At 54.1% G+C, this 57,444-nt stretch carries 55 protein-coding genes (2 of these 55 only partly in view); 20 read left to right on the top strand and 35 right to left on the bottom strand.

The window, feature by feature from the left end; all coding sequences use genetic code 11:
* From treB to nrdG, 4 genes are all read left to right on the top strand, one after another.
* Positions 1-761, top strand: partial view of a PTS trehalose transporter subunit IIBC gene (treB, locus tag AC07RN_RS11390; protein WP_208111363.1) — the 3' portion only. The gene continues 658 nt to the left of window position 1, outside the view; the window shows 761 of its 1,419 coding nt (coding positions 659-1,419); its start codon lies beyond the left edge, outside the window; its stop codon occupies positions 759-761.
* Positions 762-812: 51 nt separating this feature from the next.
* On the top strand, positions 813-2,468 hold the full coding sequence (gene treC / locus AC07RN_RS11385; protein ID WP_478336387.1) for an alpha,alpha-phosphotrehalase: 1,656 nt from the start codon (positions 813-815) through the stop codon (positions 2,466-2,468).
* A 376-nt stretch (positions 2,469-2,844) separates the two neighbouring features.
* Positions 2,845-4,983, top strand: coding sequence for an anaerobic ribonucleoside-triphosphate reductase (gene nrdD, locus AC07RN_RS11380; RefSeq protein WP_235134634.1), 2,139 nt, complete (start codon positions 2,845-2,847; stop codon positions 4,981-4,983).
* Between the two features lie 159 nt (positions 4,984-5,142).
* Entirely contained in the window at positions 5,143-5,607 is a 465-nt protein-coding gene (gene nrdG / locus AC07RN_RS11375) for an anaerobic ribonucleoside-triphosphate reductase-activating protein (protein ID WP_478336386.1), read from the top strand.
* Position 5,608: 1 nt separating this feature from the next.
* On the opposite strand, the gene AC07RN_RS11370 is transcribed toward nrdG, so the two are convergent.
* The 14 genes from AC07RN_RS11370 to pmbA all read right to left on the bottom strand — a co-directional run bounded on the left by AC07RN_RS11370 (position 5,609) and on the right by pmbA (position 17,080).
* Positions 5,609-5,893, bottom strand: a complete 285-nt coding sequence (locus tag AC07RN_RS11370) for a type II toxin-antitoxin system RelE family toxin (protein WP_478336385.1) — start codon at positions 5,891-5,893, stop codon at positions 5,609-5,611.
* Positions 5,883-6,125: a type II toxin-antitoxin system RelB/DinJ family antitoxin gene (locus AC07RN_RS11365; RefSeq protein WP_012015847.1), complete on the bottom strand. Its 243-nt coding sequence runs from the start codon at positions 6,123-6,125 to the stop codon at positions 5,883-5,885. The genes AC07RN_RS11370 and AC07RN_RS11365 overlap by 11 nt, the downstream gene beginning before the upstream one ends.
* A gap of 77 nt (positions 6,126-6,202) precedes the next feature.
* Positions 6,203-8,113 carry a BglG family transcription antiterminator gene (locus AC07RN_RS11360; RefSeq protein WP_478336384.1) on the bottom strand — a complete coding sequence of 637 codons (1,911 nt, stop codon included), beginning with the start codon at positions 8,111-8,113 and terminating at the stop codon, positions 6,203-6,205.
* Between the two features lie 19 nt (positions 8,114-8,132).
* Complete coding sequence (locus AC07RN_RS11355; protein ID WP_478336383.1) at positions 8,133-9,278, bottom strand: lactonase family protein; 1,146 nt, start codon at positions 9,276-9,278, stop codon at positions 8,133-8,135.
* A gap of 162 nt (positions 9,279-9,440) precedes the next feature.
* Complete coding sequence (dagF, locus tag AC07RN_RS11350) at positions 9,441-10,181, bottom strand: 2-dehydro-3-deoxy-phosphogluconate aldolase (RefSeq protein WP_478336382.1); 741 nt, start codon at positions 10,179-10,181, stop codon at positions 9,441-9,443.
* The gene (locus AC07RN_RS11345) at positions 10,178-11,296 is read right to left on the bottom strand and encodes a DgaE family pyridoxal phosphate-dependent ammonia lyase (protein ID WP_478336381.1); all 1,119 of its coding nucleotides are present in this window, start codon (positions 11,294-11,296) and stop codon (positions 10,178-10,180) included. Before AC07RN_RS11345 ends, dagF begins: the two co-directional genes overlap by 4 nt.
* Positions 11,280-12,413, bottom strand: coding sequence for an amidohydrolase/deacetylase family metallohydrolase (locus AC07RN_RS11340; protein ID WP_133631857.1), 1,134 nt, complete (start codon positions 12,411-12,413; stop codon positions 11,280-11,282). Before AC07RN_RS11340 ends, AC07RN_RS11345 begins: the two co-directional genes overlap by 17 nt.
* A gap of 43 nt (positions 12,414-12,456) precedes the next feature.
* Complete coding sequence (locus tag AC07RN_RS11335; protein ID WP_012015841.1) at positions 12,457-13,098, bottom strand: DUF4310 family protein; 642 nt, start codon at positions 13,096-13,098, stop codon at positions 12,457-12,459.
* Between the two features lie 13 nt (positions 13,099-13,111).
* Positions 13,112-13,888: a DUF4311 domain-containing protein gene (locus AC07RN_RS11330; protein WP_012015840.1), complete on the bottom strand. Its 777-nt coding sequence runs from the start codon at positions 13,886-13,888 to the stop codon at positions 13,112-13,114.
* A 22-nt stretch (positions 13,889-13,910) separates the two neighbouring features.
* A complete protein-coding gene (locus AC07RN_RS11325; protein WP_012015839.1) occupies positions 13,911-14,210 on the bottom strand; it encodes a DUF4312 family protein in 300 nt (99 codons plus the stop codon).
* A gap of 1 nt (position 14,211) precedes the next feature.
* The gene (locus AC07RN_RS11320; RefSeq protein WP_012015838.1) at positions 14,212-14,574 is read right to left on the bottom strand and encodes an SFCGS family glycine-rich protein; all 363 of its coding nucleotides are present in this window, start codon (positions 14,572-14,574) and stop codon (positions 14,212-14,214) included.
* 11 nt (positions 14,575-14,585) lie between these two features.
* On the bottom strand, positions 14,586-14,924 hold the full coding sequence (locus AC07RN_RS11315) for a glycine dehydrogenase (RefSeq protein ID WP_478336380.1): 339 nt from the start codon (positions 14,922-14,924) through the stop codon (positions 14,586-14,588).
* A gap of 323 nt (positions 14,925-15,247) precedes the next feature.
* The gene (gene cybC / locus AC07RN_RS11310) at positions 15,248-15,634 is read right to left on the bottom strand and encodes a cytochrome b562 (protein ID WP_478336379.1); all 387 of its coding nucleotides are present in this window, start codon (positions 15,632-15,634) and stop codon (positions 15,248-15,250) included.
* Positions 15,635-15,727: 93 nt separating this feature from the next.
* Complete coding sequence (gene pmbA / locus AC07RN_RS11305) at positions 15,728-17,080, bottom strand: metalloprotease PmbA (protein ID WP_012015835.1); 1,353 nt, start codon at positions 17,078-17,080, stop codon at positions 15,728-15,730.
* A 94-nt stretch (positions 17,081-17,174) separates the two neighbouring features.
* On the opposite strand from pmbA, the gene yjgA reads away from it, so the two are divergent.
* Together yjgA and AC07RN_RS11295 are read left to right on the top strand one after the other, a co-directional pair.
* Positions 17,175-17,726 (top strand): ribosome biogenesis factor YjgA, encoded by a 552-nt coding sequence (gene yjgA, locus AC07RN_RS11300; RefSeq protein WP_012015834.1) that lies wholly within the window; start codon positions 17,175-17,177, stop codon positions 17,724-17,726.
* A gap of 304 nt (positions 17,727-18,030) precedes the next feature.
* Positions 18,031-19,239: an aldose 1-epimerase family protein gene (locus AC07RN_RS11295; protein WP_478336550.1), complete on the top strand. Its 1,209-nt coding sequence runs from the start codon at positions 18,031-18,033 to the stop codon at positions 19,237-19,239.
* A 57-nt stretch (positions 19,240-19,296) separates the two neighbouring features.
* On the opposite strand, the gene mpl is transcribed toward AC07RN_RS11295, so the two are convergent.
* Positions 19,297-20,670, bottom strand: a complete 1,374-nt coding sequence (gene mpl, locus AC07RN_RS11290) for a UDP-N-acetylmuramate:L-alanyl-gamma-D-glutamyl-meso-diaminopimelate ligase (RefSeq protein WP_012015832.1) — start codon at positions 20,668-20,670, stop codon at positions 19,297-19,299.
* Positions 20,671-20,869: 199 nt separating this feature from the next.
* On the opposite strand from mpl, the gene fbp reads away from it, so the two are divergent.
* Both fbp and AC07RN_RS11280 read left to right on the top strand, forming a co-directional pair.
* On the top strand, positions 20,870-21,868 hold the full coding sequence (gene fbp / locus AC07RN_RS11285) for a class 1 fructose-bisphosphatase (RefSeq protein ID WP_012015831.1): 999 nt from the start codon (positions 20,870-20,872) through the stop codon (positions 21,866-21,868).
* A 146-nt stretch (positions 21,869-22,014) separates the two neighbouring features.
* Complete coding sequence (locus AC07RN_RS11280) at positions 22,015-22,314, top strand: helix-turn-helix domain-containing protein (protein ID WP_012015830.1); 300 nt, start codon at positions 22,015-22,017, stop codon at positions 22,312-22,314.
* A gap of 34 nt (positions 22,315-22,348) precedes the next feature.
* Here AC07RN_RS11280 and AC07RN_RS11275 read toward each other — a convergent pair whose 3' ends face one another.
* The 5 genes from AC07RN_RS11275 to ytfQ form a co-directional block, all read right to left on the bottom strand.
* Positions 22,349-23,917 (bottom strand): methyl-accepting chemotaxis protein, encoded by a 1,569-nt coding sequence (locus tag AC07RN_RS11275; protein WP_012015829.1) that lies wholly within the window; start codon positions 23,915-23,917, stop codon positions 22,349-22,351.
* 93 nt (positions 23,918-24,010) lie between these two features.
* On the bottom strand, positions 24,011-25,012 hold the full coding sequence (gene yjfF, locus AC07RN_RS11270) for a galactofuranose ABC transporter, permease protein YjfF (RefSeq protein ID WP_235134625.1): 1,002 nt from the start codon (positions 25,010-25,012) through the stop codon (positions 24,011-24,013).
* Positions 24,999-26,024 carry a galactofuranose ABC transporter, ATP-binding protein YtfT gene (gene ytfT / locus AC07RN_RS11265; protein WP_133631867.1) on the bottom strand — a complete coding sequence of 342 codons (1,026 nt, stop codon included), beginning with the start codon at positions 26,022-26,024 and terminating at the stop codon, positions 24,999-25,001. The genes yjfF and ytfT overlap by 14 nt, the downstream gene beginning before the upstream one ends.
* A gap of 10 nt (positions 26,025-26,034) precedes the next feature.
* Positions 26,035-27,537, bottom strand: coding sequence for a galactofuranose ABC transporter, ATP-binding protein YtfR (gene ytfR / locus AC07RN_RS11260; RefSeq protein WP_478336378.1), 1,503 nt, complete (start codon positions 27,535-27,537; stop codon positions 26,035-26,037).
* A 65-nt stretch (positions 27,538-27,602) separates the two neighbouring features.
* Entirely contained in the window at positions 27,603-28,559 is a 957-nt protein-coding gene (gene ytfQ / locus AC07RN_RS11255; RefSeq protein ID WP_012015825.1) for a galactofuranose ABC transporter substrate-binding protein YtfQ, read from the bottom strand.
* 309 nt (positions 28,560-28,868) lie between these two features.
* Between ytfQ and ppa the strand changes: the two genes are divergently transcribed.
* Positions 28,869-29,399 carry an inorganic diphosphatase gene (gene ppa, locus AC07RN_RS11250; protein ID WP_012015824.1) on the top strand — a complete coding sequence of 177 codons (531 nt, stop codon included), beginning with the start codon at positions 28,869-28,871 and terminating at the stop codon, positions 29,397-29,399.
* A gap of 90 nt (positions 29,400-29,489) precedes the next feature.
* On the opposite strand, the gene AC07RN_RS11245 is transcribed toward ppa, so the two are convergent.
* The 6 genes from AC07RN_RS11245 to tamA form a co-directional block, all read right to left on the bottom strand.
* The gene (locus AC07RN_RS11245; RefSeq protein WP_478336377.1) at positions 29,490-31,148 is read right to left on the bottom strand and encodes an O-antigen ligase family protein; all 1,659 of its coding nucleotides are present in this window, start codon (positions 31,146-31,148) and stop codon (positions 29,490-29,492) included.
* Between the two features lie 57 nt (positions 31,149-31,205).
* On the bottom strand, positions 31,206-32,105 hold the full coding sequence (locus AC07RN_RS11240) for a fimbrial protein (protein ID WP_478336376.1): 900 nt from the start codon (positions 32,103-32,105) through the stop codon (positions 31,206-31,208).
* A gap of 55 nt (positions 32,106-32,160) precedes the next feature.
* A complete protein-coding gene (locus tag AC07RN_RS11235) occupies positions 32,161-32,622 on the bottom strand; it encodes a fimbrial protein (RefSeq protein WP_478336375.1) in 462 nt (153 codons plus the stop codon).
* Between the two features lie 393 nt (positions 32,623-33,015).
* Positions 33,016-33,360 carry a gamma-glutamylcyclotransferase family protein gene (locus AC07RN_RS11230; RefSeq protein ID WP_478336374.1) on the bottom strand — a complete coding sequence of 115 codons (345 nt, stop codon included), beginning with the start codon at positions 33,358-33,360 and terminating at the stop codon, positions 33,016-33,018.
* A gap of 2 nt (positions 33,361-33,362) precedes the next feature.
* A complete protein-coding gene (gene tamB, locus AC07RN_RS11225) occupies positions 33,363-37,139 on the bottom strand; it encodes an autotransporter assembly complex protein TamB (protein ID WP_478336373.1) in 3,777 nt (1,258 codons plus the stop codon).
* Positions 37,136-38,869 carry an autotransporter assembly complex protein TamA gene (gene tamA, locus AC07RN_RS11220; protein ID WP_478336372.1) on the bottom strand — a complete coding sequence of 578 codons (1,734 nt, stop codon included), beginning with the start codon at positions 38,867-38,869 and terminating at the stop codon, positions 37,136-37,138. The genes tamB and tamA overlap by 4 nt, the downstream gene beginning before the upstream one ends.
* Positions 38,870-39,091: 222 nt before the next feature.
* Between tamA and msrA the strand changes: the two genes are divergently transcribed.
* The gene (gene msrA, locus AC07RN_RS11215) at positions 39,092-39,733 is read left to right on the top strand and encodes a peptide-methionine (S)-S-oxide reductase MsrA (protein ID WP_478336371.1); all 642 of its coding nucleotides are present in this window, start codon (positions 39,092-39,094) and stop codon (positions 39,731-39,733) included.
* 221 nt (positions 39,734-39,954) lie between these two features.
* Entirely contained in the window at positions 39,955-41,292 is a 1,338-nt protein-coding gene (gene paeA, locus AC07RN_RS11210; protein ID WP_012015809.1) for a polyamine export protein PaeA, read from the top strand.
* 74 nt (positions 41,293-41,366) lie between these two features.
* Here paeA and AC07RN_RS11205 read toward each other — a convergent pair whose 3' ends face one another.
* Entirely contained in the window at positions 41,367-41,573 is a 207-nt protein-coding gene (locus tag AC07RN_RS11205; RefSeq protein ID WP_012015808.1) for a DUF1107 domain-containing protein, read from the bottom strand.
* Positions 41,574-41,896: 323 nt separating this feature from the next.
* Here AC07RN_RS11205 and AC07RN_RS11200 point away from each other — a divergent pair, with 323 nt between their 5' ends.
* A complete protein-coding gene (locus tag AC07RN_RS11200) occupies positions 41,897-42,454 on the top strand; it encodes a YtfJ family protein (protein ID WP_478336370.1) in 558 nt (185 codons plus the stop codon).
* Here the strand turns inward: AC07RN_RS11200 and cysQ are convergent.
* Positions 42,448-43,188: a 3'(2'),5'-bisphosphate nucleotidase CysQ gene (gene cysQ / locus AC07RN_RS11195; RefSeq protein WP_478336369.1), complete on the bottom strand. Its 741-nt coding sequence runs from the start codon at positions 43,186-43,188 to the stop codon at positions 42,448-42,450. The two genes, AC07RN_RS11200 and cysQ, sit on opposite strands and share 7 nt — an antisense overlap.
* Positions 43,189-43,367: 179 nt before the next feature.
* On the opposite strand from cysQ, the gene AC07RN_RS11190 reads away from it, so the two are divergent.
* The gene (locus tag AC07RN_RS11190) at positions 43,368-45,314 is read left to right on the top strand and encodes a bifunctional 2',3'-cyclic-nucleotide 2'-phosphodiesterase/3'-nucleotidase (RefSeq protein WP_478336368.1); all 1,947 of its coding nucleotides are present in this window, start codon (positions 43,368-43,370) and stop codon (positions 45,312-45,314) included.
* Between the two features lie 49 nt (positions 45,315-45,363).
* A complete protein-coding gene (locus AC07RN_RS11185) occupies positions 45,364-45,990 on the top strand; it encodes a Vat family streptogramin A O-acetyltransferase (RefSeq protein WP_235134606.1) in 627 nt (208 codons plus the stop codon).
* Between the two features lie 79 nt (positions 45,991-46,069).
* On the opposite strand, the gene AC07RN_RS11180 is transcribed toward AC07RN_RS11185, so the two are convergent.
* Positions 46,070-46,474: a YybH family protein gene (locus tag AC07RN_RS11180; RefSeq protein ID WP_478336367.1), complete on the bottom strand. Its 405-nt coding sequence runs from the start codon at positions 46,472-46,474 to the stop codon at positions 46,070-46,072.
* A 459-nt stretch (positions 46,475-46,933) separates the two neighbouring features.
* Here AC07RN_RS11180 and AC07RN_RS11175 point away from each other — a divergent pair, with 459 nt between their 5' ends.
* Positions 46,934-47,569 (top strand): hypothetical protein, encoded by a 636-nt coding sequence (locus AC07RN_RS11175; protein WP_478336366.1) that lies wholly within the window; start codon positions 46,934-46,936, stop codon positions 47,567-47,569.
* A 61-nt stretch (positions 47,570-47,630) separates the two neighbouring features.
* Here the strand turns inward: AC07RN_RS11175 and AC07RN_RS11170 are convergent, their stop codons facing one another.
* The 3 genes from AC07RN_RS11170 to AC07RN_RS11160 are packed head-to-tail and all read right to left on the bottom strand — an operon-like array spanning position 47,631 to position 49,375.
* The gene (locus AC07RN_RS11170; protein ID WP_478336365.1) at positions 47,631-47,939 is read right to left on the bottom strand and encodes a YciI family protein; all 309 of its coding nucleotides are present in this window, start codon (positions 47,937-47,939) and stop codon (positions 47,631-47,633) included.
* Positions 47,940-47,942: 3 nt separating this feature from the next.
* A complete protein-coding gene (locus tag AC07RN_RS11165; protein ID WP_478336549.1) occupies positions 47,943-48,578 on the bottom strand; it encodes an FMN-dependent NADH-azoreductase in 636 nt (211 codons plus the stop codon).
* Positions 48,579-48,601: 23 nt separating this feature from the next.
* Entirely contained in the window at positions 48,602-49,375 is a 774-nt protein-coding gene (locus AC07RN_RS11160) for an alpha/beta hydrolase (RefSeq protein ID WP_478336364.1), read from the bottom strand.
* Between the two features lie 165 nt (positions 49,376-49,540).
* On the opposite strand from AC07RN_RS11160, the gene AC07RN_RS11155 reads away from it, so the two are divergent.
* On the top strand, positions 49,541-50,512 hold the full coding sequence (locus tag AC07RN_RS11155; RefSeq protein ID WP_478336548.1) for a GlxA family transcriptional regulator: 972 nt from the start codon (positions 49,541-49,543) through the stop codon (positions 50,510-50,512).
* 96 nt (positions 50,513-50,608) lie between these two features.
* On the opposite strand, the gene AC07RN_RS11150 is transcribed toward AC07RN_RS11155, so the two are convergent.
* Positions 50,609-50,995, bottom strand: a complete 387-nt coding sequence (locus AC07RN_RS11150) for a winged helix-turn-helix transcriptional regulator (RefSeq protein ID WP_478336363.1) — start codon at positions 50,993-50,995, stop codon at positions 50,609-50,611.
* An 83-nt stretch (positions 50,996-51,078) separates the two neighbouring features.
* Here AC07RN_RS11150 and AC07RN_RS11145 point away from each other — a divergent pair, with 83 nt between their 5' ends.
* The 3 genes from AC07RN_RS11145 to AC07RN_RS11135 all read left to right on the top strand — a co-directional run bounded on the left by AC07RN_RS11145 (position 51,079) and on the right by AC07RN_RS11135 (position 53,874).
* Positions 51,079-51,927, top strand: a complete 849-nt coding sequence (locus tag AC07RN_RS11145) for an SDR family oxidoreductase (RefSeq protein ID WP_478336362.1) — start codon at positions 51,079-51,081, stop codon at positions 51,925-51,927.
* 81 nt (positions 51,928-52,008) lie between these two features.
* A complete protein-coding gene (locus tag AC07RN_RS11140) occupies positions 52,009-52,833 on the top strand; it encodes an AraC family transcriptional regulator (RefSeq protein ID WP_407438407.1) in 825 nt (274 codons plus the stop codon).
* Positions 52,834-52,908: 75 nt separating this feature from the next.
* Positions 52,909-53,874 carry a DMT family transporter gene (locus AC07RN_RS11135; RefSeq protein WP_478336361.1) on the top strand — a complete coding sequence of 322 codons (966 nt, stop codon included), beginning with the start codon at positions 52,909-52,911 and terminating at the stop codon, positions 53,872-53,874.
* A 37-nt stretch (positions 53,875-53,911) separates the two neighbouring features.
* Here the strand turns inward: AC07RN_RS11135 and AC07RN_RS11130 are convergent, their stop codons facing one another.
* Positions 53,912-55,561: a methyl-accepting chemotaxis protein gene (locus AC07RN_RS11130; protein ID WP_478336360.1), complete on the bottom strand. Its 1,650-nt coding sequence runs from the start codon at positions 55,559-55,561 to the stop codon at positions 53,912-53,914.
* A gap of 250 nt (positions 55,562-55,811) precedes the next feature.
* Between AC07RN_RS11130 and ytfE the strand changes: the two genes are divergently transcribed.
* Complete coding sequence (ytfE, locus tag AC07RN_RS11125; RefSeq protein ID WP_478336359.1) at positions 55,812-56,474, top strand: iron-sulfur cluster repair protein YtfE; 663 nt, start codon at positions 55,812-55,814, stop codon at positions 56,472-56,474.
* 67 nt (positions 56,475-56,541) lie between these two features.
* Here ytfE and cycA read toward each other — a convergent pair whose 3' ends face one another.
* Positions 56,542-57,444, bottom strand: the 3' portion of a protein-coding gene (gene cycA / locus AC07RN_RS11120; protein ID WP_478336358.1) for a D-serine/D-alanine/glycine transporter. Its footprint extends 507 nt past the window's final position; only the last 903 of its 1,410 coding nucleotides appear in the window; the start codon falls outside the window, past its right edge; it ends in the stop codon at positions 56,542-56,544.

Here is a 57,444-nt window from a genome sequence, read left to right as displayed (position 1 = left end):
TTACCATCGCCAAAGTGGGCTACCAGGCGCAGGTGATTCCGGCGCTGCTGGCGGGCCTGGCGCTGGGCTTTATTGAGACGCGCCTGAAACGCATCGTGCCGGATTATCTCTATCTGGTCGTCGTTCCGGTCTGTTCTCTGATTCTGGCGGTATTCCTCGCCCACGCGTTTATCGGTCCGTTTGGCCGCATGATTGGCGACGGCGTGGCCTTCGCGGTACGTCACCTGATGACCGGCAGCTTTGCGCCAGTTGGTGCGGCGCTGTTTGGCTTCTTGTATGCGCCACTGGTGATCACCGGCGTGCATCAGACCACGCTGGCGATTGATATGCAGATGATCCAGAGCCTCGGTGGCACGCCGGTCTGGCCGCTGATCGCCCTGTCGAACATCGCTCAAGCGTCTGCGGTAACGGGGATTATCATCGTCAGCCGCAAGCATAACGAACGCGAAATCTCGGTTCCGGCTGCGATCTCCGCCTATCTCGGCGTGACCGAGCCGGCGATGTATGGCATCAACCTGAAATACCGCTTCCCGATGCTGTGCGCGATGATTGGCTCCGGCCTGGCCGCGCTGCTGTGCGGTCTGAACGGGGTGATGGCAAACGGGATTGGCGTCGGCGGCCTGCCGGGCATTCTCTCCATCCAACCGGCTTACTGGCAGGTGTTTGCGCTGGCAACGGCGATTGCGGTTATCGTGCCGATGGCGCTGACCACCGTGGTTTATCAGCGTAAGTTCCGTCAGGGCACGCTGCAGATTGTTTAACCTCTTCATTCGGGGCGCACTTGCGCCCCTTCGCATTTGCAGGAACGAACTATGAATACCCTTCCTCACTGGTGGCAAAACGGCGTCATCTATCAGATTTACCCAAAGAGTTTCCAGGACACCACCGCAAGCGGCACCGGCGATTTGCGCGGCGTGACGCAGCATCTGGACTACCTCAAAGCTCTCGGCATCGACGCGATTTGGCTGACCCCGTTCTATATTTCCCCGCAGGTGGATAACGGCTACGACGTGGCGAATTATACCGCCATCGATCCGGCTTACGGCACGCTGGATGATTTTGACGAACTGGTGGCGCAGGCGCATACGCGTGGGATTCGCATCGTGCTCGACATGGTTCTTAACCACACCTCCACGCAGCACGCGTGGTTCCGCGAGTCGCTGAATAAAGCGAGTCCGTATCGCCAGTTCTATATCTGGCGCGACGGCACGCCGGATGCCTTGCCGAACAACTGGCGCTCCAAGTTTTGCGGCAACGCCTGGCGCTGGCACGCCGAGAGCGAGCAGTATTACTTGCACTTATTTGCGCCCGAACAGGCGGATCTCAACTGGGAAAATCCAGCGGTGCGTGCGGAGCTGAAAAAAGTCTGCGCGTTCTGGGCCGATCGCGGCGTGGACGGTTTGCGTCTCGACGTGATTAACCTGATCTCCAAACAGCAGGATTTCCCCGACGATACCCTCGGCGACGGGCGTCGCTTCTACACCGACGGACCGCGCGTTCACGAATTTTTGCAGGAGATGAGCCGCGACGTATTTACCCCGCGCGCGCTGATGACCGTGGGCGAGATGTCATCCACCTCGCTGGAGAATTGCCAGCAGTACGCGGCGCTGGACGGGCACGAACTGTCGATGACGTTCAACTTCCATCATTTAAAAGTGGATTACCCGAACGGCGAAAAATGGACGCAGGCGTTGCCCGATTTCGTGGCGCTAAAAGCCCTGTTCAGCCACTGGCAGCAAGGCATGCACAACAAGGCGTGGAATGCGCTGTTCTGGTGTAATCACGATCAGCCGCGCATTGTGTCGCGCTTTGGCGATGAGGGCGAATACCGTGTGCCAGCCGCCAAAATGCTCGGCATGGTTCTGCACGGAATGCAGGGCACGCCGTACATTTATCAGGGCGAAGAGATCGGCATGACCAATCCGCACTTCACCCGTATCACCGATTATCGTGATGTTGAAAGCCACAATATGTTCGCTGAAAATCGCGAAAAAGGCCGCGAAGCGGACGAACTTCTGGCGATTCTGGCGAGTAAATCCCGCGACAATGGCCGCACACCCATGCAGTGGGACGCCAGCCAGAACGGCGGATTTACAAAGGGTGAACCGTGGATCGATCTCTGCAATAACGTCGGCACGATTAACGTTGCCGCAGCGCTTAACGATCCCGACTCCGTTTTCTATGCCTATCAGTCGTTGATTCAGCTGCGCAAAACGCTGCCGGTACTGACGTGGGGCGATTATCAGGATCTCCTGCCTGAACATCCGTTCCTGTGGTGCTATCGCCGTCAATGGCAAGGGCAGACACTGATTGTGGCCGCCAACCTGAGCGGCGAGTGTCAGCAGTGGCATCCGGATGCGCACGAGGGCGACTGGCGCGTGGTACTCAGCAACTATGCAGAAGTGTCCAGCCAGCCGATAGCCATGACTCTGCGCCCCTTCGAAGCCATCTGGTGGCTGCAAGACTGACGAAAAACGCCGGGAAACCATCATGTTGCCCGGCGTTACAAGCATGTTTTAGTTGAATAATTAATCAGAATTTCCCCACCTGAATTTACAAAGCCTGTAGTGCCCGCCGTTTGTACTCTCGTCCTTTTACTTTGTTCTGAATCAAAAAAATCGCAAACATCTTTGATGCAAATCACTACATATAGAACTTAAAATGCATGCCGACCCAACATCTTGTATTTATCGTCTACTATTCCAACACTACAACGGCGCCAACGTCGGCCGGAATTGTGGATAACACGGGTCGAAAACGAGGGAAGTGACTGGGGCATCTATAAATGTGCTCAATGAATACTTCCCCACCTCTGTGGATAACCTGTTTTTTAATGGAGTGATCATGACACCGCATGTGATGAAACGAGATGGCTGTAAAGTGCCGTTTAAGTCAGAGCGCATCAAAGAAGCCATTTTGCGTGCAGCTAAAGCAGCGGGAGTCGATGACGCAGATTACTGCGCCACCGTCGCAGAAATCGTCAGCCAACAGATGAATGAACGCAGCCAGGTGGATATCAATGAGATCCAGACGGCGGTCGAAAACCAGCTGATGTCTGGCCCACATAAACAGCTCGCGCGCGCCTACATTGAGTACCGCCACGATCGTGATATTCAGCGCGAAAAGCGTGGCCGTTTGAACCAGGAAATTCGCGGTCTGGTTGAGCAGACCAACTCCGCACTGCTCAACGAGAACGCCAACAAAGACAGCAAAGTGATCCCGACGCAGCGCGATCTGCTGGCCGGAATTGTCGCCAAACACTATGCCCGTCAGCACCTGCTGCCGCGCGACGTGGTGCAGGCGCACGAGCGCGGTGAGATCCACTATCACGATCTCGATTACTCCCCGTTCTTCCCAATGTTCAACTGCATGCTGATCGATCTCAAAGGCATGCTGACCCACGGCTTTAAAATGGGTAACGCCGAGATCGAGCCGCCAAAATCGATCTCCACGGCCACGGCGGTGACGGCGCAAATTATTGCTCAGGTCGCCAGCCATATTTACGGCGGAACCACCATCAACCGCATCGACGAAGTGCTCGCGCCGTTCGTGGCTGAAAGCTTCAAAAAACACCGTAAAGTGGCTGAAGAGTGGCAGATCCCGGACGCGGACGGTTACGCCCATTCCCGCACCGAAAAAGAGTGCTACGACGCATTCCAGTCGCTGGAATATGAAGTGAACACGCTGCACACCGCCAACGGCCAGACGCCGTTCGTGACCTTTGGCTTTGGTTTAGGAACGAGCTGGGAATCGCGTTTGATTCAGCAGTCGATTCTGCGCAACCGCATTTCAGGCCTCGGCAAAAACCGCAAAACGGCGGTGTTCCCAAAACTGGTGTTTGCGATCCGTGACGGTCTCAACCACAAGTTTGGCGATGCGAACTACGACATCAAACAGCTGGCGCTGGAATGCGCGAGCAAGCGCATGTATCCGGACATTCTGAACTACGACCAGGTGGTGAAAGTCACCGGTTCGTTCAAAACGCCGATGGGCTGTCGCAGCTTCCTTGGCGTGTACGAAGATGAAAACGGCGAACAGGTTCACGACGGGCGCAACAACCTGGGCGTGATCAGTCTGAACCTGCCGCGTATCGCGCTGGAAGCCAAAGGCAATGAAGACGCGTTCTGGAATTTGCTGGACGAACGACTGGTGTTGGCGCGTAAAGCACTGATGACCCGCATCGCGCGCCTCGAAGGCGTTAAAGCGCGCGTGGCACCGATTCTGTATATGGAAGGCGCCTGCGGCGTGCGTCTGAAGGCGGACGACGACGTTTCTGAAATCTTTAAGAACGGCCGCGCGTCGATTTCTCTGGGCTATATCGGTATTCACGAAACCATCAACGCACTGTTTGGCGATCAACACGTCTACGACAGCGAAGCGCTGCGTGCTAAAGGCGTGGCGATCGTTCAGCGTCTGCGCGACGCCGTCGATCTGTGGAAAGACGAAACCGGCTACGGCTTTAGCCTGTACAGCACACCGAGCGAAAACCTGTGCGACCGCTTCTGTCGTCTGGACACCGCCGAGTTTGGCGTGGTGGATGGCGTGACCGACAAGGGGTACTACACCAACAGCTTCCACCTCGACGTCGAGAAAAAGGTCAATCCGTACGACAAGATCGATTTTGAAGCGGCTTATCCGCCGGTGGCGAACGGCGGTTTCATCTGTTACGGCGAGTACCCGAACATTCAGCACAACCTGAAAGCGCTGGAAGACGTGTGGGATTACAGCTATCAGCACGTGCCCTATTACGGGACAAACACCCCGATTGATGAGTGCTATGAGTGCGGCTTTACCGGTGAGTTTGAATGCACCAGCAAAGGCTTTACCTGTCCGAAATGTGGCAACCACGACGCCGCGCGCGTCTCGGTGACCCGCCGTGTGTGCGGCTATCTTGGTAGCCCGGACGCGCGTCCGTTCAACGCCGGCAAGCAGGAAGAAGTGAAACGCCGCGTGAAGCATTTGGGGAATGGGCAGATCGGTTAATCTCCTCTGTTTTATTGTCTGGTGAAACAATACTTTTCGCAAAGCAATTGGCATCAGGACAAGGCGGCAAACGAACGAATCCCGGGGAGCTTACATAAGTAAGTGACCCGGGTGCGCGAGTGCAGCCAACGCAGTAATGGTGTCAATTGAGAAGCGAAAATGAATTATCACAACTACTATCCCGTCGACATCGTCAACGGCCCTGGCACTCGCTGCACCCTGTTTGTTTCAGGGTGCGTTCACGAATGCCCCGGTTGCTATAACAAAAGCACCTGGCGTCTGAACTCAGGTCAGCCGTTTACCGACGAGATGGCGGAACGTATCATTGACGATCTCAACGACACGCGGATAAAGCGCCAGGGAATTACCCTTTCGGGCGGTGACCCGCTGCATCCGCAGAACGTGCCGGACATTCTCGCCCTGGTAAAACGCATTCGCGCAGAGTGTGCAGGCAAAGATATTTGGGTCTGGACCGGTTACAAACTGGATGAGTTGAATGATGCGCAGAAGGAAGTGGTTGATCTGATCAACGTGCTGGTCGACGGCAAATTTGTGCAAGACTTAAAAGATCCGGCGTTGATCTGGCGCGGCAGCAGCAACCAGGTGGTCCATCACTTGCGTTAAACTACAGTCGTTTATGGGCGTCATGATAAACGACTAATTTCTCGCGTTTACCTACCGCTATGACGAAGACCATCACCACGTCATCACGCACCTGGTAAACCAGACGATAGCCAGATGCTCTTAGCTTGATTTTGTAGCAGTCAGGCAAATCCGTTAAACGGGCAGATTCAATCCGGGGTTCCGCCAGCACTTGCGCTAGTTTCTTCTTAAACTGAGCTCTTACCGTATCGCCCAGCTTGTACCACTCTTTAAGCGCACGCGGATCGAACGCGAGTTCATAAGTCATCCAAACTAACCTGGATACCGTTTTGCGGGCTATTTAGCCGCTCGCGGACGGTTTGGATTAGGGCTTCTTCGCTATCGCTAATCGTGACCGTCTTCACGGGCATACGTCCGGTTTCTGCCACATACTGGAATAGCAGGCGCACCGCTTCTGTCGGGGTAAGGTTAAGTTTTTCCAGCACCGCGTAAGCCTCATTTTTAAGTTTATCGTCCAGACGGACGTTCAGCGTTGCCATTATGCCTCCAGAAAATTCGTAAATGTAATGCAGTTTAGCATTACACTTGAATTACATCGAATTCTGGATAACGCCTCTCAAAAACGACTCAAACTCTCCATCGCTACCGCTTTAAACGCGTCAAAATCGTGACAGGCGCACAGCCGCGTCATTGCTCGCTCCCGCAGGAAAGTGACAAAAATATCGTAGATCGCCATCGCCTCTTCGTACTCGCTTTTACTGATCGCCAGCAGGAATATCACGTGCGCCGTTTCATCGCCCCATTTGATGCCCTGCGGAGCCAGCACGGTGTAGACCACCGTTTTTTGCGCCAGCAGGCCGAGGGAGTGCGGCAGCGCGATACCGTCGCCTAACATCGTACTGACGATAGCTTCACGCTCCACCACCGAGTCGAGAAACTCCGCGCCAACGAATCCTTCCGCTTCCAGCTGCGAACAGAGTTCCTGGAACAGCGTTTGCTGATCGATGGGTGTATTCACCACGCGGAAATGCTCCGCATCGAAATATTTTTCCAGCATCCACGGGCGCGTGCGGTCCACCAGCACCAGCTTGCCGATCTGCTCCAGCTGATAATCGGTCGGGAACGGTGCGATTTGTACCACCGGCTTAGCCTTTTCGCTGATCCGCGCGGTTGAGATAACAAAATCTTCGCTGATGCTTTCCGCCAGTTCGTACTCGCGCAGCGTGACGGTGCGCGTCACGTCTATCTGCGGATATTTGCGTTGCAGCACCGCCTCGATCATCCGCGCCATCGCGTTACCGGCATCACACACCAAAAGCACGCGCGGCTGACGCTGATAGCCGACGTTGTAATGGCGCTCCAGCCCGACGCCGATGTGCAGCACCAGAAAACCAATTTCGTTTTCGCTAATGATATAGGGGGTGTATTTCCCCCAGCCGGAGACCGCCGCCAGCGTCATGTCCCACGCCATCGGATAGTGTTGTTTGATGTTTTCCAGCAGCGGATTGGGGATCATGATTTGGTAGCGCACGCGGGTGATCATGGTTTTAATATGCGTCAGCAAATCCGCATGCAGCTGTGCATCGTTCAGCAGGTTGTAGTTATAGTGCGTGTTGATGTAGCGCAAGATGTAATTGACCAGCGCTTCGTCGTCGTCGGCGTTGATGGCACTCGGGGCGATGTCCTGAATTTGACGGGACGCCAGATGGACGCACAGCCAGTTCTCTTCTGAGGGCGAGAGCACTTTATCTGCCAGTCGCGAAATGGCGGCGGCGATATCCCGCGCGGCGTCGCGCACGTTCTCTTCAACATCTTCGGCGTTAAATTCCGGCAGCGGATAACCCTCGCTGATGCGCCGCACCGACACCGCACAGTACAGGCGTACAAACAGCTCGCCTTCATCCGTGAGGCGAATGTGATGGCGCGTGAGCGTGTCATGCAGCACCACGACCAGTTGCTCCGGCACGCCAACGTTCAGGGCGATTTCGGTCACCAGCGGATTCAGGCTGTCCTGCTGCGCCAGTTCCCACAGCAGATCGGTCAGACATGCACGCACGGACATTTCGCTGCCGAACAGTTTCATGCCGTGACGCGGGCGGGTTTCGAGCGTCAGGTTGTAGCGATGAAACCACTCGCGCACGTCCACCATATCGCTTTGCAGCGTGGCGCGGCTGACAAACCATTCATCAGCTAAATCTTCCAGTTTTAACGAGAAGGCGGCAGTGAGGAATCGCACCACCAGATAGTGCACTCGTTCTTGCCCGGTTCGCGGGATACGTAACGCGCGTGGACGGGAATCCTGCAATGACTGATAGCGGACAGCATCGTCGATTTTAAGCTGGTAGCCGTTGCCACGGCTCAAAATAAACTGCGCGCCGTGGCTCGCCAGTAGCGCATTCAGGGCCGTGATATCGGCGCGGACGGTACGTGTTGAGACCGAAAGGCGCTGCGCCAGTTCGTCCTGCGGCAGCGTCTCGTTTTGCAACAAATCAAACAGTTGCGCTAAACGTTGGTTCGGAAATCGCACGTCGGTGTCCTCTTACGGCTCATGGCCCTGTTGAAATGACCATCTGGGATGGACTGCCAACCGGCGTATAGTCCGGCTCAAAGCGTAGCTTACCGTCTGGCTCAACGCGAAAACGGGTGATGTTATCGCTGCGCTGATTCATCACGTACAGCCAGCGCCCCTGATTATCGAGCGTCAGCGTGCGCGGGTAATCGCCACGCGTCCAGACATCGTCCTGGTGCGTCAGCGTTCCGTCCGCCGTTACCGTAAAGTGCGCGATGCTGTTATGCAAACGGTTAGCAACGTACAGCTGTTTGCCGTCGTGACTCAACACCAGGCCAGCGGCAAAGCTGGTTCCTTTGTACCCTTTCGGCAGCGCGGAGATCGTTTTGCCCTCTTTCAGCGTACCGGATACGCTATCGAGCGAATAATGAGTCAGCGTGGATGCCTCTTCGTTAATCAGCCATAGCCCATCGCCTTTTGGCGTGAAGACAAAATGGCGCGGACCCGCACCTTTCGAGGACGCGTTGATAAACGGCGGATCGTTCGGCGTGAGCTTTCCACTGCGATCGTCAAAACGGTACTGATAGATCCGATCCAGACCCAGATCGGTTGAAAAGACGAATTTCCCGCTCGGATCGGAGGCGATCATGTGCGCATGCGGGCCGTTGTGATCGCTGATCGCAAAGCTGCCTTCCACGGCGGCGTCGGGTTTTTCCGCACCCGGTTCGCCCTGATCCTGATGGGTGTCCGTTGCTTCACCGAGGCTGCCGTCAGATTTCACTGGCAACACCGCAATGGTTCCGCTGACGTAGTTTGCCACCAGCAGGTGACGGTCGTTTGGCGTCAACGACAGATAGACGGGGCCCGCGCCGCCGGATGCGACCTGATTTAACGCGCTCAGCTCGCCGTTGTCACCAATATGCAGCGCCTGCACCACGCCCTGCTCGACTTCACTCGCCAGATACAGGGTTTTGCCATCGTGCGAGACGGTCAATTGCGCGGCGTTCAGCAGCTTGCTGACCAACGTTTTCTGGTCGAGCGCGCCGGTTTGCGGATCGACCAGAAAACGGTACAGCCCTTCGCCGTTCGGGTTGTAGGTGCCGACCCAGGCGTACTGCGGTTGTGCAACGGCAGCGGTCGCCAGCAAAGAGAGTGAAGCGGCAAGCAGATGATGAGTGTGCATAGTGGCTCCTTTAGGAGGGTGCGATTTGTGTCCCCTCACCCCAGCCCTATGCCCATAGGGAGAGGGAGAAAACAATTCCCTCTCCCTATGAGCAGAAGGGAAAAGACCGCTCCGGACAGTCCCCTCTCCCCTGGGGAGAGGGTTAGGGTGAGGGGCAAAATTCTACTTCACTAACGTCCTGGTCATATCCAGTAGCGTGCGTACATCTGCCGGGCGGGTGTCTCCGCTGGCTTTGTCGATAATCGAGCTGTAAATGTGCGGGATAATCTTGCTGACGCCCGCATCCAGTGCGATCTGCAGGATCGCCTCAAAGTTATCCAGATCGATACCGCCCGTCGGCTCCAGCCAGAAATCATGCTTCGCGCAGGCTTCTGCCACCGCAGTGTATTCATCGCGACATGCCAGGCCGCCCATCGGGAAGTATTTGATGGAGCTGCCGCCAAAATCTTTCAGCAGCGCGATCGCGGTTTCAACCGGCACGATGCCGTCCGGTGCTTTGCTGCTCAGCGGGCCGGTGGAGATTTTAACCCTGCCGACCGTACCCGTTGGCGACACCAAACCGTTCACCACGGAGTCATTTTGCCCCAGCAGCGCGCGGCTGGTCGCCACGCCGGTGAACACCTGGTTAACGTGCTGCGGCTGTACCTGGCGGGAGATTTCGCTGACCATCGCCGACTGATTGGGATCGCCCGCGCCAAGACCCACTGAGAGCGCGTTATCAATCAGCGCGGCGTACTCGCGCATATCCGCAACGGCGCTGTCCACATCAGGATAGTTTTTAGACAGCACGCCCACCAGCACATGACCTTCTGCCGCCTCGTAAATCGCGCTGGCGTTCGCTTTTGAACCCGCCAGAACGTTCAGGCACACGCGGTCACGGTAAAAGTTAGGGGTTAATTTCATGCGTGTTTCTCCTGGCCTAATACTTCGCGGATACGGCGATAGACAATGTTCAACTGGTCGGCGGTCACGCTGCGTACGTCCGCTTCGATAATCCCTTCGTTCGCCTTGTAGCCACGGAAGTAAATGGCATATTCGCCCTGCTTCAGCGCGTTCACCAGATCGCCCGTGCCCACGCCGGTGGTGGCTTCGTCGAATTTGATTTCGCTGCGCGCGATATCACGTCCGGCGCTGTCCCAAACCACGCGTGCGGTCACGCCGTTTAAGGTATTCAGTGCGTCAATAAAGGGCGTCATTTTCGCGACCATTTCTGCGCCACTCTCTTTGGTCGCCGTCAGGTAATGTTCGATGGCGCAGGTCAGGCCGAGAATGCCCTCTTTACCGACTTTCATGGCGCGGCCAATGCCCGCTGTCTGGCGTTTCACCCATTCTACGTACTGGGTTTTACCGATCACCAGGCCGCTGGTTGGCCCTTCGATCGCCTTCGCACCGCTGTAGATCACCAGATCCGCGCCGGAGCGGTAATAGACATGCAGATCTTCTTCCGCGGCCGCATCAACGATCAACGGCAGATCGTGCTTGCGCGCCACCACCGCCGCCTGCTCAACGCTGAGCATGCTTTTCTGCACGCAATGGTGAGATTTGATGTAGAGAATGGCGGCGGTACGCGGGGTGATCGCCGCCGCCAGCTGATCGGCGGAGCATTCGTTGGCGTAACCCGCTTCGACCATTTTGCCGCCGCCGAGCGCCACCATCGTGCCGACCGGTGCGCCAAAGTTGACGTTGTGACCTTTCGGCATCACGATTTCGTTGTTCTCAATGGGCGTGACATGCAGGTTTTCCAGCAGCCAGTCGCTGTCTTTCACCAGCACTGCCGCCACGGACTGCGCGATACCCGCCGAGGCGCAGGAGACGACCGTTGCGCCTTCGACGTCTAACAGCTTCGCGATGTATTCACCGGTTTTATTGACCAGATCTTTCATCTCGAAATACTGATTCATGCCGTCCATCGCCGCCTGAACCACTTCCGGACGCGGCGTGGAAACACCCAGCGCCGTCATACGACCGGAGGTGTTGATCACCTGTTTTAAATGGTATTTTTCATAAATCGAAGACATTTTCCGTGCTCCCTTGTTCGGTCATGTAGCCCTTGCCCGCGCGGATCGCGGCAAGCGGCAGCAGAATATGTTCAGCCTGCAGGCTGTCGTTTTCAGCATCCACCAGCAGCGTCGGCTGGCGTTTTACGGTGAACAACGTCAGGTCAGCATCCAGACCCGGCTGAATGCGCCCTTTTTGCGTCAGGCGCAGGCCGTCGGCGGCGTTGGCGGTGACGCACTCGATCACCTGCGGGAGCGACATGCCAATGGCGAGGAATTTCGACATCACGCTGGCAAGGCTGCCGACCGGGCCGTTGAGGCGGTTGCGGCAGTAGATGTCCGAGCTAATAGTGTGCGGCAAAATACCCATCGCAATGGCGCGTTTCGCCACCTCGAAGCTAAAGCTTGCGGTGCCGTGGCCGACGTCAAGTCGCACGCCGCGCTTCAGCGCGCTGGTGATGGACGCACGCAGTTCGCCCGACGGCGTCAGGATGCGGTTCGGTTTGCCGTTATAGCAGTGGGTGATGATGTCGCCGGAACTCAAGAGGTCAGCAATTTCATCAAGATTGGGCGGATTGTTGCCGATGTGGACCATCAGCGGCAGGCCGCCATTTTGCTGCTGCATCGCTTTCGCGCGCGCCAGCGGCGTGATGCCGTTTTCCCCGACCACGCTGCTGCTCATGCGCGCTTTCAGGCCGACGATAAAATCAGGGTGACGCTTCACGGCCTGCTGTACCGCGTCCGCATCGATGTTGGCCATGTTCGCCAGCTCGTTCTGGGCGATCAGCCCAACGCGGGAAATATTCAGCAGCGCGAAAACCTCCGTACTGGCCTTGCGGGTGATTTCGTAGAAATCGTCAACGTCATCCGCGCCGGTGCTGCCCGCGTCCACGACGGTTGTGACGCCTGTCGCGATGCCCACGCTGTCCGGCTCATCATGGTAAATCGGTGAGTTTGGGTAGCAGTGAACGTGAGAATCAATCCAGCCCGCGCTGACAAACACTTCGCCGTTCAGCTCGACGGTTTTGTGTGCGGGAGCGTTAATCTCACCCAGCGCCGCAATTTTGCCGTCCTGAATGGCGATGTCAGCCAGCGTATCGTCGGTGAGGCGCGCACGGCGCAGGAGTAAATCAAACATAAACATCTCCTGAGAAAGCGAGCGCCGAAGCGCCCGCCGGGGATTAGAGGGCTACCGGGAACAGCGAACCCAAAATCATTGCGCCAAGGATCGCGCCGCCGGTGATCGGCTTCTGCCAGAGGTAAAACAGCAGCGCGCCAATCAGAGAACCAATCCCAATCGGGATAGAGGCGGTCATGGCGCTGAGGATAATCAACGGGCCAAGGAAGCGGCCAGAGGCGTTACCCGCGCCCATCATCACGTCCGCCCCGTAGGTGGAATCGCTTTGATTGATGGTGAATTTACGCGCCAGGATAATCAGGTAGCCAATCGCCAGACCAATCACCAGGCCGGTAGCCAGCGACGCAATAAAGTTGGCAACCGGGAAGACAAAGCCTGCGCCCAGCAGCAGCGCCGGAACGCCGAGGCCGACGCCGGTTTGAATCGCCCCACCGATATCCAGAATCCCCACCAGCGAACCTTCGATGATGCGCGCAAACAGGAAGCTGGCACCAAACGCAGCCACCGCGCCATACACGCCGGTATCCATGCCCGCTTTTAACATCGCCACAAACGCCACTTCGTTAAACGCGCCGATGCCGTAGAGGTAGTACATGTGCGTCCCGGCGAAGACGCCGGATGAGAGCAGGCCAACGAAGATCGGGAACGACCAGTCGGCATACCAAAAACCTTTATTCTGTTCCATGTCGAGGCTCCTGTTATTTGCCGCTGAGCGAGCTGTGGATCATGTCGAGCCAGTTCGGCACGGTCAGATGGAAGGATTCGATCATTTTCATGTCGAAGCCGCGGAAGAAACCACTCAGGACGAACAGCAGAACAATCGCCACCATCATCACTTTGGTCACGCGGTTCCAGCCGCTCTCTTCGACGCCTTTACCAATCAGGATGCCAAGCACCAGACCCGGTACGGCGTTGCCCATAATCAGCTGCGCTGCGCCGCCAAACACGGTGGCCCAGAAGCCGGATTTTTTACCTGCATCAATCGCCGCCAGCCAGAAGATCACCGGCATCACGGTATTCACCAGCAGGTTTGCCGCAGGAACCAGCACCTTAACGGCGGTCACCTGAAGCGCCGCTGGAACGGACGAAGCCGTGAGGTTTAAGAAGGTGACGACGAACATGCCGATCACGCCGCAGGCAATCGCCATTTTGCGGGGATCGTGTAGCGTCTCACCGACATTGCGGTTTTTTAGCATCAGCGCCGCGGCACCCCAGTTAGGGATGATGCGATGGTCAACGTCCTGCGTGAACGCCCCCGCCGCAACCGAAGAGGCCCAGGCGTTGAAGAAGAAACCCAGACCAAAGGAGAAGTGAGAAGCGGGATCCCCTTCGCAGGAGTTCAGTTCCCCCAACGTACGAAATGCGCCCATACCCTGTGTGGTAGGCGCATGAAACATGCGTGCAGCCCCGGCGCCAACGCCGACGCCAACCAGGCCGCCGATGATGAGCGATTTTATTAAAATTATCAGGAACATTCGTCTGCCCTATTAGTGAGAATCAGCGTTGCGCGACAAAATCCACCTGGTCAAGATTGATGGCAGTCACGTTGACGGTCACGTCCAGCTCCACGCTGTAAGTGCGTCTTTCCCGGCGCAAAAAGAAGAACAGAAACGCTTCTTTACGCACCGCTTCTTGCGCCTGAACAACCTGCACATCCTGTGGCTCAATACGCAGTAAGATATGCGGCGATGCGTTCATCACCGCGGCCTGTACGTGGTTTAGCGCGTCGGCAAAGGCGCGTGTTTTGGCGTCGCCCTTGCCCTTTACTCTCACCGTGGTGGTGAATTGCTCTTTCATGTTACGCGCCGTACTTTTTCAGCCAGGCCTGCACCAGTCGCTCGCCCAGCTCTTCTTTATCCATAAAGCCAAAGCCCAACACGTTGTTGCCTTCGTTGATGGCGGTGACGCCCTCTTCCACTGAACGCATGCCGTATTTCGCTTTGTAGCCATGTTTGGTTTGCGCTGTGATAGCACCCGCGCCGCCGCTGCCGCAGAAGGAGATCCCGAATGTGGCGTTTTCCGCTTTCATCACGTCGCCCAATTTCATGTCCGCCGCCACGCCCGGTACGACAACCGCACGACCGCCGGCCTTTTCCACACCGATAGCCACTTTCTGGCCTTTCCCGAGACGATCGCCGATCACGACTGTAATTTGTTCCATTGTGGTGCTCCTTAAAGGTTGTCTTTGGCGACTTCGAAGTGAACGGAGAGCAGCCAGGCTTCTTCATCAGGAAGATTGCCGAACTGTGCGACCACTTCGCGGGCAAGCCGCATTGAATCTGCTGAAATTTCATCGAACAGGTCAGCTTCGACCTCCGGCAGCGGTTCCCCGGTCACCGACCGGTGCGCCATTGCGCGAACGTGTGAAGTCAGCATCTGCTGCTGGACGTCATTGGGAATGATGTTGTGGCGGGCAAGCTGGTAATAGACCTGCTCGAGCATGGTGTTTGCGAGCGTTTCAGTTTGCGCTGCCTGTTCTCCAACGTCGTTCATTACCGCTCCGTTAATCACTCGTCTTACCCCGTTAATGGCACTGAGATAAAACTAACGCTGGAGGTTAAAGGTTTGTAGCGAGTTATTTTCCACTTCGAAGTGGAAAGGAAAGCGGCACCAGTGATCTGTTCCACATAATTACGGTGAATATGAATTATCAACTGGATTTGCGTGATGAATATCACTCTATTCGGCGGCAAAAGGTCAGAAAGGAGAGTGGAAAAATTTACGCGCAAGGTCGTAAAGTGTGACGCGGATAAGGTTTTCTTATTACGTTGTGGCAAACAAAACGGGGGCCTTTCGCCCCCGTTGATTATTTTGCCGTCTGGCTTAGCGTGCCATTAGCGGAATTTTTTGTGGTTTTCGTTGCGGGTGGCAATAAATCCATCAGCGGCAGCCTGGGCTTCTTTCACTTTGCCTTCGTTGGCAAGCTTCAGGGCGCCGTCGATCTGGCCGACCAGCACGTCAAAACCGTGGCGATAGTCTTTCATCTCAGCGCTGTCGGCTGCTTTGTTTTCCAGCTTTGGTGGCGTCGCTTTTTGCGCATCGAGTGCGGCGACGCGCATTTTGGTCAATGCGTCTTTCATTTCCGTCGCATTATCCGTTTTCTGGACCACTTTCAGGTTGCTACTGAGCGTGTCCATATCATCTTCAAGATCGGCGGCAAACCCAGCAGAACTGAACACTAACGACGACACAGCAAGAATCGCTAACAGGTTTTTACGCATTGCTCACTTCCTTTTTTATTATGAAAAATAAGCTAAATACCCTCAATAATTCGAGCGCAGCCAACGCATCTGCAACGTGAAATATGACGGGTATTATTGACCCGCGATTTTCATCTCGGGTAACAGCACTGAACCACACTGTATATTGCTACGTGTTTCAATATCGTTACCGACAGTAACGATATTGCGCCACATGTCTTTTAAGTTACCGGCAATCGTGATTTCGCTTACCGGATACTGAATTTCACCGTTTTCGACCCAGAAGCCCGCCGCACCGCGAGAGTAATCGCCGGTGATCCCGCTGACGCCCTGACCCATCAACTCGGTCACGACCAGGCCGGTGCCCATTTCTTTGAGCATCTGTTCAAAGTTCAGGCCCTGGCCTTCGATGCGCCAGTTGTGGATACCGCCTGCGTGGCCGGTGCTTTGCAGCCCGAGCTTGCGCGCAGAATAGCTGGTCAGCAGCCATTGGGTAAGAATGCCGTCTTTAATGATGTCGCGACGTTCTGTGCGTACGCCTTCGCCATCGAACGGCGTCGACGCCAGCCCTTTCAGCAGATGCGGGTGTTCTTCAATGGTCAGCCATTCCGGCAGAATTTGTTGCCCCAGCGAATCGAGCAGGAACGTCGATTTACGATAAACCGCACCGCCCGCAATCGCCCCGACCAGATGACCAAACAGCCCGGTCGCCACTTCGTTGGCAAAAATCACCGGCGCTTTCATGGTGGAGAGTTTACGTGGAGACAGGCGCGACAGCGTGCGTTTTGCACACTCTTCACCGACCCACTCTGGCGACTGTAAATCGCCCATCGCGCGGCCAATGGTGTAGGCGTAATCGCGTTCCATGTCGCCATTTTCTTCAGCGATAACACAGCTGGAAAGGGAGTGGCGCGTGGAGCTGTAGCCCTGCAACATGCCGTGGCTGTTGCCGAACACTTTGATGCCGTAGTGGCTGTTAAAGCTGCCGCCTTCGGTATTGGTGATACGTTTATCCGCTTTCAGAGAGGCCTGTTCGGCGCGCGCGGCATATTCGATCGCTTCGTCCGGGGAAACTTCCGCCGGATGGAAAAGATCGAGATCCGGCGCGTCAAACGCCAGCAGATCTTTTTCCGCGACGCCAGCGTACGGATCCGGCGAAGTGTAGCGCGCAATATCCAGCGCAGCCTGCACGGTACGGGCGATGGCATCCGGGCTGAGGTCGGTCGACGACGCGCTGCCTTTGCGATTCTGGTGATAAACCGTAATCCCCAGCGCACCGTCACTGTTAAATTCCACGTTCTCGACTTCGCCGTAGCGAGTGCTTACGCTGATACCCGTGGTTTTGCTGACTGCCACTTCCGCGCCGTCTGATTTTCCGGAAGCCAGCATCAACGCTGTGGAGACCGCTTCTTCCAGAATCTTACGCTGCGCTTCAACTTGTGAGGTTACTTTCATCGCAAATGCCATACTGTAAGAGATAGTTATCTGAAGTCTAACAGAGAACCGTTTTTCAGTGCGCGTCTTAACTGGTAACATTATCCTCTTTTTTAAGGAGCCTGACATGACTAAGCAGCCCGAAGACTGGCTCGACGACGTTCCCGGTGATGACATCGAAGACGAAGATGATGAAATCATCTGGGTCAGTAAAAGTGAAATTAAACGTGACGCCGAAGAGTTAAAACAACTTGGTGCGGAAATGGTAGAGCTGGGTAAAAACGCGCTGGATAAACTCTCGCTCGACCCGGATCTGCGCAGTGCCATTGAACTGGCCCAACGAATCAAAAAAGAAGGCCGTCGCCGCCAGCTTCAGCTGATCGGTAAAATGCTGCGCCAGCGCGATGTTGAGCCGATTCGCCAGGCGCTGGATAAGCTGAAAAACCGTCACAACCAGCAGGTTGCGCTGTTCCACAAGCTTGAGCAAATCCGTGACCGCCTGATTGAACAGGGCGATGACGCTGTCGCAGAGGTGTTAAACCTGTGGCCAGACGTTGATCGTCAGCAGTTAAGATCGCTTATCCGCAACGCGAAGAAAGAGAAAGAAGGGAATAAGCCGCCGAAATCTGCGCGTCTGATTTTCCAGTATCTGCGCGAACTGGCTGAGAACGAAGGTTAATGACCTCACGCTAACTCATGATGAGTTAGCGTCATTTTTTCCCCCCCCGTCCTTCCCCCTCTGGCATGACATCTCATTTTTTACGCTTCTTTCAAAGCTGAATCGTTAAAGCAGAAATACGCTTAATTCACATTTTCTTGTGCAAAATACATATCTCATTACACGAATATCAAACGCATCGCATACTTTAACGAGAAAATACGCTTAATTAGCCACCAGGTGAAACGCATCACACTTTCATTTTTGTTAAGAATCTAGATTTGCCTGTGAAAGAAATAATCGATTCAGCAAAAAGGGAAGAATGATGAAAAAAACATTGGCGTTAACCGCACTGGCCTGTTTAATTTCCGCGCCTGTGATGGCAAAAACATGGGTGCTGACAAGCGCTGATAGCGCGACAGAACTGGGTAACTGGAAAGTTACGAGCAATATGCTGAAAGTGAAAAACCAAAACTTCAGCATCGAACAAAAAGTCCTTCATGGTGGCAAGCAGGAAGGCAGCAAAGTCATCATCATCACCAGTAAAGACGGCTTAACGATCACGTTAAGCCCATCGCGCGGCATGAATTTACTGCGCGTTGAGGGCTACGGCGTGCGGATGGGTTGGGATTCCCCGGTGAAAGAGGTGGTCAACCCTGCTTTCATGAATCTTGAAAGCCGAAATGGCCTGGGATGGCTGGAAGGTTTCAACGAAATGATGGTGCGCTGTGGCTACGAATGGACCGGGCATCCGGTCACTGCAGACGGCCAGATTTACACTTTGCACGGAAAAGCAGGTAATACGCCAGCCTCGCAGGTAGAAGTCGAGGTGAGCGACAGCGCGCCGTACGAAATTCGTGTTCGTGGTCTGGTAAAAGAAAGTACGTTTAAAAAAGCCGATCTGCAGACAATGACGGAACTGCGCTATGTCCCGGGCAGTAACCGTTTTGCTCTTCACGATGTACTGACAAATCACGCAGATTATCCGCATGACTATCAAATCATTTATCACAGCAATTTCGGTAAACCGATTCTGGAAGCAGGGGCGCGGTTTATCGCACCCATGGAAAGCATCAGCCCGTTCAATGATTACGCCAAAGCCGGTTTAAAAGAGTGGCAAAACTTTGCGGGGCCAACGAAAGGCTTTGATGAAATGGTGTTTAACATCAAACCGCTGGCGGATGAGAATCACCACACCACTGCCGCGGTGATCAATAAAGCCGGCGACAAAGGGGCCGCGATTCAGTTCGACACCCGCCAGTTACCTGTTTTAACGCTGTGGAAAAACACCGATACCGAAAAACAAGGCTATGTCACTGGGATTGAGCCGGGCACCAGCTATGCCTATCCAGTGACCATCGAACGAGAACAAAAGCGCGTGAAGCAGCTGCAGGCCGGCCAGAGCACGCAGTTTGATTTGACTTACACATTGCTTCACACCTCTGGTCAGGTCGACGACGTTGTGAAGAAAATCGGTGAGATTCAGGGCAGCACCCCGATTGAGGAAGTCGAAACGCCTATCGCCAAAGAGTAAGGTTTACTTTTTTGCCAGGCGTAATTACCCGGTAGCATTGCGCTACCGGGCAGTTTTTTACTCTTCGGCCTGAGCTTTCTTCGCCAGACCGTCCAGCAGTTTCTGATGAATGCCACCAAAACCGCCGTTGCTCATCACCAGAATGTGATCGCCCGGCTGCGCGGTTTTAATCACCATATCCGCTAAGGTATCGACATCCGCATGCCAGTGCGCAGGCTGAATGCAGGCATCAGCCACTTCCGCCACCTGCCACGGAATGTGCTGCGGTTGCAGGAGGAACACTTCGTCAGCGCGGCCAAGAGACGGCGCGAGATCGTCTTTGCTGAGCCCCATTTTCATGGTGTTAGAGCGTGGCTCCAGCACCGCCAGAATGCGCGCCGTTCCGCCAACTTTGCCGCGCAGTGCTGCCAGCGTCGCCAGAATGGCCGTCGGATGATGGGCGAAATCGTCGTACACGGTTACGCCATTGGCTTCACCGCGCAGTTCAAGACGACGACGCGCGTTGATGAAGGATCCCAGCGCATCGGCCGCATCCGCAGGCGTGACGCCCACATGACGCGCCGCCGCAATCGCCATCAGGCCATTGTGCATGTTGTGTTCACCGACCAGCGCCCACTTCACTTGGCCGACTTTTTCACCGTCCAGCAACACTTCCCATTCGGACGCGTCGGTTGTCAGTTTCTTCGCGTGCCAGTGGCCTTGCTCGCCCACCAGCTCCTGCTCGCTCCAGCAACCCATCGCCATCGTCTGCTTAAGATTGATGTCGTTTTCAGGATAGATAATACGGCCTTGCCCCGGCACGATGCGCACCAGGTGATGGAACTGTTTCTGAATGGCTTTCAGGTCGTCAAAGATATCCGCATGATCGAACTCAAGATTATTGAGGATCAGCGTGCGCGGGCAGTAATGCACGAACTTGGAGCGCTTATCGAAGAAGGCGCAGTCGTATTCGTCAGCTTCAATCACAAAGAACGGGCTTTCGCCCAGACGGGCAGAAACGTCGAAATTGCCCGGCACGCCGCCGATCACAAAGCCCGGCTTATAGCCGCAGGCTTCCAGAATCCAGGTTGCCATCCCGGCCGTCGTCGTTTTACCGTGCGTACCGGCAACCGCCAGCACCCAGCGGTCGCGCAGGACAAAGTCATGCAGCCATTGCGGGCCAGACATGAACGGAATATTGCGTTCCAGCACCGCTTCCACACACGGGTTACCGCGCGTCATGGCGTTGCCGATGATAACCAGATCCGGTTCAACGTCCAGCTGGCTGGCATCATATCCCTGAATAAGATCGATGCCTTGTTTCTCAAGCAGGGTGCTCATCGGCGGATACACATTGGCGTCCGAACCTGTCACCTCATGGCCCAGAGAGCGCGCCAGCATTGCCAGTCCGCCCATGAAAGTGCCACAAATCCCTAATATATGAATGCGCATACGTCACTATTCCTCTTCTATTTGGCGCACATTTTACTCACATGTCAGCGTCAGAGAAACGCATTTCAGGTAAATCCGTATTTTGCTGGCGCGATTCACCACTGCGCTAATATTTGAATGTTTGTTAAGATTGTTTGAGATTGACCGCTTTAACCATCATTCGATCGCTTTACTCAACATACGATGCAGGGAAAGTGTTATGAAAACGTTAGGTGAATTTATTGTCGAAAAGCAGCACGAGTTCTCTCATGCTACGGGTGAGCTCACTGCTTTGCTGTCGGCGATAAAGCTCGGCGCAAAGATCATCCACCGTGATATCAACAAGGCCGGTCTGGTCGATATCCTGGGTGCCAGCGGTGCCGAAAACGTTCAGGGAGAGGTGCAACAAAAACTCGATCTGTTCGCCAATGAAAAACTGAAAGCTGCACTGCGCGCACGCGACATTGTTGCGGGTATCGCCTCTGAAGAAGAAGATGAAATCGTCGTTTTCGAAGGCTGCGAACACGCCAAATATGTCGTGCTGATGGATCCACTGGATGGCTCGTCTAACATTGACGTCAACGTATCTGTTGGGACGATTTTCTCCATTTACCGCCGCGTCACACCGGTGGGTACTGCCGTGACGGAAGAAGATTTCCTGCAACCGGGTAACAAACAGGTTGCTGCAGGCTATGTAGTTTACGGCTCATCAACCATGCTGGTTTACACAACGGGTTGTGGCGTTCACGCCTTCACGTACGATCCGTCGCTGGGCGTTTTCTGCCTGTGCCAGGAGCGCATGCGTTATCCGGAGAAAGGCAGCACCTACTCCATTAACGAAGGCAATTACATTAAATTCCCGAATGGCGTGAAGAAGTACATCAAATTCTGCCAGGAAGAAGATACGCCAACGCAGCGCCCGTATACCTCGCGTTATATCGGTTCGCTGGTGGCAGACTTCCACCGCAACTTGCTGAAAGGCGGGATTTACCTGTACCCAAGCACCGCTAGCCATCCGGATGGGAAGCTGCGTCTGTTGTACGAATGCAACCCGATGGCGTTCCTGGCCGAACAGGCAGGCGGCAAGGCGAGTGACGGTAAAGAACGTATTCTGGATATCACACCGGAAAGCCTGCACCAGCGCCGCTCTTTCTTTGTCGGTAATAATCATATGGTTGAAGATGTTGAGCGTCTGATCCGCGAATACCCGGACGCCTAACGTTTTATCACGGGGAGCCTGCTCCCCGTTTTTATTTATATATTTTACCGTATAAATGAATATAAAAATCGCGCTTTAATCTTCCCGCCTACTCCTGCATTATTTCGATAACAGTTTATTAATTATTCAGGGGAGTCGCCGTCGCGATGGAAAACTATTCTCGAGCAAATACCGGTATCGATCTAAATCTTATTCCTGTCTTTATTGAAATCGTCAGATGCGGCAGCATGGCGAAAGCCTCCGTCCGACTTGAGATGTCGCGTCCTGCGGTCAGTCTGGCATTGAAGCGTTTTAATCAGCTCTTTGATGAACCTTTATTTATTCGCAAAGGCTTATATCTTGAGCCAACAAAAAAAGCGCTGGAATTAACCCATTCGCTGGAACAATTAATGGCGGATATTCATCACAATATTGGTGCAGTCAACGCTGAAGCTGAAATGGTATAAATCCTGGCGCGGATTGCACCAGGATTTATTATTATCACGCCGCGTGTGAAGTCAGTTTAAATGACGACATCGCTTCGATTAATTCGCGCGACTGCTCTTCCAGAGAGCGCGTCGCCGCGGAGGATTGTTGCACCAGCGCGGCGTTTTGCTGGGCAGTTTCGTCCATCTGATTCACCGCAATATTCACCTGCTCAATGCCACGGCTTTGTTCCTGAGACGCACTGGCGATTTCTCGCATCAGTCGGGTCATGCGCATCACTTCGGAAGCGATCTCATCCATCGTTTCGCCCGCCTGCTGCGCCAGTTCACTGCCCTCGTTAACATGGGTCTGCGAAGCACTGATCAGCGTGCGAATCTCTTTCGCGGCATCGGCGCTTCGACTGGCCAGGTTACGCACTTCACCCGCCACTACGGCAAACCCACGCCCCTGCTCACCGGCTCGCGCCGCTTCCACGGAGGCGTTCAGTGCCAGAATATTGGTCTGGAAAGCAATACCGTCGATGACGCTGAGAATGTCGGCGATACGGGCTGAGCTGCCGGAAATATCACGCATTTTCTCAATGACGTAGCAGACCATTTCGCTGCCGTGATCCGCCGTATCGGAGACGGTTTTCGCCATCTGGTGTGCCTGTTCAGCGTTATCGGCGTTTTGTTTCACCGTCGCCGTGATCTCTTCCATGCTGGCCGCCGTCTGCTCAAGAGACGTCGCGGTCGATTCTGTACGCTGGGCCAGATCCATATTGCCCGCGGTCAGTTCACGGCTGCCGGTGTCAATCTGCGAGCTGGCATCACGCACGCGCATCACAGACTCCATCAAAGACTGACGCATGCCTTCGATCGCCGCATTCAGGCGATTAAACTCCTGACTGACAGGCTGATTCAGCACATGCGTGAGATCGCCTGCTGCCACATTTTCCAGCTGAGCGATTGAGGCCGAGAGCGGCTTAAGCAGCATATGACGTAGCGACAGCCAGGCCAGGACGATAATTCCTGCCGTGATCAGCGCCGCGATCACGATCAGCAACATCACATGGTTTTTACTCGACTGCACCGCCTGCACTTCTGCATTGCCGCGCACTTCGCTCCATTTCTGGAACGCCTGCATATCGTTATCAAACTGACGCGCAACCGGGATCAGCTTATTTTCCAGCAGGTCATAATAAGCATCAGAGCTTTGTTGATTCAGCGCCGCGACCATCGGCGTGATCCCTTCTGCATTGTAAACGGCCAGACTTGCCGCGACCTTATCCAGCAACTGCTGTCCCTGTGGGTCGTCAACGCCACCCTCGATCACCGCTTGCAGCGTTTTCTGCGCCTGCGTCACTTCTTTATTAATGCTTTGCACCGACTTGGCGGCGTCATCCAGCATGCCGATTTCCATCAATCGGACGGCCTGACCGGCTTCGTTACGGGCGCGTAAAATCAGCGTGTAGCCCGAATTGAGCTGCACCATCTGTTCACCCTGAAGGTGATTAATACGCTGTAAAGAAGAGGAACTCTGTGTAAGGGCATAAATGCCGATACCGCTGACAATCAGCAGAAGAAGGGTCATAACGGCCAGTAAAGAAAGCAAGCCGGTACGAATCGATAGCGTTTTAAGCATGATGTTATTTCCGGTAGCGAGATATTTTTTGGCAGAACATTAGGTTATCGGCCGCTACCGGAAAAAGTTTAGACTTTAAGCAAATTCAGGGTGTTATCTGTTGAGTGGTCCAGTGCTAACGCGCGTCACCGGCGAGCTCTGGCGGTTCTCCCACAGGACTGTCAGGCCACGCTGTAGAGCGATAAAGATGAACAGCAGCACCCCAATCGCGATTTTGGTCCACCACGAACTCAGTGTACCGTCGAAGTTAATATAGGTTTGAATCAGGCCCTGAATCGCCACGCCAAACAGCGTGCCCAGTACCGTTCCGACCCCGCCACTTAACAGCGTGCCGCCGATGACCACCGAGGCAATCGCATCCAGCTCAACACCGACACCCGCCAGCGCATAGCCTGCCTGGGTATAAATGGAGAAGACAATCCCCGCCAGCGTCGCCAGACCCGTCGACAGCATATAGATACGAATGGTGGTACTCCGCGTCGAAATGCCCATCAGGTTGGCGGAAGTTGCGCTCCCGCCGATGGCGTAAACTTGATTGCCGAAACGGGTGCGATGCGCAAGGAAAATGCCGATCACGACGACGCCCAACATCAGCAGACCCATCGCGCTCAGGCGGCCACCGCCGGGAATTTTCCAGGCCAGGCTCGACAGCGTTTCGTAGATCGGGTGGTTGATGGGAATCGACTCCTCCGAGACCAGATAGCTCACGCCGCGCAGGAAAAACATCCCGGCTAAAGTGATGATAAACGCCGGAATTTTTAACGCATCAATCAGCAAGCCCATAAATGCGCCGAACGCACAGCCCATCACCAGCACCAGCGGGAAGGCGAGCAGCGGTGAGATCCCCCAGAAGCCTATCGCTTTTGCCAGGAATACGCCGGTAAAGGCGATCACGGAGCCCACCGACAGATCGATTCCGCCGGAGAGGATCACAAACGTCATGCCGACGGCGATAATGCCCAAAAAGGCGTTATCGGTGAGGATATTACAAATCACGCGCGTCGAGGCAAAACCGGGGAATTGCGTCAGACAGTAGAGATAGCCCAGTATAAAAACGCCGAGCGTGATCATTAACGGTAAATTACGTTTTATCATGGCCGCGAATCCCCTTAATGATGCTAATAAAGCGCGACGACTGAACAATCAGCACGCAGAGCACAACAACCGCTTTCACCACCTGGTTAAGCTCCGGCTGGAAGCCTGAGAGTAAAATCCCGGTATTCATCCCCTGAATAATCAGAGCGCCGACGACGGAAAGGACCAGGTTGAATCGTCCACCCATCAGCGAGCCGCCACCGATAACCACCGCCAGAATGGCGTCCAGCTCCAGCCACAGCCCGGCGTTATTGGCATCCGCGCCGCGAATATCTGCTGCCACGATAATGCCGGCAATCGCTGCGCAAACGCCGCTCAGCACATAGGCCAACATCACCACTAAGCGCGTGCTCACTCCGGCATTTTTCGCCGCCCGAATGTTAATCCCCACCGCCTCGATAAACATGCCGAGCGCCGTTTTACGGGTAAACAACCAGAACACGATAAGCGTAGCCAGCGCGATAATGACCGGGGTTGGGAAGAGCAGCAGCTTGCCGCTGCCGATCCATGCCAAATTTGGGGAATCAAACGTTACGATCTGCCCGGAGGTGATCAACTGGGCCACGCCGCGCCCCGCCACCATCAAAATCAAGGTCGCGACGAACGGCTGGATTTTGAGGATTGAAACCAAAATGCCGTTCCACAGCCCCGCCAGAACGCCGGTTCCCAGCGCACCCAGCAGCACAACCGGCAAACTGTGCCCGGCGACGGTCAGTGAAGCGGCGGTTGCGCCCGCGATGGCCATAATGGCCCCCACGGACAAATCGATACCGCCGGTGGCGATCACCAGCGTCATCCCAATCGCCAGCAGCGCAACGGGTGCTGCGCGGTTTAAAATATCAATCGGGCTGCCAAACAGGCGGCCATCCTGCAACACGATTTGAAGGAAATGCGGCGCCACGAGGCTATCGACCGCCAGCACCAGCAGCAGCGCGATAATCTGCGGAGTGCCGGTTGGCCAGCGGAAGCGACGCTTCGACTCTCCAGCGTTTGAAAGTGAACGGGGCATCACGATTGACTCCTTATGCCGCGATGGCATTCATGATCGCTGGAACAGACAGTTCATCCAGCGGGATCTCTGCCACTTGTTTACGATCGCGCATAATGATGACGCGATCGGCATAGCCCACCAGCTCTTCCAGTTCGGAGGAGATAACCAGCAGCGCCAGACCATCAGCGCACAGCGTTTCGATGAGGCGAATGATTTCCGCATGCGCCCCCACATCAATGCCACGCGTGGGTTCGTCCAGAATCAAGAATTGAGGTTTAGTGAGCAACCAGCGGGAAAGCAGCACTTTTTGCTGGTTGCCGCCCGAGAGAAACTCAATCGGCTGTTCAGGACTTGGCGTGCGGATCCCAAGCTGGCGAATAAAGCGCTCGGCTATCGCATTTTGCTCTTTCCGCGGAATGGGCCGTAGCCAGCCGCGCTGAGCCTGGAGCGCCAGAATAATATTTTCCCGCACCGAGGCGGCGGCAATAATGCCGTCGGTTTTACGGTCTTCCGGGCAAAAACCAATGCCCAGACACGAGGCCTGATGCGGTGAGCGCAAGGTTTGCGGTTTGCCTTTGATAGTCGCGCTGCCGCTGTCGGCTGATTTGATCCCAAAGATCACTTCGGCGGTTTCGGTACGCCCCGATCCTAATAAGCCCGCCAGCCCGACGATTTCGCCGGGGCGCACTTCCAGGTTGAATGGCGCAATCGTGCCTTTTTTGCCGAAATCTTTAAACGCAGCGACCGGTTTATCGCTCAGCAGCGTGCGGCCCGCACGTTGCAGCGCTTTGGTGTCCAGCTCGCGGCCGAGCATCATTTTCACCAGCTCGATTTGCGGCAGTTCGTGCGTTTCGCGACACCCGACAAACGCACCGTTTCGCAAGACGGTAATGCGATCGCTGACTTCATAAACCTGATCGAGGAAATGGGTGACAAAGATCAGGCTGACACCCTGATCGCGCAGCTGGCGCATCAGGGTGAAAAGCATTTCCACCTCTTGCGTGTCGAGGCTGGCGGTAGGTTCGTCGAGGATCAGGACTTTCGCGGAGAGATCGATCGCGCGGCAAATGGCAACGATTTGCTGCATCGCAACGGAAAAACGGTTCAGTGGCTCGCGCACATCGAGAGAAAAACCGTAAGACTCCATCAGTTTGGTGGCGCGCGCTTCCATCTCTTTTCGGCGCAGCAGGCCAAACCGACGCGGCTCACGGCCAATAAACAGATTATCGGCCACCGACATGTTCGGCAGCAGGTTGACTTCCTGATAAACCGTCCCGATGCCAAGCTGTTGGGCATGGGCCGTATTTCGTGGGGAGATAGCGTTACCTTCGAGCCAGATCGCACCACGATCGGCGTGATAAACCCCGGTCAGGGCTTTGATCAGCGTGGATTTACCGGCGCCGTTTTCCCCCAGGAGCGCCATGATTTCACCACGACGCAGGCTAAAGTTCACATTATCCAGCGCCTTCACGCCGGGGAAAAATTTACTGAGTCCCTCTGTTCGGAGGATTTCCTGGTGTTGTTCGTTCGTCATTCTGTCGCCCCCGGCATTACCCTCACCCAACCCTCTCCGGAAGGAGAGGGATCGGGAAAAGAGGATCAGTAACCCATGTTTTTCTTCTTCTCTAACTCTTCTTTCGCCGTATCCGGCAGGTAGAGCGTCGATTTGGTGATGGTCACTTGCTCTGGTTTGGTGCCGTCTTTCTTGAATTTCTCAAGAGCATCAAACGCCGGGCCGGCCATATTCGGGGTCAGTTCGACGCTGGCATTCGCTTCGCCGTCGATCATCGCTTTATAGATATCCGGCACGCCGTCGATGGAGCCCGTCAGGATATCTTTGCCCGGTTTCAGGCCCGCTTCTTTGATTGCCTGGATAGCACCGATCACCATGTCATCGTTGTGGGCGTAAACCATGCAGATATTTTTGCCGTTGTTTTCAGCCTTGATGAAGCTCTCCATGACTTCTTTACCTTTACTGCGGGTAAAGTCGCCGGACTGGGAGCGGATGATTTTGATGTTTGGCGCTTTGGCGATGGCTTCTGCAAAGCCTTTTTTACGGTCGATTGCGACGCTTGCGCCAACCGTACCTTGCAGCTCAACAACGTTACACGGCTTACCGTTAACTTCTTTGATCAGCCAGTCGCCAATCAGTTGGCCTTCCAGCACGTTGTTCGCGGTGACGGTTGTCATCACGAGGGATTTGTCTTTCACATCAATAGAACGGTCGAGCAGGAAGACCGGGATTTCTGCATCTTTGGCTTCTTTCAGAACCGGTTCCCAGCCTGTCGCCACAACAGGCGCGATGAAGATAGCGTCAACGCCCTGGGCTATGAACGATCGGACTGCCTTGATCTGGTTTTCCTGCTTTTGCTGCCCATCGGCGATTTTCAGCGTAATGCCGCGTTTCTCGGCTTCGCTTTTAGCGACGTTGGTTTCTGCCGCGCGCCAGCCGGATTCAGATCCGACCTGAGAAAAACCGACGGTTAATGGTGCGGCCATCGCCATAGACGACATGGCTGCCGAAACTGCTGTAACAAGTAGTAAGCGCTTCCACATAATGATGCCCTCATAGCCCAGGTTATTGTTGGTCAAAAGATGTTCTGCGACCCAACTATAGCCAATGGAATATGTAACGGAATGCGTTACATCACACTTCGGAAAAGTGAACAAAACGTTAATCACAAGTTTGTAATCGCTTTCATTCACCCATTGAATATGTGGCTAGCTTTATGGATTTTCCTGTCATGGAAAGCGTCTGAAAATGGCATGTGAACGTGGGCAGGTGTGAAAAGAGGCGGAGACTTTCATCGTGAGTTGGCTATAATACTCGCCACTTGTTTACCATACATTTTAAAGGACACAGACATGAGCTTACTCAACGTCCCTGCGGGTAAAGAACTGCCGGAAGACATCTACGTTGTTATCGAAATCCCGGCCAACGCAGATCCTATCAAATACGAAATCGACAAAGACACCGGTGCACTGTTCGTTGACCGTTTCATGTCCACCGCGATGTTCTACCCGTGCAACTACGGCTACATCAACCACACCCTGTCTTTAGATGGTGATCCGGTTGACGTTCTGGTCCCAACGCCGTACCCACTGGAGCCAGGCTCCGTCATTCGCTGCCGTCCAGTTGGCGTGCTGAAAATGACCGACGAAGCGGGCGAAGATGCGAAACTGGTTGCGGTTCCGCACACCAAGCTGAGCAAAGAGTACGATCACATTAAAGATGTGAACGACCTGCCAGAACTGCTGAAAGCGCAGATCACCCACTTCTTCGAGCATTACAAAGATCTCGAAAAAGGCAAATGGGTTAAAGTTGACGGCTGGGACAACGCTGAAGCGGCTAAAGCTGAAATCGTTGCGTCCTTCGAACGCGCCGCGAAGAAGTAATTCTTACGCTGCTCAACACACCGCCTACGGGCGGTGTGTTTGTTTCTGGCGTCGAATGGCGCTTTTCAGACCATCCGACAACGCCAGGCTTTAAAAACAGTCAAACCGGGGATCGTCTGGCCACATCGCTTTTGCCTTGAGGCAAAGAGCTTGAGCCGACGGGTCACCTTCCGACCGAACGATCATAAGCAGACTATGGGTGACGTCAGGGTTGTTATGCACCGTTGAAAAGCGTTCTGCCCACTCGCGAAAGCGGGTCAGCAACGCAGCGTCTCTGGTGATGTTAAAGCGAAGCAGCAACGCAACATGACGGTCAAAGTCGAGGCGATCATACTGACTGTATGCGTTGGCTAACGATTCAACCACCGCCGTTTCCCCATGGACGAAAGGCACCAGCCCCTGATGCTCGATGCGGGTGAGTTGCACCTCCGTCACCACACCGGAAATCATAAACGCCAGCACACCGCATGCCACCAGCCCTACGCCTGCGCGCAGCGGTTTTTCATAGCCAGCATGATCTGTACTTGCTCTGGCCGCTGGGCCATCGAGGGTCAGGAGCATCACCAGCATCAGGCCGTGCGTCACCGACTGATAGAGTGGATATTCCAGGTTCATGTGGAGCGCCAGCGGCAACATGGTCGCCAGACCGCACCACCGACTGCCGCCTCTTCCCCACAGCCGTTTAAAAATGCCCGCGATCATGAGCAGAATGCCTGCCACCGCGACCAGGCCGCCTTCCATCCAGGTATACAAAAACTCGTTATGCGGGTACTGAACCGTGGTCGTGCCCATACCCGGCGGAACCTGTTGCGAAAGCTGCCCAAACAGCGCTTCAAAACTGCCGTAACCGTTGCCAATGAAGGGATGGTTCAGAATCAGTTGCCATGTCAATGTGATCAGATACCAGCGCTGAACGTTAGAGCCTTCCTTCTGTACCAGCTCAGGGATAAAGCCAGGAATCAGCATCGGCCCGAAGTACAACGTGAGTGCTCCCGCGCCAGCGCCCGCAAGCAGTAACAGCACTGCATAACCATTACGACGTCGGCTTTTGCCGGCCGCCAGCAGCAGAATCAGCGCGCCCGCAACGGCTCCCAATCCCCCGGCGCGGCTTTGTAACAGCACCAGCATGGCGGGCAACAGCACCAGCGCAGTGGCGGATATAAACGTGATTAACCGCTGACGGGATGCCAGAAACAGCCACAGAGCGCAAACCGTTCCAGTTGCCAGAAACGAGGCCAACACGTTGACCTGCTGGAAGCTCCCATAGGGGCGGCCCCCGGTCAGATGTTCAATATCGCTCAGTTGGACTACCCCAAAACCGACCTGGAGCAGCGCCGACAAAACCAGAATCACCAGCCAGACACGCCGCATTCGGTGGCAACGGGTGGATTTCAGCATCAGCAGCCAGATACCGACCAGCCCCCAAAGTGCCAGCACTTTCGGCAGAGCGTTCCACTGCCAGGCGGTAAGTGGTGACCACAGTAACGGCAGGGACCAGAGCGCTGCCCCCGCGATAATCAGGATCGTACCAGGAGGATAAGCGGCTTTCCATCGTGGGGAAAAGACTGCACAACACAGCGCAATCAGCGCCAGCACGCACCAGGCGAGCAGGTTTTGCGGCAGGGCCAACCCGGCGCTACCGTGATTAGGTAGCATCCAGAGCAGCCCGCCGCAAAGCCAGAGCAGGATTAACAGGGTGACGATATTATTTGCGGACAGTTTTTTTAAATAGCGTAGTGACATAGGCATAGATAAATATTCAGGACGGGGAATACCCGTCCTGTTAAAGGAAATAAAGGCGATTAATTACTGCTGGGTCATGACTAATACCGCACTCGCAGTAAATGCCCCGGTAGGAATATCTTTTAACGCCACAGTAGAATCGCGCACGGCCTGGAATCCTAACGTCAGGGTATTAGAGCCTTCTAAAAAATTCACCGAAGTGACATCCGAAGGCGAAAGCACTTTATTGCTGTAAAATATCGCTGCCCCGACGCCATTCGCTGACGTTTTTACCGCCTGATTGCTGCCAACGGATATAGGTGTGTAGTTCAGCTGCATATTGGTCGTTACCGTTCCACCCGTACAAACGACTGAAATCGTTTTACTAATGGCCGAACCAGAGTCGGGCGCCGTTGGGATTTCATCGCGATTCAGCGTACCCAGAGAAACACTTAAGGCGTTACCGTTGTTAATGCTGCAGGACGTGGTAGGAGTAGGTGGAGTAGGGGGTAATGGGGTGTAACCATCGTAACATCTGGTTAAACCTTGCCCCACGTCCATGCCAACGGAAAATTTCTTGCCATCCGGGCCAATAAGGTAAGCACATATAGTCGCGGTTTGCCCTGGTTGCAGAGTAAATCGATATGTACCTTCACCACCACTAGGATATACATTTTGATCAAACAATTTTTGATTAGCATCTATATATGCTGAACCTGTTGTGAACGTATATATTGGCGTTGGAGAGTTTCCGAAATAAAGTATGGTTTCTGCTGAGTAATAACCAGAAACAGGTACGTATTGTGCACTGCCTACGGCGCAGGTTCTACCCGTAAATACATAATCCCATGGAGTCGACATACCATTACCAAAATAACTATTAGGACATGCTTGTCCAACGCCGGCGAAGCCGCCAATATCCGCGTTCGCTTTTGTACTTAATAAAAATATTGAAATAACAATTAACAGGATATTTTTTAACATAATAATCTGCTCTGAAAATAAGCGTTATTTGATTCGCCATTATTAATGGCAAACATTATGGATACGCCAGCTCAAACGTTGCCGTCGCCGAAAAATCCCCAGGCGTGATAGTTTGCTGGGCAATCGCCACTGGCTCGCCCTGCACGTAGGCCTGTATGCTTATCTGATTACTGCCGTTAGCAGTACCGGTGATACCCAGTGAACCGTCAGTTGCGCCTTCTGCGCCAGTGAAGGTGGTTTTCACTGATTTCAGCGTAGTGGTATCACAACCTTCCAGTTTGATTTCGAAATTACGTGGTACGGAAGTGCCTGAACCGCTATTGGCTTTTAAAGCAACGTTAGAAACCTGACCCAGGCTCACAGTCTGATCGATGCTATCTGGGTTGATGGAGCATGGCGCATCAATGATAGAACCGGTGAAAGTCACTTTACCGTGACCCTGATCCTTCGCATTAGCCGCGCCAGCAACCAACATCATTCCCATAACAGAAGCCAAAGCCGCTTTTTTAAAGTTCATTTTAGATCCTATAAAATATTTAACTATTGAGGGGTATGAATAAATAATTAGTCAAAATATGCTCACGCCTTTTGATTAATTATTTATTCTTTATTTTCACCACTATCACATCAATTAATATCAAAATATTTTTCGACAAGATAAACATTAGATGAAAATTTAAATTAGAAATAAAAAACAAACACATATTCATGTCATGAAAAACAAATCAACAAATATGCTTTTATTTAATATCATCTAATTCATGGAGCGTATTTTACTGATTCATTCACATTCTGAAAGAGTTTGGCAGTCCATTTTCAGACTCATAGGCAAAGTCCATTTTTGGACTTTCTTGTGACTGAAAAATATCAAAAAAAAACCACGCCGAAGCGTGGTCTTGTGAGGAGGATCTCAGTTCTGGTCTCTGTCTAACCAGTTACCGCTTTCAATTAATTTCAATCCATCGACCGGCCGCTGATACACGTACATCCAGGCACTTCCATACGGAGTCTGGACCAACTGACGTGCATATTCACCGCCCCTGGTGCGCAAGGCATCAAGTTCGGCAAGCGTGGCATTATCAATACGATAAACTTCACCCTGTACCGTTCCGTTCCCCGGAACCGCGCCTGGATAGTGGCCCAGACTGTACAACTGGTAGTTCTCGATATTGTAATTGCCCAGCAACTGAGCATTGGTCATCCAGTGACTGTTGCCCTGCTTAGTGCGTAAACTACCGTAGACAAATATTCGCATTGCTAGAACTCAAACTGATAGAGCACATCCAGCGCCTGGTCTATACCAGACACTGCTTCCAGATATAGCTTAGGCATAAGGCGATAGCGTAACGTGAGAGTCGCCAGCGAGTCAAAGATCCCTACGCCATATTTCACTTGCAGACCCGGCAATACATAGCCGCTGACCACAACTTGCGAAGAATCGCCAACGCCCTGGGTGTCCAGCGCAAGATTACTGACGCCAAACGTCTCGCCGATTTTACCCACAACCTGACCACTTTGTGCAACCCCCAGACCCACTAACATTGACGTCATCGCCGCGCTGTCGCTCTGCTGGCTGTCCAGACCCTGCCCACGCAGGAGGTAAGAGAGGGCTTCTTGCTGCGACATCGCCGGATCCGAGAAGATCTCGGCCTTCGGTTCATCGGCCGTTCCCGTCACGCGAACCCCGGCAATCACGTCGTTCTCGGTAGATTCAGGATTACGAATCGCTTCAATATTCAGCAGCGGCTGATCCGGTGGGCCGGAGAACAGCAGTTCGCCTTTACGCACAATCAGATCCTGACCGTAAGCGTGGAAACGCCCTTCCGGAATATTGATCTGCCCGTTAAGGCCAAGCCCTTGTCGGTCCTGCGCTACTTTCAGGTCACCCGTCAGTCGCGCCTTCAGGCCAAACGCATCAAGGCGCACGTTGTTCCCAACATGAACGATCAAGTTGCTGTTAATCGGAATCCCGGCGCTTTTCGGCTCGGCAGGTTTCAGATTGTTATCCAGCATCACTTCATCGCTTGAAACGCCCACGGCGCTTTCCGGCACGTCATGCACCACGATGCGCGCCCACGGCACATCAACGCGGCCATCGAGGGTAAACAGGCTTGGCGTAGCTTCAAACACCACGTCCGGTGACACATCCAGGCGCACCATCGGCGGCACGGTAATACGCACTTTGCTGCCTTTCGCCGCCACGCGCGCACGCCAGTTATCAATTTGGGTCCAGTCCGCATCACCGCTCAGGTTGATTTGCCCTTGCTGGGTGCGCACAACCCCTGCCAGCGTCGAGCTTGTGCCGTTGAAGTTCATCGCAATCTGGCTTGGCTGCATATCAAACGGCATAAAGTTGCCGTCGATATCCACCCCGTTCAACTGCATTTGTCCAAACAGCTGCGGGCTTTGCAGATTTCCCGCCAGCCGCAGATTGGCGCTGAGCATCCCCGCGGCTTTTTCACCGCGGGAGAATATCGGGTTCACCATCGCAAGGTTAACGTTGCGGATATTCACATTACCGCCCAGATTCCGCTGCCCCTGCGGATCGGTAATTTGCACCTGGCCGTCGAACTGGCCGTTATTGGTGAGACGAATCAGCCAGCCCAATTCGGCGCGATTGTTATGCAAATCGGCTTTCAGATTCAACGTGTCAAACGCCACCGGCAGCGGTGCGTCGTTCACCGTCTGCGTGACCTTCACGTTACGACCGGAGAGCGTCACGCTACCCTGCGGCAAGCCCTCTTTGGTGGTGTCCCATGCCACATCGGCCTTACCGCTGAATACGCCGCTGGCCTGCGTGGCCTCCGGCATAAACGGTTTCAGCATCGCCAGATCAAAGCGGTTCAGGTTCACCACCGCGTGGCCTTCTGCACCCACGTCGATAGTCTGCGGCACGCACAGCTCGGCATTCGGGTTGGTCCAGCAGTGCGGCCCAATGCTGATTTTCTGCTCCGCGTTGCGGTAATCCAGCGCAATAGAACGCGAGAGCGCCAACGGCCCGACCGGCGTCGTGAAACGGGTATTATCCAGTTGCCCTTTCCAGCGCTCCTCTTTGCGGTCAAAACTGCCCGTTAAATGCAGCTGGCCAGAAACCGGCTCGCCCTGCACACGCAGCTGGAGATCGTGCTGTTTCTCGCTGCCTTTCGCGTCCAGCGTGACCAGACTGAGATTCACATCCGGCTGCGAAATACGCTCCACGCGCAGGTTCAGTTTTCCGGCAATCTGATCGGTGGATTTCACGTCGCCTTCGACGCGCACCCGGGCAATGGACAACGCCTGCCAGCGCAGGTTATTAGCGGTAATGTCCGCCAGTAGCTGCGGCGCATCCACCGTGCCGCGTACTTTGACCAAGCCTTTCGCCGTCCCGCCCAAGCCCGGCAGCGCGTTGTCTAGGTTTGGCGCGTCAATCGTCGCATCCAGATTGAGATCTTTAACCCCCAACTCGCCTTTGATATCGGCGGTGTTGCGTCCCAGCGCGACGTGCATTTTAGGGATAATCCACTGCAGATAACTGTTGCCGCGCAGCGCCCCTTCCACCAGCACTTTGTTTTGCTTCACGTTGCCGGTGATTTTGATTTCCGGAACTTCCATCTGCCAGCTTCCGCCGTACAGACTCCCACGCGTTTTGATCAAACCGTCGAGTTTCGACGGCCAGTCCGGCACCTCTTTGGCGGTGTTGATGCCTGTAAGCTTCAGCTCGCCGCGCCAGCTGATCGCCTGCTGCCAGTCGAGTAACGCCGTCAGCTCGGTCTTCCCTTCCAGCGCCGCCACGGTCAGTTTATCAAGATTAATTTGCTGTTCGTTGCCCTTCGCATCCAGCGTGATATTCGCAGGGGGCACGCCCTCGCCTTTCACGGCGGTGCGGAACGACAGCGTGTAGTCGGTCATTTTTCCGCTGAGCTTCAGCTTGAGGTCATCGGCCTGGAACTGTTTTTCGCCGGTGAATGGCCAGTACAGCTGCTGGCTGACAATTTCAATGTTCAGCGGTAAACCGGCTTCGGCCAGCTGAGTTTGCCCGCGCAACACCATATCCACCGGACCTGACAGATTAATGCCAAACTCCAGCATCTCGCGCAGCGCGCCGCCCACTTTGAGCTTCACCTTCTCGCCTTTGATCGGGTCGATGTTCAGCGTGCTGTTCAGGGTCATATCCACTGGCCAGTTGTCGCGAAGCAGCGCGTTTCCGGTAGCGTTTACGCTGCCCTGATTGGTGTCGATATCCAGCGTGTCGAGCTTCATATTGCCGTCAATGCTGCTCACTTTCAGCAGCATGTTGAACACCGTCAGATCGGTATCCCCGGTCAGGCGCAGCTGCTCGCCCTTAAACTCTTCGATATTCAGATTGAGCGGCAAATGAACGTCGGTCATCTCTGGCAGAACCGGTTTAGAGAACAGATCTTTCAGCGTTTCGCCCAGCGGTTTTTCTTGCGGCTGCGGGTTCTGAATTTTGGGTTCGACAATCTCTTCCTGCGCCACTTTTGCCACTTTCGGCAGCGCAATCAGCAGCCCCTGCAGCGCGGTTGGCGTCAGGGTTAAATTCTTCTCCTGCCAGCGCAGGCCGGAGGTGAAGTCCATCACCGACACGGTGGTGTCGTCGATTTTGATATTGACGTTATTGAGCGCCACGCGATATAGCGCGATCGGATACGGCGTCGAGAGATTCAGCGGGCCGGTATCTTCCTCTTCAATAGGCGCAGACTTCGGCATTTTTTTCGAATCTATCGTCACGTTTACGTCTTTTAACGACAGATCGTTTACGCACAAGCTGCTGTCACGCAGGCAGTGCAATTTGACCGCAAGATGGAACTCACCTGCGTTAACCGCCACGCCCGGCTGCTGATAACGAATGTTCTTCAGGCTCAGGTCGCGCCAGCCGCCCGTCACCTGGCCGATTTCCAGCCCAGGCACCCAGCGGTTTGCCGCGTTAAACAGCAGATGCAGACCGGTTGTCGTCCCGACCAAAAACGCCACCGTGCCGAGCAGCAGCAGGATAAAAATCAACACGCCGAGGCTTATCTTCTTCCATAAACTCATAATTCAGGCCCCAGACCGATGTAAAACTGTAAACCGTGCTCGTCTTTGTCCCCGACCGGAACAGCGAAATCAAGCTTGATTGGCCCGACGGGTGATTGCCAGCGCACGCCGACGCCCGCGCCGGTTTTGAAATCACTTTTGCGGATATCATTCACCGCTTCGCCGCCGTCGACGAACATCGCGCCCCACCATTTTCCACTGACGTTGTATTGGTACTCAACCGAACCGGTCGCCAGCTTGGACGCCCCCGTCAGTTGCCCTTTCTCGTTTTCCGGGGAGATGGATTTGTATTTATAGCCACGAATGCTGCGATCACCGCCGGCAAAGAAGCGCAGATCCGGCGGCACACGCTCGAAATCACCGGTTTCAATCCAGCCGAGGTTGCCGCGCATCACGAAGCGGTGCTTATCATAAAGGGTGCGGATCCAGACGTTTTGCGCCTGCACAACCGAGAAATCGACGTCCGATCCCCAGGCCGTGTTCGAATAATCAATGGAATAACGCTGGGAATCGCCCCACACCGGCATCAGGCCGCCGCGCGAACGGGTGCGGCTGATCATCACGCCCGGATAAAGCAGCATTGTGGTGTTAGTGACATTAGCCTGCGTAAAGTGGTCAAGACTCCAGCGCAGGTTGATCGCGCGCTGCCAGCCGCTGGAGAGGTCCCAGAAGCGAGAGACGGCAAGCGTGGTGGAATCCTGTTCGGTATCGTTTAAATCGGTGCGCTTAAAACCGCCCTGCACCAGATAATATTGTTCCAGCGGGTTTTTCAGCAGTGGCATTTTATAGCTGAAATCCACCTGCTGTTCCGGCGCGGAGATACTGGTGCTGGTGGTCAGGCTGTGACCGTAGGAGTTCATCCACGGCTTTTTCCACGTCGCTTTGACGCGCGGGCCAACGTCCGTTGAATACCCGACACCCGTTTCAATGGTGTTCTCAGTACGTGGAGAGACCACGCCATGCAGCGGCAACACTTTGGTTTTACGCGCTTTGTCGAATTCAGGTGCAACGACGACCGAGTTAAACCAGCCGGTCGCCGAGAGACGGCGGTTCAGTTCAGCGAGGTCTTTTGACTGGTAATAGTCGCCCTCTTTGAACGGCACCAGGTTTTGCAGATATTCATCGCGGATTTGCGACCCTTCGAAAGTGACATCGCCAAAACGGTAGCGCTCGCCGCTGTCGAAATCGATATCCCAGAACGCCTGACGTCTTTCGAGGGCCACGCCCAGTTGGCTTTTGGTAAATTGGCTGTCGAAATAGCCTTTGCGCAGCGATACGCTGGTGAGTTCTTTTTTGAAGTGGTCGTAGTCGCCGTGGTTAAGCACCGTGCCGATTTTGGGCCGCGTGCTCAGTAGATCCAGATAGTCGCGGTCGGTACGTGCGCCGCCGCGAAGCACAACGTCTGTGCCGCCAATGAGCACCGGTTCCCCCGCCGAGACACGGGCGATCAGCACCTGACGTCCCTTGGCGGGCGGCGGACGTAAATCGAAATCGATTGTGGGTTCGTAGTAACCCAACGCTTTTAAACCATCGCGAATGGCATCATCCACGCGCGCGCGAAAACGCCGGTCGGGCGTCACTTCGTCGCTTTGGATGGTCGACAGTTGCGCACGCACGTTTTTTTCCAGCGTCCCGGATAACCCCTCAACCTGCAAACGGACATTCGCCGCGCTGGCGACTCCGCTTGTCAGCAATAAACTGACCAAACATAACTGGCGGATCTTTGGCACGTTTTCTCCTGAATATCCTTGTTTCCACCCTGGAAGCAATGAAGTGCCGCTCCGCGGCGTATCACGGCATAAAGCCCAAAACCCAATTCGCGGGTTGAAAAATGGCCGAGAGGCCTAATATTTCTTATGTTTAAATCTAGACTCATTCAGCGTATTTATTGTGTTCAATTAAACGCTTCGTGACAACCCTAACTGAAATATCGCTACCTGGGAGGCCCCACCGTGAGTTTATTCGACAAAAAGCAGCTTGTTTCTCAAGCCGATGCATTACCGGGACGCAACACTCCGATGCCAGTGGCGACGCTGCATGCCGTCAACAATCATTCAATGACCAACGTCCCGGATGGCATGGAAATCGCCCTTTTCGCGATGGGCTGTTTCTGGGGCGTCGAACGTTTGTTCTGGCAGCTACCGGGAGTTTACAGCACCGCAGCGGGCTATACTGGCGGCTATACGCCAAATCCGACCTATCGTGAAGTGTGCTCAGGTGAAACCGGCCACGCCGAAGCGGTACGCATCGTGTACGATCCGAGCGTTACCCGCTACGAACAATTATTACAGGTGTTCTGGGAAAACCACGACCCGGCCCAGGGAATGCAGCAGGGCAATGACCACGGGACACAGTACCGTTCCGCGATTTATCCGTTAACGCCGGAACAGGACGCAACCGCGCGCGCAAGTCTGGCGCGTTTTCAGGATGCCATGCAGGCGGCGGGTGACCATCGCAAGGTGACCACGGAAATCGCCAATGCGACGCCGTTCTACTATGCAGAAGATGACCATCAGCAGTATCTGCACAAAAATCCGTACGGCTATTGCGGCATCGGTGGGATTGGCGTATGCCTGCCGCCACAGCTCGCCTAAGCGTTGTAAACGCCGGGTGGCACGTCGCCATCCGGCCTGCTTTTTCAGCAATTTGTCCACCGAAAAAAGCCGAAAATGTGCCCTCTGGCGGCTTTACACTCTCTTACGCTATACTACCCGCTGAAATAATCGGCTCAACGCTACGAGCGGGTGTTCAATGTGTCTTCACACAAATGTAATTAACTTCCCTTCCGAGGATCTGGCGAGAAGCCGGATAAACTATGTTAAACAGTATTTTACTAATACTTTGTCTCATCGCTGTCAGTGCCTTTTTCTCAGTTTCAGAGATTTCACTGGCCGCTTCCCGAAAAATCAAACTTAAGCTGCTGGCCGACGATGGCAACATCAATGCACAGCGCATCCTGAAAATGCAGGAAAACCCCGGTATGTTCTTTACCGTGGTGCAGATTGGCCTGAACGCTGTCGCCATTTTGGGCGGTATCGTGGGTGATGCGGCGTTCTCGCCGGTGTTTTACGGTCTCTTCTCCAAATACTTTGCACCTGAACTCTCCGAGCAGCTGAGCTTTATCCTCTCTTTCTCGCTGGTGACGGGTCTGTTCATCCTGTTCGCGGACTTAACCCCGAAACGCATCGGTATGATTGCGCCAGAAGCTGTGGCTTTGCGCATCATCAACCCGATGCGCTTCTGTCTGTACGTGTTCCGCCCGCTGGTGTGGTTCTTTAACGGCCTGGCGAACAATATTTTCCGCCTGTTTAAGATCCCGATGGTGCGTAAAGACGACATCACCTCTGATGATATCTACGCCGTGTTCGAAGCCGGTGCATTGGCCGGTGTGCTGCGTAAGCAGGAACATGAGCTGATCGAGAACGTGTTTGAACTGGAATCCCGTACCGTGCCGTCCTCCATGACGGGCCGCGAAAACGTGATTTGGTTTGATCTCCACGAAGACGAACAGAGTCTGAAGAACAAAGTCGCCGAGCATCCGCACTCTAAGTTCCTGGTGTGTAACGAAGATATCGATCACATCATCGGCTATGTCGATTCCAAAGACCTGCTGAACCGCGTACTGGCGAACCAGAGTCTGGCGCTGATCAGTGGCGTGCAGATTCGCAACACGCTGATTGTGCCGGATACCTTAACGCTCTCCGAAGCGCTGGAAAGTTTCAAAACCGCAGGTGAAGACTTCGCGGTGATCATGAACGAATACGCGCTGGTGGTGGGTATTATCACGCTGAACGATGTGATGACGACGCTGATGGGCGACCTGGTCGGCCAGGGTCTGGAAGAGCAGATCGTGGCGCGCGATGAAAACTCGTGGCTGGTTGACGGCGGCACGCCAATTGAAGACGTGATGCGCGTGCTGGATATCGACGAGTTCCCGCAGTCGGGCAACTACGAGACCATTGGCGGCTTTATGATGTTCATGCTGCGTAAAATCCCGAAACGTACCGACTCGGTGAAGTTCTCCGGCTACAAGTTTGAAGTGGTGGATATCGATAACTATCGCATCGACCAGCTGCTGGTGACGCGCATTGATAACAAACCGACGGTGCTGGTACCGAGACTGCCGGACGCAGAAGAGAAAGTGTCTGCGTAACGTCCCGCACATACATCAACGGCTCCCTTTGGGAGCCGTTTTTTTTACTGCTTAACTACTGCATAGCACGTTGGTTAAGCCATCTCAGTCTGCAGACGCATAACCTGACGGTTGACCTCGGACATCACAGAATAGTGCTGTTTGTCCTTCACTTTCGGGATAAGAATTTTGCCCTTATCAAATTCGAAAGCGCCAACATCCTTGATATACAACCGTCCACGAAACAGGATCTTCACGTACTTCGCCACCTGAAGCGGGTTGTAGCGTTGGAAAATTTTCATTCTTGTATCTCCTGCGAATCACACGCTCTTGCGGCGCCACAATCGGCCCGACTGTCCTGAGCGCAAATTTTGTTGCCCAATGACTATAGACCAGAAAAACAGTGATACCCAGTATGCATCAGTTTATTTACCGTTTGATTACAATTAATCAGAACATTCTTTGCATAGCATTACCGAAATCAGTATAAGGCGTCGTTTTTTTAAGGATATGTGCGTTGGCCCGCAAACTGGCACTCAGATTGCGGGTGAAGCGTATTGATCGCACTTATGATTAAAACGCATGACCAAGTGGTCGGATCACCTGCATATAAAAAGGAAACACTATGACCCTTCGTAACGTCCTGGCCGCAGCCTGCCTGTTACTGCCGCTGATGGCATCCGCGCACAACATTGAAAATGGACAACGTGTCCCAGCGGTCGGTATTACCGATCGGGGAGAATTGATTCTCGACAATGATAAGTTTAGCTACAAAGCCTGGAATAGCGCGCAGCTTCCAGGGAAAGTGCGAGTGGTGCAACATCTTGCCGGGCGCTCCTCGGCAAAAGAGAAAAACGCCAGCATGATTGAAGCGATTAAGACCGCAAACCTCCCTCATGACCGCTACCAGACCACCACTATTGTTAACACCGATGATGCGATTCCGGGTTCCGGCATGTTTGTGCGCAGCAGCCTTGAGAGCAATAAAAAGCTCTACCCGTGGTCACAGATTATTGTCGACAGCAATGGCGTGACGCGCAAAGCCTGGCAGCTAGAAGAAGAGAGTTCTGCGGTGGTAGTGCTGGATAAAGACGGCCGCGTACAGTGGGCGAAAGATGGAGCGCTGACGCAGGGAGAGGTGCAGCAGGTGATTGCCCTGCTGCACAAATTGCTTGGTCAATAAAGCGAGACCCTGAAGCCCGGATTTAAGAACGACTCGCGCGGGGTGTAGTCCAGTGGCTTGCCCTGCCAGTCGTGAACATGCGCCCCAGCGGCGGCGGCTACGGCGTGACCCGCTGCGGTATCCCAGACGTTGGTCGGCCCAAATCGCGGATACAGCTGGGCCTGCCCTTCTGCTACCAGGCAGAATTTGAGTGACGATCCGATTGATGTCGTCTGATGCTCACCAATCTGTTGCAGATACTCCTGCAGTTCGTTGTCACTGTGCGAGCGGCTGATGACCACCAGCGGCGGGCGGGCATCACGCACTTGAATCTGTTTGCGAACGCCGCACTCTTCTTTCCACGCTTTGCCTTCTGCGGCGCTGTACATCACTTTCATCACGGGCGCGTACACCACGCCCAGCACCGCTTTGCCCTTTTCAATCAAGGCAATATTGACCGTAAACTCGCCGTTGCGCTTGATGAACTCTTTCGTACCATCCAGCGGATCGACCAGCCAGTAGCGCTGCCAGTGCTGGCGTACGTCCCAGCTCTGCGGGTCTTCTTCCGACAGGACAGGGATATCCGGCGTCAGTGCCTGCAAGCCTTTGAGGATCACCGCATGGGCAGCAAGATCGGCGGCGGTCACCGGGGAGTCGTCAGCTTTGCTGACCACGTCCATCGGCTTTGCGCCATCGTACACTTGCATGATGGCCTCACCGGCTTCCCGTGCGAGCTGACAAATTTTTTCTAACATACTCCACCTCTTCGTTAACGCAGTGGGCATAACTATTTGTTTTATTTATATCGTAATCACACTCTGTGAAGCAATTCTGGTTTCATTGCGCATTTTTCTGGCAGGATTCACACTTCTGTAAGCAACAAAATGTACATACATATTCTTTTGTGGCTTGGATCGAAAAAAGGACTCCTCTGATGATTAAGTTTAGCGCAACGCTCCTGGCGACGCTGATAGCAGCAAGCGTACAGGCCGCGACGGTCGACCTCCGCATTCTGGAAACAACAGACCTGCACAGCAACATGATGGACTTTGACTATTACAAAGATACCCCGACGGAGAAATTCGGACTGGTACGCACCGCAAGTTTGATTAACGCCGCGCGGGGTGAAGTAAAAAATAGCGTGCTGGTTGATAACGGCGACTTAATTCAGGGTAGTCCTCTCGGCGACTATGTGGCGGCAAAAGGGCTAAAAAAGGGTGACATTCACCCTGTCTATAAGGCGCTGAATACCCTGGATTACGCGGTGGGCAACCTCGGTAATCACGAATTTAACTACGGGCTGGATTATCTGCATAATGCGCTCGCTGGCGCGAAATTCCCGTACGTTAACGCCAATATCATTGACGTTAAGACCAAAAAGCCGCTCTTTACCCCGTACTTGATCAAAGAGACTGACGTGGTCGATCAGGACGGTAAAAAGCAGACGCTGAAAATCGGTTATATCGGCTTTGTGCCGCCGCAGATCATGACGTGGGATAAGGCCAATCTCACCGGTAAAGTGACCGTGAACGACATCACCGAAACCGCGCGCAAGTATGTGCCAGAAATGCGTGAGAAAGGCGCGGATATCGTGGTAGTGGTCGCCCACTCCGGGTTGTCAGCCGATCCGTATCAGACAATGGCGGAGAACTCCGTCTATTACCTCAGCGAAGTGCCGGGCGTCGACGCTATCCTGTTTGGTCACGCCCATGCCGTCTTCCCGGGTAAAGATTTCGCCAGCATCAAAGGCGCGGATATCGAAAAAGGAACGCTGAACGGCGTGCCGTCAGTAATGCCAGGCATGTGGGGCGATCATCTTGGCGTGGTCGATCTGGTGCTGAATAATGACGCCGGAAAATGGCAGGTGACGCAGTCCAAAGCCGAGGCCCGTCCGATTTATGATGCGGCAGCCAAAAAATCGCTGGCTGCAGAAGATAAAAATCTGGTGAACGTGCTCAAGCACGATCATGACGCAACGCGTGAGTTTGTCAGCAAGCCGATCGGAAAATCGTCCGACAACATGTACAGCTACCTGGCGCTGGTGCAGGACGATCCGACCGTGCAGATCGTCAACATGGCGCAAAAAGCTTACGTTGAGCACTTCATTCAGGGCGATCCGGATCTGGCAAAACTGCCGGTTCTTTCCGCTGCCGCACCGTTCAAAGTCGGTGGACGTAAAAACGATCCGGCCAGCTACGTTGAAGTGGAAAAAGGTCAGCTCACCTTCCGCAACGCGGCGGATCTGTATCTTTACCCCAACACGCTGGTCGTGGTGAAAGCCACGGGCAAAGAGGTGAAAGAGTGGCTGGAGTGTTCTGCCGGGCAGTTTAACCAGATTGATACGAAAAGCAGCAAGCCGCAGTCACTGATCAACTGGGATGGTTTCCGCACCTATAACTTCGACGTGATTGACGGCGTGGAGTATCAGATTGACGTATCGCAGCCGGCGAAATACGACGGTGAGTGTCAGGCCATTAACCCGCAAGCGGAACGCATCAAAAACCTGGCCTTCAACGGCAAACCTGTCGATCCGAATGCCACATTCCTGGTTGCCACCAATAACTATCGCGCCTACGGCGGCAAGTTTGCCGGAACCGGCGATAGCCATATTGCGTTTGCCTCACCGGATGAAAACCGCTCGGTACTGGCGGCCTGGATTGGCGAGCAGTCGAAGAAAGCAGGCGCGGTCCATCCGGCAGCCGACAACAACTGGCGTCTGGCTCCGATTCACAGCGATACGAAGCTGGATATTCGCTTTGAGACGTCACCGTCCGATAAAGCGGCGGCGTTTATTAAAGAGAAAGCGCAATATCCGATGACCAAAGTCAGCACCGATGAGATCGGCTTTGCGATTTATCAGGTGGATTTGAATCAGAAATAAACACAGCAGGCGCGCGGAGCAGTCTGCGCGCCTTGCTTTGAGGAGGCGTATGAACGGACCAAACCCATCGACAGCACATCCGATGGAGGGATTCCCTCAGGTTTGTTTTATCAAAAACACGGTGACCAATCCCAACATCATCGTGGGTGATTATACCTACTACGACGATCCGGAAGACTCAGAAAACTTCGAGCGTAACGTCCTTTACCATTTCCCTTTTATTGGCGACAAGCTGATCATCGGCAAGTTTTGCGCGATAGCAAAAGGCGTTCAATTTATTATGAACGGCGCAAACCATAAGCTTTCTGGGATCTCGACCTTTCCGTTTTATATTTTTGGCAACGGCTGGGAGAAAGCCACGCCGCAGCCCGAAGATTTACCCTACAAGGGCGATACGGAAATCGGGAACGATGTGTGGATCGGGTATCAGGCACTGATTATGCCGGGCGTTAAGGTCGGCAACGGCGCGATCATCTCCTCACGTTCGGTCGTGACCTCCGATGTACCGGCCTATGCCGTTGTGGGCGGTAATCCTGCCAGGATCATTAAGACGCGCTTCCCCGATGACGTCATCGCGACGCTGGAAAAGCTCGCCTGGTGGGACTGGCCGATTGAAAAGATCACGCAAAATCTCACGACAATCATGTCCGGTGATATCGACGCGTTACGCGATTAACCGCGCGTGTAAGTCTTCTAAGCCGCCATTAATCATTCAGGGCGGCTTAGCGCAAGGCCGGTCATTCAGAGCATGAAGGCTACGCTGTTTGCGCATCCAAAAGAGCCGTACCGTACGAATTGTCGATGGTACAGAGCCAGCGACCGTCGCTTTCGTGCCGGAAGACATAGGTGGCGCGACGTGTTGTTTCTACCGTTCCATTCTTTCCGTCCGGGAAACGCAGTACCGTTTCCATGATAACCAGCGCGCTATCCCCTCCTTCGATGACCTCCATATTTCCCTGCTCCACAACGAGCTGGTCCTGAAAATAATCAGAGATGGCAATAAAGGCTTTACGAATATTATCTTTGCCTTTAACGACCATGCCAGGCTTAACCATCAGCGCGGCGTCTTCGCTGTAATTTTCCATTAACGAATCATAATCTTTATTGGATATCGCTCTGTCACACGATTCAATCACCTGGCGTAGCGGATGCGAACTCATGAATACTCCTGCTGTTAAAAATATGACCAACCCGTATTAGCATAACAACCCGGCATAAATGTATAGCTACCAAATTTCATGAGCTTCCGGTTTTTTCCCCTGACCTGTCTGCAAACCGATTGAGCACATGTCATAAAACATAATGTAAACCTGACAGCTCTTAAGAACATATTTACAAACTGTTCGTTTCATCATTGATTCGCAGAGCGATTTTTAATGCCATTTTGCCGCGATAACGACAGCGCGTTCTGGAGAACTCAGTTAAAGATTATTGACGATTGACCGATATATTATTTATTAGCGCTGAATAACATCGCTGCAGGTGTAGCCGCAGCAAAAGGAAAGGCACCTATGCTCAACCCTATCAGTAGTCAATCGAGTCTCAATAATGATACGTCGGATAGCCGACGCACAATAATGCAGCCAGAGACGCCGGGTCATGCAACCGGTAAGGTCGAGATGCCGACCAAAAAAGAGGTTGTTTTTTCATCGCTTGCTCAACAATTAAGTGACAGCGCAAGCCGCGCCGATGCGGAGAATGCGGGGCTGAGCAGAAAAGAGTTAGGCGCAAAAGCGCAAGCGCTGCTGAACAAAATTTCCGGACCTGAATATAAGGCTAACCGCGCAATGTATAACGCGGAAATCCCTGACTCTTCTGATCCTGAACGTCTGGCCAGAGCAGCGCAAGCCACAAAATTTGTTAACGGCGACGGCAGAAACCCTTTCGCTGGGTTTACACGCGAGCAACTGGCTTTAGTGACTTATGACGACAGCGGGCTCTACACCACCAACGAAAGAAGAGCCGCATGGGAAGCGTCTAACGATCAGGAATACGCCTGGCGAAAAGAGGTTGTCGCCAAAGCGATGGCCGAATATAACAGCAGTGGAAAGCTGACAAAATTCTTTAGCGCGGTGCTGGAACACTTTAAAACACTACCGGATATCGAGCAGGCGCAATATCCCGATAACTATGAAACTAAGCTGCAGAAATGGATTGAGCTTGATTACAATTATTTTACCAATACGGTAGAAGGTAAAGGCAATCCGGCAGACAGTATTTCGCCTCAAGCAAGTCTGGACATACTGAATCGATAACAGTATCCGTATATCACTCATCGACGATGAGTGATATACGGAGCGGTTATTTTAAAAGATCTTAAATAGCTTTTGATTCGCCTGACCATTTCTCGGGGAAATCTTTGCTGCTTAATGCAGGTTCAATACTGACCAGACTCACACTGACAACATTATGTTCGACAAAAGGATCGTCTTTCAGGAAATGATGTACGCTGTCGCTATTATCACTGTGAAACAGAATATATCCCCCTGAGCCATTACTTAACGGACCCGCAAAAATAATTCTCTCTTCCTTAAAACCTCTGATGAGCCATTGCTTATGTGCATCAAGATATCGCGCAATGTCTTCTTCATGACGCAAATACGTTAACGTTACGGCATGCAACATATTTTATTCCTCATCATTTAAAACAGTATTAATAACCTGGGGGATTGACGCCATAGCGCGAGCTATTTCTTGTTGCTTCACCTTTTCGCTTTTTGATGCACCTTCAGCGCGGATAAATTCCACCCGAACAATGCCCAGGAAAGCCATAAAGTGACGCAAATACAGCTCCTGAAAATCCATTTTTTCCAGAGGGGTGTTGTGATAGAACCCCCCTCTCGCTGAAACGATGATGACTTTCTTGCCGCCTGCAAGCCCCACGGGGCCGTTAGCGGTATAGCTAAATGTTTTACCCGGCTGGGCTATTCTGTCGATCCAGGCTTTTAGCTGACTGGAAACGGAGAAGTTATACATCGGCGCGCCAATAACGATAACGTCACTCTCCAAAAACTCTTTTATCAGCGTGTTAGAGACCTGATATTCAGCGGCCTGTTCGGTACTCACCGATGGGCTGCCGGGAACCGGTCGGAACCCGGCGGCAATTTCGCCCGTCAGATGGCCGATTTCGTCCTTAACAAGATCGCGGTAAGTGACCTGTTTAAATGCGCCAGTTTCAGTGAGCTGATTAACGACCTCTCGGGAGAGCTGACGCGTTATCGAAAATGTCCTGGTAATACTTGAATCAATGTGAAGGAGGTTCATAGCGATCACCCGTTTAAGGAAGTTTATTGGAGACGATGAGCAGCCGTATCTATGAGATTCGCGACCTCTTGCGGATGCGAAACCATAGACATGTGGCTGGAATGAAGTCGGGAAATATGGGCTCTAGCCTCACGAGCGAAATGGGCCTGAACTGACGCATTGAGCGCATTATCATTTTCAGTGATGAGATACCAGGCAGGTTTATAGTGCCAGGCCGCCTGTGTGACTTTCTCGGCGAACGCTGAGGCGGCAATAGGTTGCTGTGCCGCTGCCAGTACCTGAGCCTGTTCTAGCGGAATATCATTTGCCATCACATGATGGAAAGCGTCTGGGTTATCAAGCCAAATCAATCCATTTTTATCCGCCGTCATCCCCTCCATCGGGGCATGGAGGCGCGCCAGCGCATCAGAAACAGACTCGCCGCTGTCGGGTATCAGAGCCGACAGATAAACCAGCCCCTTCACATTGGGAGCATTTCCCGCCTGGGTTATCACCGCGCCCGCCCATGAATGTCCCACCAGCAGCACGCTGCCCGTTTGTCGTGCCAGAACGCGTTCTGTCGCCGCCACATCGTCCTTCAGCGAGGTCAACGGATTCTGCACCGCAGTCACGTGATAACCTTTTGATTGCAGAATAGAAATCACCGCTGACCAGCATGAACCGTCAGTAAAAGCACCATGAACCAGAACGATATTTTTGATCTTCAACTCCTGCGCATGAAGAGAAGCGGTAAAAGGCATCAGCAGGCACAAAAGCAAAAACCCTTTTTGCATGCACGTTGTCAGTCGGTCTCGCATCGGACCCTCCTCACTTCGGGGGGATACAATAAATTTTCATCAGTTTAACGGCCTGATAAGCCGCACATGAAGTGTCTTTAATGACAGGTTTCAGGCAAAATCAGACATCTTTCTTTATTCAGGAATAAGCCCGTGCGAATAGGATTACTGGCGCTGCCATACAGCATGAGATCGGCCCTTGCCGGGCTTGCAGATATGTTCTGGCTGGCAAATCAGGTCATCACGCAAAACCCCACGCTCAATACGGATCTCTCCAGAGAGACACCGTTTTATGATGTGAAAATAGTGACCCGTGATGGCAAACCGGTCAGAGATGTTCAGGGCAGGTTAATTGAGAGCGATGGCGCGTTTGATGACCCCGAGTCCTTTGACGTGATTATTGCCAGCGGTATGCAGCTGGACGACCAAAAATACCCGCTCGCAAAAGAGGCTGTTGGTCAGGCCGCCGCATGGCTGAAAGAGAAATATTCAGAGGGAAGCTGTATTGCAGGCGCGTGCGCCGGGAGCTTTGTTCTGGCAGAGGCGGGGTTGTTGAATGGACGGGCGTGCGCGACCACCTGGTGGTTATTCCACACCTTCAGGGAACGTTACGTCCTGGCGAAACCGCAATGGGGAAAGGTGCTGGTCGAACAGGATAATGTGGTGACGACGGGGGGCCCACTTTCATGGGTCGATTTGGTGATCCACCTTGTGCGTCTTCACGCGGGCAAAGAAATCGCAAAACTGACGGCGGATATGGCGGTTGCTGACAGCCAGCCGTTATCACAGCAGCTCTACGCTCCCGGTGGATTCCTTAATTCACGACATCCGCTGCTGACCAAAGCTGAGCATCTGGTGCGTTACCAGAACCCTTCTATCACCGTGGAAGCGTTGGCCGAGGCGCTCAATATGACGACCCGAACGCTTCATCGTAAAATGATGTCACTTAATCAGGAAAGCCCTAAAAGTTTTATCACTCGCGTTCGAATCGAAACCGCCCTCATTCTGCTGGAAAGCCCGCTAAACACCATTTCTCAGGTGGCGAGCGCGTGCGGATACAAGGATGAAACGGCGTTCAGGCGCGCCTTCAATGGCGTCATGGAAATGTCTCCAGGCCGTTACCGGGAATGGTTCAACGCCAGAACGGAAAGGGTTTGAGATCCCTTGCCACAAATTCGGCAAACAGGAATATCTCACCCGCAACGAAGACTGAGGGTCTGGCGCTCATCAGACAGGCACAACACCTCAACGCCTTTATGCTGCGCGTTTGTCCCGGTTAGTAAGTACTTGCGGGGTATTCACCTCAATCCAGTCTGCCAGCGCGGCCACTTTCTCGCTCACCTCTATGCCAAGGGGTGTCAGGCTGTACTCAACGTGCGGAGGCACCACCGGATAAGAGACGCGATTCACAAACCCATCCTGCTCTAGCGCCTGTAACGACTGCGCCAGCATTTTCTCGCTGACGCCGCCCATTTTACGGCGCAGATCGCTGAACCGGTGCGTCCCCTGCCGCAGCGCCACCAGAATCAGCACGCCCCAACGGCTGGTGACATGCTTGAGCACATCGCGGGATGGACACTGCTCGGCAAAAAGATTGCCGTCGCGCATTTGCTCGCTGAGCGTCGGAAGGGTTGATTTCATACTTACCTTTTTGTACGTACTTACTATAAGTTAGTTAGAGTGATAGTGTGCCACAACACCAGACAAACACGAAGGAGTTCCTCATGATCGCGATTACCGGCGCTACCGGCCAGCTTGGCCAACACGTTATCGAAAATCTGCTGAAAACCGTTCCTGCCCATCAGATTGTGGCTATTGTGCGTAATCCGGCAAAAGCCGATGCGCTGATCAAACAAGGTATCACCGTGCGTCAGGCGGATTACACCGACCAGACGGCGTTCACTGCGGCGCTGAAGGGCGTGGAAAAACTGCTGCTGATTTCGTCCAGCGAAGTCGGCCAGCGTGAACCGCAGCATAAGAATGTGATCAATGCGGCCAAAACGGCGGGCGTGAAATTTATCGCCTACACCAGCCTGCTGCATGCGGATAAATCACCACTCGGCCTGGCCAATGAACACGTCGCGACCGAGAAAGCGCTGGCAGATTCTGGTATTCCGTTCGCCCTGCTGCGTAACGGTTGGTATACCGAGAACTATCTGGCAAGCGCACCGCCTGCCATTGAACACGGCGTGTTTATCGGCGCTGCCGGCGACGGCAAAATTGCTGCGGCCACCCGCGCGGATTATGCCGCTGCGGCAGCAAAAGTCATCGCAGAAGACGGTCACGCAGGCAAGGTGTACGAACTGGCTGGCGACAGCGCATGGACGCTGACCGAACTGGCGGCTGAGCTGAGTAAACAGAGCGGCAAACAGGTCGTTTATCAGAACCTGAGCGAAGCGGATTTCGCCGCGGCGCTGAAGAGCGTGGGATTACCCGCAGGTCTGGCGGATATGCTGGCCGACTCTGACACGGGGGCGTCTAAAGGCGGTCTGTTTGACGATAGCCATACGCTGAGCAAACTGATTGGCCGCGCCACTACGCCGCTGGCGGAAAGCGTCAAAAGCATTCTGTAACGGTTAAGCGCAGGTTAATTTTTGTGGCATCCCTCTGGGTCATCTCTGATAATCAAAAGATGACCCACGAGGAGGCTCACCGTGCAAGGCGTACCCGAACAGTTCATCGATGAGAGAGACAGCGCGCGCTTTCGCCATCTGGCGCAGGTGCCGGGCGTAGAGCTGTATCACGCCCATATCTCTCGCTACGCCTTTGAGCCTCACACTCACGAAGCCTTCGGAATCGGCGCAATTGAAGCCGGTGCCGAGCGCTTTCGCTATCGCGGCACGCAGTACGTCGCCCCTGTCCATTCCGTCGTCACCATGAATCCAGACGAGCTGCATACCGGCGAATCCGCCACGGACGACGGCTGGCGCTATCGCATGGTTTATCTTGAGCCTGATTTACTGGAGGAGGTGACCGGGATTCGCCACTGGTGGTTTAGCGATGTGACGCGCCATGACCCGCAGCGCTCACAGCAACTCTGCCAGCTGATTTATGGCCTGTGGCATACCGACGATCCGCTGGCGCAAAAGGGATTGTTGCTGGATCTGATCGACACCTTTAAGCCGCTGGCTCGCCATGCGCCGATAATTCAGGAAGGCGCGCACCGCTTTGAGCTGGCGCGCGACTATCTGCACGACAATTATATGCATCCGGTGACGCTCGACGAGCTGGCACGCGTGGTGTCGCTGAGTCCGTATCATTTCCAGCGTCAATTCAAGGCGCACTTTCACGTCACGCCGCATCAAATGCTGATGGCGATTCGCCTGTGGCGCGCCAAAGCGTTTCTCACCCACGGCATGCCCGCAGCACAAGTGGCGGCGGCTACCGGACTGACCGATCAATCGCATCTCACCCGCGCGTTTACGCATCGCTACGGCATTACGCCCGTGCGCTATCAAAAACAGGTCGCCCAGCGCTAATGCGCAATCTCATACAATACGCCAGGCGTTGGTCTTCCTACACTTCACGCTGGTTTATAGGTCGTGGAGGGAAAAATGATTAGCGGCGTGCTGTATGCCCTGCTTGCAGGTTTGATGTGGGGACTGATTTTTGTCGGCCCGCTGATCGTCCCGGAATATCCGGCGGTTTTGCAGTCGATGGGGCGGTATCTGGCGTTGGGTTTGATCGCTCTGCCGTTGGCCTGGTTTGGCCGTGTGCGTTTGCGTCAGCTACGCCGTCAAGACTGGATGACCGCGCTGGCGCTGACCATGATGGGAAATCTGATTTATTACGTGTGCCTGGCAAGTGCCATCCAGCGCACCGGCGCGCCGGTGTCGACCATGATTATCGGCACGTTACCCGTAGTAATCCCGGTGTTCGCCAACCTCCTGTATAGCCACCGTGACGGCAAGCTGGCGTGGTCAAAAATGCTGCCTGCGCTGGTCTGCATTGCGGCGGGACTGGCGTGCGTGAATATTGCGGAGTTGCGTCAAGGACTGGCCGAGATGAGCGCGTGGCGCTACGGCTCAGGCATCGTACTGGCGCTGATTTCTGTGGTGTGTTGGGCGTGGTATGCCCTGCGTAACGCTCAATGGCTGCGTGAAAATCCGGATAAAAATCCGATGATGTGGGCAACTGCGCAAGCGCTGGTGACGCTTCCCGTTTCGCTGGTGGGTTACCTCGCCGCCTGCGGATGGTTAGGGCTTCAGCAGCCTGAGTTTGCCCTGCCGTTTGGGCCGAGGCCATGGGTGTTTGTGTGGTTAATGGTCGCCATCGCCGTGCTGTGTTCGTGGGTGGGTGCGTTGTGCTGGAACATCGCCAGCCAGAAATTGCCGACGGTGATTTTGGGGCCGCTGATCGTTTTCGAAACGCTCGCCGGATTGCTTTATACCTTCCTGATACGCGAGAGCGTGCCGCCGCTGTTAACGGCCTGCGGGATTGCGCTGTTGGTGATTGGCGTTGTGATCGCGGTAAAAGCGAAACCGGAAAAACCCACGGTCGTTCCGGTTTCGCTGAGTTGAATCATGCCCGGCAGCCGTTGCGCCGCCGGGCAAATACTTAGAATGTTTCCCAGTTACCGTCAGAAACCGTTGCCGTCGGCTTGACCTTCGCAGCGAAGGTTTTAACCGGCGCGGCTTTCACAGCCCGACCACGGTTAATTTTAAATACCGCAACCGCTTCGTTCAGACGAGCCGCCTGATCTTCCAGCGCTGCGGCTGCGGCGGCGGACTCTTCAACCAACGAGGAGTTCTGCTGAGTCACACGATCCATTTCCGCAACCGCCAAACCGACTTGATCGATACCGCGGCTTTGCTCATCAGAGGCAGAAGCGATTTCGCCCATAATGTCGGTCACGCGCGTGACGGCACTGACGATTTCAGCCATCGTGCTGCCCGCTTCGTTAACCAGCTGAGAACCTGCGCTGACGCGCTCGCCGGAATCATCAATCAGCGCTTTGATCTCTTTCGCTGCCTGGGCGCTGCGTTGCGCCAGCGTACGGACTTCACCGGCAACCACGGCAAAACCACGTCCCTGCTCGCCTGCACGTGCGGCTTCTACCGCTGCGTTGAGCGCCAGGATATTGGTCTGGAAAGCGATACCGTCGATGACGTTGGTGATCTGCGCAATTTTGCTGGAGCTGGTGGCGATATCATCCATCGTACGCACCACGCCTTCTACTACATTTCCGCCTTTTTTAGCGGTGACAGACGCGTCTTTCGCCAGTCGTGATGCCTGACGGGCGTTGTCCGCATTTTGCTTCACGGTCGCGGTCAGCTGTTCCATGCTGGCAGCGGTTTCTTCCAGAGAAGCGGCCTGCTGCTCGGTACGGGAAGAGAGATCGTTGCTGCCTGCAGAAATTTCACCTGCGCCCGTAAAGATAGTATCTGCGCCTTCACGCACGACGCCGACGGTGTTCGCCAGCGCGGTTTGCATTTCCTGCACGTTGCGCCCCAGCACCGCCATTTCGTTCTTACCGTGGGCGTCGATAGGCTGCGTCAGATCGCCTGCGGCAATCGCGCGGATATGGCTAATGACTTCGTCCAGCGGCTTGAGCAGCACGCGACGCATTGCGATCCAACTGGTGATAATCACGCCCACCACCACAATCATAATGGCGGAGAGGATCCACAGGATGCGCTGATAGTCGTTTTCGTTATCCACGATCCCTTTGTCGGTCAGCTTAGCCTGCGCCTCGCGCCATTCGCGATACACTTTTTGCATCGCCTGCTGCTTTTTCTCGGCATTCTGTTTGAACATATCGTCCAGATTACCCTGCGCCAGCAAGCTGTTCATTTGCGCCAGCGTGGACGAGTAGATGCGATATTGTTCTTCCAGTTGCTTACTCAGGTTTTCATCCATCCCCGGCGTTTCTGGCAAAGCGTAGTATTTATCGTAATGACCTTGCGCGTTCGCCAGCAGGTTTTTCGCCGTGGCAACCAGCTCGCTGAGCTGTCCGCCGTTGATCTGACTCGCTGCGCTGCTTTGCAGGCGGAGCATGCCGCGGTTAAGGGTAACGCGCGCCTGGTTGAGGCTAATCCACGCGTCGGTAAATTCTGCAACGTTCTTACTGGAGAGCTGTGAAACGGTGAAATTGTCTTTGTCATTATTCAGCGCATTTATGAATACGCTTGCAGAGATAATTTGCATGGCACCCAGCACCAGCAACACCGAAACAAGTAGTGTGATAACTTTAATACGCTTAAACATTGTATGCCTTTGTTATATGCAGGATATTGTCTGACGTGTATCTATCGGCAGGCGCGCTGGGTTGTTTAACGCTGTAAATTCTCGAATAACCACACTTTCTGAATTTCTCAAATCCATTCAGCATCTTAATACTTTAAAATAATTTTGTGATGAATCTCACATTTTGATCTTTGCCACTAAAGGGTTATAGCCTTCCCTTAAAGATGCATTTAATATGCATCTTATACAATTGATGATGAGGTAACTGCTGATGGCCTTTCGCGACCAACCTTTAGGCGAGCTGGCGCTCTCCATTCCGCGCGCTTCTGCGCTGTTTCGTAAATACGACATGGATTATTGCTGCGGCGGTAAGCAAACGCTGGAACGTGCGGCCCTGCGTAAGGAGTTGGATGTTGACGCAATTGAAGCTGAACTGGCGAAACTGGCCGAGCAGCCCATCGACAAAGACTGGCGCATGGTCGCGCTTGGCGAGATCATCGATCACATCATCGTGCGCTACCACGATCGCCATCGCGAACAGTTGCCTGAGCTGATTTTGCAGGCGACGAAAGTCGAGCGTGTGCACGCCGATAAAGCCTCTGTACCGCGTGGACTGGCAAAATACCTGACCATGCTGCACGAAGAACTTTCCAGCCACATGATGAAAGAAGAGCAAATCCTGTTCCCGATGATCAAACAGGGAATGGGCAGCCAGGCGATGGGCCCTATCAGCGTGATGGAAAGTGAGCATGATGATGCGGGCGAACTGCTCGAAGTGATTAAGCACACCACCGACAACGTGACGCCGCCCGCGGATGCTTGTACCACCTGGAAAGCGATGTATAACGGCATTAACGAATTGATCGACGATCTGATGGAACACATCAGCCTCGAAAACAACGTCTTATTCCCGCGAGCCCTCGCAGGCGAATAAAAAAAGACGCCCGAGAGCGTCTTGTTGGAAGTCCTTGCTTTAAGCCACCTCGCGTGGCCTTTTTTCGTTAGCGCATACCGGCCATACGTTTCTTACCGATAAACAGCCAGCCGAGACCCAGCGCAATGAACCACAGCGGCGTGACCATCAGCGCCTGGCGTGTATCATCTTCCAGCGTCAACAGCACCAGCACAAACACAAAGAACGCCATACATACCCAGCACATCAGTTTGCCGAGCGGCATTTTGTATTTGGATGACGCATGCAGCTGCGGACGCTGTTTGCGGTACACCAGGTACGAGCAAAGAATGATCGTCCAGACAAACATGAACAGTATCGCGGATACCGTGGTGATCATGGTAAACGCACCAATCACGCTCGGATTCACGTACAGCATCACCACACCGCCCAGCAGGCAGATGCAGGAGAAGGTCAGCCCTTTCGCGGGAACCGCACGCTTAGACAGTTTTGCGAATGCGCTTGGGGCAACGCCTTCCTGTGCCAGACCGAACAACATACGGCTGGTGGAAAACACGCCGCTGTTCGCAGAGGACGCCGCAGAGGTCAGTACCACGAAGTTAATCAGGCTTGCCGCAGCGGGCAGTCCCACCAGGACGAACAGCTCGACGAACGGGCTCTTCGTTGGCACCACGGAACCCCATGGCGTCACGGACATAATTACGATCAGCGCAAACACGTAGAACATAATGATGCGAATCGGAATCGAGTTAATCGCGCGTGGCAGGGATTTTTCAGGATCTTTGGTTTCCGCCGCCGTTGTCCCCACCAGCTCGATGCCCACGAAGGCAAACACCGCAATCTGGAAGCCTGCGAAGAATCCGCTCAGGCCTTTCGGGAACCAGCCGCCGTCATTCCAAAGATGGGAAAACGACGCCTGAATGCCGGTTGGCGACTGGAAGTGCGTCAGTATCATCACCAGACCCACCACGATGAGGCCAACGATCGCGAC

The organism is Lelliottia sp. GFLA7 (assembly GCF_056490165.1).
This window is presented reverse-complemented; position numbering and strand designations above follow the sequence as displayed.

Coding starts and splice junctions, on each gene's coding strand:
- AC07RN_RS11230 (WP_478336374.1), bottom strand. CDS start 33,360: ATGCGAATATTTGTCTACGGTAGTTTACGCACTAAGCAGGGCAACAGT.
- tamB (WP_478336373.1), bottom strand. CDS start 37,139: ATGAGTTTATGGAAGAAGATAAGCCTCGGCGTGTTGATTTTTATCCTG.
- AC07RN_RS11275 (WP_012015829.1), bottom strand. CDS start 23,917: ATGCTTAAAACGCTATCGATTCGTACCGGCTTGCTTTCTTTACTGGCC.
- paeA (WP_012015809.1), top strand. CDS start 39,955: ATGTTAAACAGTATTTTACTAATACTTTGTCTCATCGCTGTCAGTGCC.
- AC07RN_RS11295 (WP_478336550.1), top strand. CDS start 18,031: ATGAAAAAAACATTGGCGTTAACCGCACTGGCCTGTTTAATTTCCGCG.
- cybC (WP_478336379.1), bottom strand. CDS start 15,634: ATGCGTAAAAACCTGTTAGCGATTCTTGCTGTGTCGTCGTTAGTGTTC.
- AC07RN_RS11135 (WP_478336361.1), top strand. CDS start 52,909: ATGATTAGCGGCGTGCTGTATGCCCTGCTTGCAGGTTTGATGTGGGGA.
- AC07RN_RS11345 (WP_478336381.1), bottom strand. CDS start 11,296: ATGTCTTCGATTTATGAAAAATACCATTTAAAACAGGTGATCAACACC.
- AC07RN_RS11130 (WP_478336360.1), bottom strand. CDS start 55,561: ATGTTTAAGCGTATTAAAGTTATCACACTACTTGTTTCGGTGTTGCTG.
- AC07RN_RS11150 (WP_478336363.1), bottom strand. CDS start 50,995: ATGAAATCAACCCTTCCGACGCTCAGCGAGCAAATGCGCGACGGCAAT.
- AC07RN_RS11240 (WP_478336376.1), bottom strand. CDS start 32,105: ATGTTAAAAAATATCCTGTTAATTGTTATTTCAATATTTTTATTAAGT.
- AC07RN_RS11335 (WP_012015841.1), bottom strand. CDS start 13,098: ATGGAACAGAATAAAGGTTTTTGGTATGCCGACTGGTCGTTCCCGATC.
- pmbA (WP_012015835.1), bottom strand. CDS start 17,080: ATGGCATTTGCGATGAAAGTAACCTCACAAGTTGAAGCGCAGCGTAAG.
- AC07RN_RS11165 (WP_478336549.1), bottom strand. CDS start 48,578: ATGAACCTCCTTCACATTGATTCAAGTATTACCAGGACATTTTCGATA.
- AC07RN_RS11160 (WP_478336364.1), bottom strand. CDS start 49,375: ATGCGAGACCGACTGACAACGTGCATGCAAAAAGGGTTTTTGCTTTTG.
- dagF (WP_478336382.1), bottom strand. CDS start 10,181: ATGAAATTAACCCCTAACTTTTACCGTGACCGCGTGTGCCTGAACGTT.
- AC07RN_RS11355 (WP_478336383.1), bottom strand. CDS start 9,278: ATGCACACTCATCATCTGCTTGCCGCTTCACTCTCTTTGCTGGCGACC.
- yjfF (WP_235134625.1), bottom strand. CDS start 25,012: ATGATAAAACGTAATTTACCGTTAATGATCACGCTCGGCGTTTTTATA.
- ytfR (WP_478336378.1), bottom strand. CDS start 27,537: ATGACGAACGAACAACACCAGGAAATCCTCCGAACAGAGGGACTCAGT.
- yjgA (WP_012015834.1), top strand. CDS start 17,175: ATGACTAAGCAGCCCGAAGACTGGCTCGACGACGTTCCCGGTGATGAC.
- AC07RN_RS11190 (WP_478336368.1), top strand. CDS start 43,368: ATGATTAAGTTTAGCGCAACGCTCCTGGCGACGCTGATAGCAGCAAGC.
- AC07RN_RS11320 (WP_012015838.1), bottom strand. CDS start 14,574: ATGGAACAAATTACAGTCGTGATCGGCGATCGTCTCGGGAAAGGCCAG.
- nrdD (WP_235134634.1), top strand. CDS start 2,845: ATGACACCGCATGTGATGAAACGAGATGGCTGTAAAGTGCCGTTTAAG.
- AC07RN_RS11325 (WP_012015839.1), bottom strand. CDS start 14,210: ATGAAAGAGCAATTCACCACCACGGTGAGAGTAAAGGGCAAGGGCGAC.
- ytfE (WP_478336359.1), top strand. CDS start 55,812: ATGGCCTTTCGCGACCAACCTTTAGGCGAGCTGGCGCTCTCCATTCCG.
- nrdG (WP_478336386.1), top strand. CDS start 5,143: ATGAATTATCACAACTACTATCCCGTCGACATCGTCAACGGCCCTGGC.
- AC07RN_RS11245 (WP_478336377.1), bottom strand. CDS start 31,148: ATGCCTATGTCACTACGCTATTTAAAAAAACTGTCCGCAAATAATATC.
- AC07RN_RS11235 (WP_478336375.1), bottom strand. CDS start 32,622: ATGAACTTTAAAAAAGCGGCTTTGGCTTCTGTTATGGGAATGATGTTG.
- AC07RN_RS11280 (WP_012015830.1), top strand. CDS start 22,015: ATGGAAAACTATTCTCGAGCAAATACCGGTATCGATCTAAATCTTATT.
- mpl (WP_012015832.1), bottom strand. CDS start 20,670: ATGCGCATTCATATATTAGGGATTTGTGGCACTTTCATGGGCGGACTG.
- AC07RN_RS11200 (WP_478336370.1), top strand. CDS start 41,897: ATGACCCTTCGTAACGTCCTGGCCGCAGCCTGCCTGTTACTGCCGCTG.
- AC07RN_RS11365 (WP_012015847.1), bottom strand. CDS start 6,125: ATGGCAACGCTGAACGTCCGTCTGGACGATAAACTTAAAAATGAGGCT.
- AC07RN_RS11145 (WP_478336362.1), top strand. CDS start 51,079: ATGATCGCGATTACCGGCGCTACCGGCCAGCTTGGCCAACACGTTATC.
- AC07RN_RS11180 (WP_478336367.1), bottom strand. CDS start 46,474: ATGAGTTCGCATCCGCTACGCCAGGTGATTGAATCGTGTGACAGAGCG.
- ppa (WP_012015824.1), top strand. CDS start 28,869: ATGAGCTTACTCAACGTCCCTGCGGGTAAAGAACTGCCGGAAGACATC.
- AC07RN_RS11175 (WP_478336366.1), top strand. CDS start 46,934: ATGCCGACCAAAAAAGAGGTTGTTTTTTCATCGCTTGCTCAACAATTA.
- AC07RN_RS11205 (WP_012015808.1), bottom strand. CDS start 41,573: ATGAAAATTTTCCAACGCTACAACCCGCTTCAGGTGGCGAAGTACGTG.
- AC07RN_RS11340 (WP_133631857.1), bottom strand. CDS start 12,413: ATGTTTGATTTACTCCTGCGCCGTGCGCGCCTCACCGACGATACGCTG.
- AC07RN_RS11370 (WP_478336385.1), bottom strand. CDS start 5,893: ATGACTTATGAACTCGCGTTCGATCCGCGTGCGCTTAAAGAGTGGTAC.
- AC07RN_RS11155 (WP_478336548.1), top strand. CDS start 49,541: ATGAGATCGGCCCTTGCCGGGCTTGCAGATATGTTCTGGCTGGCAAAT.
- AC07RN_RS11330 (WP_012015840.1), bottom strand. CDS start 13,888: ATGTTCCTGATAATTTTAATAAAATCGCTCATCATCGGCGGCCTGGTT.
- AC07RN_RS11170 (WP_478336365.1), bottom strand. CDS start 47,939: ATGTTGCATGCCGTAACGTTAACGTATTTGCGTCATGAAGAAGACATT.
- AC07RN_RS11185 (WP_235134606.1), top strand. CDS start 45,364: ATGAACGGACCAAACCCATCGACAGCACATCCGATGGAGGGATTCCCT.
- cysQ (WP_478336369.1), bottom strand. CDS start 43,188: ATGTTAGAAAAAATTTGTCAGCTCGCACGGGAAGCCGGTGAGGCCATC.
- fbp (WP_012015831.1), top strand. CDS start 20,870: ATGAAAACGTTAGGTGAATTTATTGTCGAAAAGCAGCACGAGTTCTCT.
- treC (WP_478336387.1), top strand. CDS start 813: ATGAATACCCTTCCTCACTGGTGGCAAAACGGCGTCATCTATCAGATT.
- ytfQ (WP_012015825.1), bottom strand. CDS start 28,559: ATGTGGAAGCGCTTACTACTTGTTACAGCAGTTTCGGCAGCCATGTCG.